The sequence below is a fragment of the Brevundimonas sp. genome (assembly GCF_031412435.1).
Classification (GTDB): Bacteria; Pseudomonadota; Alphaproteobacteria; order Caulobacterales; family Caulobacteraceae; genus Brevundimonas.
Genome location: NZ_JANODA010000008.1, coordinates 1 through 54,490, shown reverse-complemented (window position 1 = coordinate 54,490; position 54,490 = coordinate 1). Strand labels below are relative to the sequence as shown.

58 protein-coding genes and 4 tRNA genes (1 of these 62 cut by a window edge) are annotated in these 54,490 nt (G+C 67.9%); 16 read left to right on the top strand and 46 right to left on the bottom strand.

What is annotated here, in order from left to right; all coding sequences use genetic code 11:
* On the bottom strand, nucleotides 1–154 hold the 5' end (the start) of the coding sequence (locus tag RMO01_RS02020) for an MAPEG family protein (RefSeq protein ID WP_309627376.1). It extends 266 nt beyond the left edge of the window; only the first 154 of its 420 coding nucleotides appear in the window; its start codon is at nucleotides 152–154; the stop codon falls past the left edge of the window.
* 105 nt (nucleotides 155–259) lie between these two features.
* Between RMO01_RS02020 and RMO01_RS02015 the strand changes: the two genes are divergently transcribed.
* Complete coding sequence (locus tag RMO01_RS02015; RefSeq protein WP_309627375.1) at nucleotides 260–1,411, top strand: bifunctional 2-C-methyl-D-erythritol 4-phosphate cytidylyltransferase/2-C-methyl-D-erythritol 2,4-cyclodiphosphate synthase; 1,152 nt, start codon at nucleotides 260–262, stop codon at nucleotides 1,409–1,411.
* A gap of 14 nt (nucleotides 1,412–1,425) precedes the next feature.
* Here the strand turns inward: RMO01_RS02015 and RMO01_RS02010 are convergent, their stop codons facing one another.
* Nucleotides 1,426–3,717 carry a fused MFS/spermidine synthase gene (locus RMO01_RS02010; RefSeq protein ID WP_309627374.1) on the bottom strand — a complete coding sequence of 764 codons (2,292 nt, stop codon included), beginning with the start codon at nucleotides 3,715–3,717 and terminating at the stop codon, nucleotides 1,426–1,428.
* A gap of 87 nt (nucleotides 3,718–3,804) precedes the next feature.
* On the opposite strand from RMO01_RS02010, the gene RMO01_RS02005 reads away from it, so the two are divergent.
* Together RMO01_RS02005 and RMO01_RS02000 are read left to right on the top strand one after the other, a co-directional pair.
* On the top strand, nucleotides 3,805–4,299 hold the full coding sequence (locus RMO01_RS02005) for a CinA family protein (RefSeq protein WP_309627373.1): 495 nt from the start codon (nucleotides 3,805–3,807) through the stop codon (nucleotides 4,297–4,299).
* Complete coding sequence (locus tag RMO01_RS02000) at nucleotides 4,296–4,538, top strand: sulfurtransferase TusA family protein (protein WP_309627372.1); 243 nt, start codon at nucleotides 4,296–4,298, stop codon at nucleotides 4,536–4,538. Before RMO01_RS02005 ends, RMO01_RS02000 begins: the two co-directional genes overlap by 4 nt.
* Here RMO01_RS02000 and RMO01_RS01995 read toward each other — a convergent pair.
* Nucleotides 4,504–5,427, bottom strand: a complete 924-nt coding sequence (locus RMO01_RS01995) for a YihY/virulence factor BrkB family protein (protein WP_309627371.1) — start codon at nucleotides 5,425–5,427, stop codon at nucleotides 4,504–4,506. The two genes, RMO01_RS02000 and RMO01_RS01995, sit on opposite strands and share 35 nt — an antisense overlap.
* 188 nt (nucleotides 5,428–5,615) lie before the next feature.
* On the opposite strand from RMO01_RS01995, the gene RMO01_RS01990 reads away from it, so the two are divergent.
* The 4 genes from RMO01_RS01990 to RMO01_RS18050 all read left to right on the top strand — a co-directional run bounded on the left by RMO01_RS01990 (nucleotide 5,616) and on the right by RMO01_RS18050 (nucleotide 8,593).
* Nucleotides 5,616–6,932 (top strand): diguanylate cyclase domain-containing protein, encoded by a 1,317-nt coding sequence (locus tag RMO01_RS01990; protein ID WP_309627370.1) that lies wholly within the window; start codon nucleotides 5,616–5,618, stop codon nucleotides 6,930–6,932.
* A 46-nt stretch (nucleotides 6,933–6,978) separates the two neighbouring features.
* A complete protein-coding gene (locus RMO01_RS01985; protein WP_309627369.1) occupies nucleotides 6,979–7,575 on the top strand; it encodes a helix-turn-helix domain-containing protein in 597 nt (198 codons plus the stop codon).
* Between the two features lie 10 nt (nucleotides 7,576–7,585).
* Nucleotides 7,586–8,347, top strand: coding sequence for a hypothetical protein (locus RMO01_RS01980; protein WP_309627368.1), 762 nt, complete (start codon nucleotides 7,586–7,588; stop codon nucleotides 8,345–8,347).
* Between the two features lie 123 nt (nucleotides 8,348–8,470).
* A complete protein-coding gene (locus RMO01_RS18050; RefSeq protein WP_409013027.1) occupies nucleotides 8,471–8,593 on the top strand; it encodes a hypothetical protein in 123 nt (40 codons plus the stop codon).
* Between the two features lie 132 nt (nucleotides 8,594–8,725).
* Here the strand turns inward: RMO01_RS18050 and mfd are convergent, their stop codons facing one another.
* Nucleotides 8,726–12,178, bottom strand: coding sequence for a transcription-repair coupling factor (gene mfd, locus RMO01_RS01970; protein ID WP_309627367.1), 3,453 nt, complete (start codon nucleotides 12,176–12,178; stop codon nucleotides 8,726–8,728).
* Nucleotides 12,178–12,510, bottom strand: coding sequence for a succinate dehydrogenase assembly factor 2 (locus RMO01_RS01965; protein ID WP_309627366.1), 333 nt, complete (start codon nucleotides 12,508–12,510; stop codon nucleotides 12,178–12,180). The genes mfd and RMO01_RS01965 overlap by 1 nt, the downstream gene beginning before the upstream one ends.
* A 98-nt stretch (nucleotides 12,511–12,608) precedes the next feature.
* Here RMO01_RS01965 and recG point away from each other — a divergent pair, with 98 nt between their 5' ends.
* A complete protein-coding gene (gene recG / locus RMO01_RS01960) occupies nucleotides 12,609–14,699 on the top strand; it encodes an ATP-dependent DNA helicase RecG (RefSeq protein WP_309627386.1) in 2,091 nt (696 codons plus the stop codon).
* On the opposite strand, the gene RMO01_RS01955 is transcribed toward recG, so the two are convergent.
* The 4 genes from RMO01_RS01955 to kdsA are packed head-to-tail and all read right to left on the bottom strand — an operon-like array spanning nucleotide 14,696 to nucleotide 19,181.
* Nucleotides 14,696–15,802, bottom strand: coding sequence for a DUF3089 domain-containing protein (locus RMO01_RS01955; RefSeq protein WP_309627365.1), 1,107 nt, complete (start codon nucleotides 15,800–15,802; stop codon nucleotides 14,696–14,698). The genes recG and RMO01_RS01955 overlap by 4 nt on opposite strands.
* Nucleotides 15,799–16,788, bottom strand: a complete 990-nt coding sequence (gene rfaD, locus RMO01_RS01950) for an ADP-glyceromanno-heptose 6-epimerase (RefSeq protein WP_309627385.1) — start codon at nucleotides 16,786–16,788, stop codon at nucleotides 15,799–15,801. The genes RMO01_RS01955 and rfaD overlap by 4 nt, the downstream gene beginning before the upstream one ends.
* An 8-nt stretch (nucleotides 16,789–16,796) precedes the next feature.
* Entirely contained in the window at nucleotides 16,797–18,272 is a 1,476-nt protein-coding gene (gene rfaE2 / locus RMO01_RS01945) for a D-glycero-beta-D-manno-heptose 1-phosphate adenylyltransferase (protein ID WP_309627364.1), read from the bottom strand.
* Between the two features lie 18 nt (nucleotides 18,273–18,290).
* A complete protein-coding gene (gene kdsA / locus RMO01_RS01940) occupies nucleotides 18,291–19,181 on the bottom strand; it encodes a 3-deoxy-8-phosphooctulonate synthase (protein WP_409013026.1) in 891 nt (296 codons plus the stop codon).
* Nucleotides 19,182–19,274: 93 nt separating this feature from the next.
* Between kdsA and RMO01_RS01935 the strand changes: the two genes are divergently transcribed.
* The gene (locus RMO01_RS01935) at nucleotides 19,275–20,738 is read left to right on the top strand and encodes a deoxyribodipyrimidine photo-lyase (protein WP_309627362.1); all 1,464 of its coding nucleotides are present in this window, start codon (nucleotides 19,275–19,277) and stop codon (nucleotides 20,736–20,738) included.
* Nucleotides 20,739–20,766: 28 nt separating this feature from the next.
* Here RMO01_RS01935 and RMO01_RS01930 read toward each other — a convergent pair whose 3' ends face one another.
* Nucleotides 20,767–22,332 carry a cryptochrome/photolyase family protein gene (locus RMO01_RS01930; protein WP_309627361.1) on the bottom strand — a complete coding sequence of 522 codons (1,566 nt, stop codon included), beginning with the start codon at nucleotides 22,330–22,332 and terminating at the stop codon, nucleotides 20,767–20,769.
* On the opposite strand from RMO01_RS01930, the gene RMO01_RS01925 reads away from it, so the two are divergent.
* Nucleotides 22,331–23,167: a sulfurtransferase gene (locus RMO01_RS01925; RefSeq protein ID WP_309627360.1), complete on the top strand. Its 837-nt coding sequence runs from the start codon at nucleotides 22,331–22,333 to the stop codon at nucleotides 23,165–23,167. The genes RMO01_RS01930 and RMO01_RS01925 overlap by 2 nt on opposite strands.
* Nucleotides 23,168–23,170: 3 nt before the next feature.
* Here the strand turns inward: RMO01_RS01925 and RMO01_RS01920 are convergent, their stop codons facing one another.
* Nucleotides 23,171–24,499, bottom strand: a complete 1,329-nt coding sequence (locus tag RMO01_RS01920) for a dicarboxylate/amino acid:cation symporter (RefSeq protein WP_309627359.1) — start codon at nucleotides 24,497–24,499, stop codon at nucleotides 23,171–23,173.
* A gap of 47 nt (nucleotides 24,500–24,546) precedes the next feature.
* A complete protein-coding gene (locus RMO01_RS01915; RefSeq protein WP_309627358.1) occupies nucleotides 24,547–25,659 on the bottom strand; it encodes an amino acid ABC transporter substrate-binding protein in 1,113 nt (370 codons plus the stop codon).
* Between the two features lie 106 nt (nucleotides 25,660–25,765).
* Between RMO01_RS01915 and metC the strand changes: the two genes are divergently transcribed.
* Complete coding sequence (gene metC / locus RMO01_RS01910) at nucleotides 25,766–26,938, top strand: cystathionine beta-lyase (protein ID WP_309627357.1); 1,173 nt, start codon at nucleotides 25,766–25,768, stop codon at nucleotides 26,936–26,938.
* Here the strand turns inward: metC and RMO01_RS01905 are convergent.
* From RMO01_RS01905 to RMO01_RS01860, 10 genes are all read right to left on the bottom strand, one after another.
* On the bottom strand, nucleotides 26,935–27,195 hold the full coding sequence (locus RMO01_RS01905) for a hypothetical protein (RefSeq protein ID WP_309627356.1): 261 nt from the start codon (nucleotides 27,193–27,195) through the stop codon (nucleotides 26,935–26,937). The two genes, metC and RMO01_RS01905, sit on opposite strands and share 4 nt — an antisense overlap.
* A 24-nt stretch (nucleotides 27,196–27,219) precedes the next feature.
* Nucleotides 27,220–27,296, bottom strand: a tRNA-Arg gene (locus RMO01_RS01900).
* A 104-nt stretch (nucleotides 27,297–27,400) separates the two neighbouring features.
* Nucleotides 27,401–27,706 (bottom strand): ETC complex I subunit, encoded by a 306-nt coding sequence (locus tag RMO01_RS01895; RefSeq protein ID WP_309627355.1) that lies wholly within the window; start codon nucleotides 27,704–27,706, stop codon nucleotides 27,401–27,403.
* 132 nt (nucleotides 27,707–27,838) lie between these two features.
* Nucleotides 27,839–27,915 (bottom strand) — tRNA-Pro (locus tag RMO01_RS01890).
* Between the two features lie 49 nt (nucleotides 27,916–27,964).
* A complete protein-coding gene (locus tag RMO01_RS01885) occupies nucleotides 27,965–28,441 on the bottom strand; it encodes a DUF192 domain-containing protein (protein ID WP_309627354.1) in 477 nt (158 codons plus the stop codon).
* Between the two features lie 23 nt (nucleotides 28,442–28,464).
* On the bottom strand, nucleotides 28,465–29,028 hold the full coding sequence (locus RMO01_RS01880) for a cold-shock protein (RefSeq protein WP_309627353.1): 564 nt from the start codon (nucleotides 29,026–29,028) through the stop codon (nucleotides 28,465–28,467).
* Nucleotides 29,029–29,248: 220 nt separating this feature from the next.
* Nucleotides 29,249–29,323, bottom strand: a tRNA-Glu gene (locus RMO01_RS01875).
* A gap of 60 nt (nucleotides 29,324–29,383) precedes the next feature.
* Nucleotides 29,384–31,201 (bottom strand): single-stranded-DNA-specific exonuclease RecJ, encoded by a 1,818-nt coding sequence (recJ, locus tag RMO01_RS01870; protein ID WP_309627352.1) that lies wholly within the window; start codon nucleotides 31,199–31,201, stop codon nucleotides 29,384–29,386.
* Entirely contained in the window at nucleotides 31,201–32,157 is a 957-nt protein-coding gene (glpX, locus tag RMO01_RS01865; protein WP_309627351.1) for a class II fructose-bisphosphatase, read from the bottom strand. The genes recJ and glpX overlap by 1 nt, the downstream gene beginning before the upstream one ends.
* A 63-nt stretch (nucleotides 32,158–32,220) precedes the next feature.
* Entirely contained in the window at nucleotides 32,221–32,691 is a 471-nt protein-coding gene (locus tag RMO01_RS01860; RefSeq protein WP_309627350.1) for a hypothetical protein, read from the bottom strand.
* 71 nt (nucleotides 32,692–32,762) lie between these two features.
* Between RMO01_RS01860 and phaC the strand changes: the two genes are divergently transcribed.
* Nucleotides 32,763–34,748, top strand: coding sequence for a class I poly(R)-hydroxyalkanoic acid synthase (gene phaC / locus RMO01_RS01855; RefSeq protein ID WP_309627349.1), 1,986 nt, complete (start codon nucleotides 32,763–32,765; stop codon nucleotides 34,746–34,748).
* Nucleotides 34,745–35,119, top strand: a complete 375-nt coding sequence (locus RMO01_RS01850) for a hypothetical protein (protein ID WP_309627348.1) — start codon at nucleotides 34,745–34,747, stop codon at nucleotides 35,117–35,119. Before phaC ends, RMO01_RS01850 begins: the two co-directional genes overlap by 4 nt.
* On the opposite strand, the gene msrB is transcribed toward RMO01_RS01850, so the two are convergent.
* From msrB to RMO01_RS01825, 5 genes are all read right to left on the bottom strand, one after another.
* Nucleotides 35,116–35,619, bottom strand: a complete 504-nt coding sequence (gene msrB, locus RMO01_RS01845; protein WP_309627347.1) for a peptide-methionine (R)-S-oxide reductase MsrB — start codon at nucleotides 35,617–35,619, stop codon at nucleotides 35,116–35,118. The genes RMO01_RS01850 and msrB overlap by 4 nt on opposite strands.
* Nucleotides 35,620–35,659: 40 nt before the next feature.
* On the bottom strand, nucleotides 35,660–36,622 hold the full coding sequence (argC, locus tag RMO01_RS01840; protein WP_309627346.1) for an N-acetyl-gamma-glutamyl-phosphate reductase: 963 nt from the start codon (nucleotides 36,620–36,622) through the stop codon (nucleotides 35,660–35,662).
* Nucleotides 36,623–36,696: 74 nt separating this feature from the next.
* Nucleotides 36,697–37,197 carry a 30S ribosomal protein S9 gene (rpsI, locus tag RMO01_RS01835; RefSeq protein ID WP_309627345.1) on the bottom strand — a complete coding sequence of 167 codons (501 nt, stop codon included), beginning with the start codon at nucleotides 37,195–37,197 and terminating at the stop codon, nucleotides 36,697–36,699.
* 2 nt (nucleotides 37,198–37,199) lie between these two features.
* A complete protein-coding gene (gene rplM, locus RMO01_RS01830; RefSeq protein WP_309627344.1) occupies nucleotides 37,200–37,676 on the bottom strand; it encodes a 50S ribosomal protein L13 in 477 nt (158 codons plus the stop codon).
* Between the two features lie 183 nt (nucleotides 37,677–37,859).
* Nucleotides 37,860–38,951 carry a COX15/CtaA family protein gene (locus tag RMO01_RS01825; protein ID WP_309627343.1) on the bottom strand — a complete coding sequence of 364 codons (1,092 nt, stop codon included), beginning with the start codon at nucleotides 38,949–38,951 and terminating at the stop codon, nucleotides 37,860–37,862.
* Nucleotides 38,952–39,093: 142 nt separating this feature from the next.
* On the opposite strand from RMO01_RS01825, the gene RMO01_RS01820 reads away from it, so the two are divergent.
* The gene (locus RMO01_RS01820) at nucleotides 39,094–39,348 is read left to right on the top strand and encodes a transglycosylase (RefSeq protein WP_309627384.1); all 255 of its coding nucleotides are present in this window, start codon (nucleotides 39,094–39,096) and stop codon (nucleotides 39,346–39,348) included.
* The gene (locus RMO01_RS01815) at nucleotides 39,348–39,560 is read left to right on the top strand and encodes a DUF2842 domain-containing protein (protein ID WP_309627342.1); all 213 of its coding nucleotides are present in this window, start codon (nucleotides 39,348–39,350) and stop codon (nucleotides 39,558–39,560) included. The genes RMO01_RS01820 and RMO01_RS01815 overlap by 1 nt, the downstream gene beginning before the upstream one ends.
* 147 nt (nucleotides 39,561–39,707) lie before the next feature.
* Here RMO01_RS01815 and RMO01_RS01810 read toward each other — a convergent pair.
* The 7 genes from RMO01_RS01810 to RMO01_RS01780 form a co-directional block, all read right to left on the bottom strand.
* A tRNA-Pro gene (locus RMO01_RS01810) sits at nucleotides 39,708–39,784 on the bottom strand.
* A 73-nt stretch (nucleotides 39,785–39,857) separates the two neighbouring features.
* Nucleotides 39,858–40,286 carry a MerR family transcriptional regulator gene (locus tag RMO01_RS01805; protein WP_309627341.1) on the bottom strand — a complete coding sequence of 143 codons (429 nt, stop codon included), beginning with the start codon at nucleotides 40,284–40,286 and terminating at the stop codon, nucleotides 39,858–39,860.
* Nucleotides 40,286–40,579 (bottom strand): integration host factor subunit alpha, encoded by a 294-nt coding sequence (locus RMO01_RS01800; RefSeq protein WP_409013028.1) that lies wholly within the window; start codon nucleotides 40,577–40,579, stop codon nucleotides 40,286–40,288. The genes RMO01_RS01805 and RMO01_RS01800 overlap by 1 nt, the downstream gene beginning before the upstream one ends.
* Before the next feature lie 91 nt (nucleotides 40,580–40,670).
* Complete coding sequence (locus RMO01_RS01795; protein WP_309627340.1) at nucleotides 40,671–41,648, bottom strand: beta-ketoacyl-ACP synthase III; 978 nt, start codon at nucleotides 41,646–41,648, stop codon at nucleotides 40,671–40,673.
* Nucleotides 41,645–42,721 (bottom strand): phosphate acyltransferase PlsX, encoded by a 1,077-nt coding sequence (plsX, locus tag RMO01_RS01790; protein WP_309627339.1) that lies wholly within the window; start codon nucleotides 42,719–42,721, stop codon nucleotides 41,645–41,647. The genes RMO01_RS01795 and plsX overlap by 4 nt, the downstream gene beginning before the upstream one ends.
* A 95-nt stretch (nucleotides 42,722–42,816) precedes the next feature.
* The gene (locus RMO01_RS01785; protein WP_309627338.1) at nucleotides 42,817–43,341 is read right to left on the bottom strand and encodes a DUF177 domain-containing protein; all 525 of its coding nucleotides are present in this window, start codon (nucleotides 43,339–43,341) and stop codon (nucleotides 42,817–42,819) included.
* Nucleotides 43,338–43,877 carry a ubiquinol-cytochrome C chaperone family protein gene (locus RMO01_RS01780; RefSeq protein WP_309627337.1) on the bottom strand — a complete coding sequence of 180 codons (540 nt, stop codon included), beginning with the start codon at nucleotides 43,875–43,877 and terminating at the stop codon, nucleotides 43,338–43,340. The genes RMO01_RS01785 and RMO01_RS01780 overlap by 4 nt, the downstream gene beginning before the upstream one ends.
* Nucleotides 43,878–43,968: 91 nt before the next feature.
* Here RMO01_RS01780 and RMO01_RS01775 point away from each other — a divergent pair, with 91 nt between their 5' ends.
* Nucleotides 43,969–44,448, top strand: a complete 480-nt coding sequence (locus RMO01_RS01775; protein WP_309627336.1) for an outer membrane protein assembly factor BamE — start codon at nucleotides 43,969–43,971, stop codon at nucleotides 44,446–44,448.
* 102 nt (nucleotides 44,449–44,550) lie between these two features.
* Here the strand turns inward: RMO01_RS01775 and RMO01_RS01770 are convergent, their stop codons facing one another.
* From RMO01_RS01770 to hemA, 12 genes are all read right to left on the bottom strand, one after another.
* Complete coding sequence (locus RMO01_RS01770) at nucleotides 44,551–46,698, bottom strand: sodium-translocating pyrophosphatase (RefSeq protein WP_309627335.1); 2,148 nt, start codon at nucleotides 46,696–46,698, stop codon at nucleotides 44,551–44,553.
* A 213-nt stretch (nucleotides 46,699–46,911) separates the two neighbouring features.
* Nucleotides 46,912–47,343 carry a hypothetical protein gene (locus RMO01_RS01765; RefSeq protein ID WP_309627334.1) on the bottom strand — a complete coding sequence of 144 codons (432 nt, stop codon included), beginning with the start codon at nucleotides 47,341–47,343 and terminating at the stop codon, nucleotides 46,912–46,914.
* Between the two features lie 91 nt (nucleotides 47,344–47,434).
* Nucleotides 47,435–48,424: a thiamine-phosphate kinase gene (thiL, locus tag RMO01_RS01760; protein ID WP_309627333.1), complete on the bottom strand. Its 990-nt coding sequence runs from the start codon at nucleotides 48,422–48,424 to the stop codon at nucleotides 47,435–47,437.
* 2 nt (nucleotides 48,425–48,426) lie between these two features.
* Nucleotides 48,427–48,957: a transcription antitermination factor NusB gene (gene nusB, locus RMO01_RS01755; RefSeq protein WP_309627332.1), complete on the bottom strand. Its 531-nt coding sequence runs from the start codon at nucleotides 48,955–48,957 to the stop codon at nucleotides 48,427–48,429.
* Nucleotides 48,954–49,415 carry a 6,7-dimethyl-8-ribityllumazine synthase gene (gene ribH, locus RMO01_RS01750; RefSeq protein ID WP_309627382.1) on the bottom strand — a complete coding sequence of 154 codons (462 nt, stop codon included), beginning with the start codon at nucleotides 49,413–49,415 and terminating at the stop codon, nucleotides 48,954–48,956. Before ribH ends, nusB begins: the two co-directional genes overlap by 4 nt.
* Nucleotides 49,412–50,545, bottom strand: coding sequence for a 3,4-dihydroxy-2-butanone-4-phosphate synthase (ribB, locus tag RMO01_RS01745; protein WP_309627331.1), 1,134 nt, complete (start codon nucleotides 50,543–50,545; stop codon nucleotides 49,412–49,414). Before ribB ends, ribH begins: the two co-directional genes overlap by 4 nt.
* Nucleotides 50,545–51,135, bottom strand: coding sequence for a riboflavin synthase (locus RMO01_RS01740; protein ID WP_309627330.1), 591 nt, complete (start codon nucleotides 51,133–51,135; stop codon nucleotides 50,545–50,547). The genes ribB and RMO01_RS01740 overlap by 1 nt, the downstream gene beginning before the upstream one ends.
* A 4-nt stretch (nucleotides 51,136–51,139) precedes the next feature.
* Nucleotides 51,140–51,772 (bottom strand): RibD family protein, encoded by a 633-nt coding sequence (locus RMO01_RS01735; RefSeq protein WP_309627329.1) that lies wholly within the window; start codon nucleotides 51,770–51,772, stop codon nucleotides 51,140–51,142.
* A complete protein-coding gene (gene nrdR, locus RMO01_RS01730) occupies nucleotides 51,772–52,248 on the bottom strand; it encodes a transcriptional regulator NrdR (RefSeq protein WP_309627328.1) in 477 nt (158 codons plus the stop codon). Before nrdR ends, RMO01_RS01735 begins: the two co-directional genes overlap by 1 nt.
* A 12-nt stretch (nucleotides 52,249–52,260) precedes the next feature.
* Entirely contained in the window at nucleotides 52,261–53,547 is a 1,287-nt protein-coding gene (gene glyA / locus RMO01_RS01725) for a serine hydroxymethyltransferase (RefSeq protein WP_309627327.1), read from the bottom strand.
* Nucleotides 53,548–53,619: 72 nt separating this feature from the next.
* The gene (locus tag RMO01_RS01720; protein WP_309627326.1) at nucleotides 53,620–53,799 is read right to left on the bottom strand and encodes a DUF6898 family protein; all 180 of its coding nucleotides are present in this window, start codon (nucleotides 53,797–53,799) and stop codon (nucleotides 53,620–53,622) included.
* Nucleotides 53,799–54,490, bottom strand: a 692-nt coding sequence (hemA, locus tag RMO01_RS01715; protein WP_309627325.1) for a 5-aminolevulinate synthase, incomplete at its 5' end; no start/stop codon positions are given. The genes hemA and RMO01_RS01720, both read right to left, overlap by 1 nt.

Below are 54,490 nucleotides of genomic sequence, written 5' to 3'. Positions count from 1 at the left end.
GCAGGGTCGACGTCAGGACGGCGGGCGGGACCGTGGGGTCCAGCTTGATCCGCGCCTTGAGCATGGCCGGCAGACGCGTGGCGTACATCCACACCCACATCACCAGGGACCAGCCGGCCAGCGCCACCACGGGCGCCAGAATGTTTTGGTCCATCATCATTTCCTCCCGCTCAGCCGCAAGCTTGAGCGTTGCGCGTCTGGCCGTCAAACCCGGCGGCGGCCCCTCGTCATCCGACGGTGCGCCGACTAGAAGCGGCGGATGAGCTTTTCCGCCGTCATCGTCGCCGCCGGGTCCGGGACCCGGGCCGGCGGCTCAAAACAGTGGCGCCTGCTGGGCGGCAAACCCGTGGCCCGATGGTCGCTGGAGGCTCTGCTGGCCGCCGGCGCGCAGGAGGTCGTCGTCGTCATCGCCGAGGGCCAGGCCGCCGCTGCCGCCGCCGCCTTCTCCGGCCTGAGCGGCTGGCGGACGGTCCAGGGCGGCGCCGATCGGGCCGCTTCGAGCCAGGCGGGCCTGGCGGCTCTGTCCGGCGATGACTTCCTCCCCGTCCTGGTCCACGACGCGGCGCGCCCCTTGCTCGCCCCCGACCACGTCCGGCGACTGCTGGAGGCGCTGGACGGCGCGGACGGCGCCATCCTCGCGCTGCCCGTGGCCGACAGTCTGCGACGCGGCGTTGGCGGGCGGATCTCGGGCGCCGTGGATCGCGACGGCCTGTGGCGCGCGCAGACGCCCCAGGCCTTCCGGCTAGGACGTCTGCGCGCGGCCTTCGCGGCGCAGGCGCAGGATCAAGGCGCCACAGACGAGGCGGAGGTCGTCACGCGCGACGGCGGCGTGGTGCGGCTGGTCGAAGGCGACCCGCGCCTGATGAAACTGACCTATCCCGAGGATTTCGCCATGGCCGAAGCGTTGATCGCCGGACAGACCCGACCCCTTCAAACCCGGGTTGGCCAGGGCTTCGACGCCCACCGCTGGGGGCCGGGCGGCAGCGTATGGCTTTGCGGGGTCGAGATCGCGCACGACCAGACCCTTATCGGCCATTCGGACGCCGACGCCGGCCTGCACGCCCTGACCGATGCCGTGCTGGGCGCCATGGGCGACGGCGACATTGGCGATCACTTCCCGCCGACCGATCCGAAGTGGAAAGGCGCGGCCTCGGACCAGTTCCTTGTCCACGCGGTCGAGCGGCTGGCGGCGCGCGGCGGTCGGCTGGTGAATGTGGACGTCACCCTGATCTGCGAGCGCCCCAAGGTGAAGCCGCACCGTCAGGCGATGCGCGAACGGCTCGCCGAGATCCTGCACCTGCCGCTCGACGCCGTCAGCGTGAAGGCGACGACGATGGAGAAGATGGGCTTCACGGGGCGCGAGGAAGGGCTGGCCGCCTCCGCCATCGCGACGATCGAATTGCCTGCCTGATCAAATATCTGACGTCACCGCCTGAAGTGACGCCACAGGGAGCCGAAGAGGTTCACATAGTCGTCGGTCCAGGGCCGGACCTCTGTGTCCGCCAGGGTGCGCCACTGCTGCTGTTCGCGGAACTCGGCCAGACCTTCTTCAGTGGGCGACAGGATCAGGGCCTCGGTCGAGGCCTCGGCCATGTCGGGCGCCTGGGGCGATTCCTGATAAAGCTGGTGCAGGCTGGCCGCGCCCAGAGCTTGCGCCGCCGCTGCCGCCGGCATGGTGATGTCGAGGTTGCGGTTCGAAAGGTGCAGGATCACAACGCCGTCGGGCTTCAGCAGCTTCAGATAGCCCTCGATAGCCTCGACCGTCAGCAGATGGGTCGGCACCGAGTCCGACGAGAAGGCGTCTATGAGGAGGAGATCGTAGGTCCCGGCCGTCTCCCGCGCCATCGTCAGGCGGGCGTCGCCCAGCACCGTCTCGATCGGCCCGTCGGCGCAGTCGGAGATGAAGGTGAACCACTGGGGATCGCGCGACAGCCGGTCGACCATCGGATCGATCTCGAAGAACTTCATTTCGTCGGCGGCGCGCTTGTAGCCCGCCATGGCGCCGGACCCCTGCCCCACCACGCCGATCTTCATGGCAGAACGGCCAAGCTGCAGCATCTGGGTCGCCTGTCCGATGGGGCTGGCCGGGGCGTAGTAGAGGGTCGGCATGCAGGCGAAGGCGGGGTTGCGCGGCTGGGCGCCGTGCAGGGTCGTGCCGTGCATCAGGATGTTGACCTGACCGCCCAGCCGCGGGTCCTGGGTCACGCCGATCTTCATCACGCCGAAGAAGCTGCGGTCGGTGAAGGCTGCCTCATAGCCGCGCGCGATATAGGCGGTCGAAAGCGCGATCAGGCCGGCGATGACGACGAAGGCCGGGGTCCGGTCTCTGAGCAGGAATCCGGCGAGGATCGGGCCCAGCATGATGAACTGGGTCAGGCCCGGCATGTTGTCCGAGACATTGTTGTTGAACCACCAGGCGAAGCCCCAGTCGGCCTGGAACACCGCCGACAGCAGCGGCGGAATACCCGTCGCCAGCACCGCGCCGACGAACAGATAGACTTCCCAATTTCTGATCGGCGCCTTGTTCAGGGGGCGGGCCAGACCGGCGAGAACAAGAACCAGCGGATACTCCCAGACGCCGTTGAAAAGCACCGGAGCCAGCAGGGCCGTGAAGGCGCCGCCGACGACCCCGCCCAGCGACATCAGGAGGTAGAACTCCGTCAGTCGGTCAGGCGGCGGACGCCGGGCGGCCAGCCTCTGGTGGCACATCAAAGCCAGCAGGAAGAAGGCCCCCAGATGCAGGCCGAACATCAGGATCCAGTCGCCGGTGCGGAAGGCCGTGAAGCTGATGCAGGCGAGGCTGACCGCCGCCGCGATCACAAGCGTGATCGGCAGCGGTATCCAGGGCCTGTCCTGGAAGGCGATGACGAAGGTCAGCAGATACAGCGCCAGCGGTATGACCCACAGGAAGGGCGCGGAGGCCACATCCGTCGCCAGGTGGGCGGTGACGCCCAGCATCAGGCTGGACGGGGCGGCGGCCAGAAGGACGAGGATGATCTTCTCACGCCAGGGAATCGGCGGACTGGTCTCGAGGCTGGCGACGGGCGCATCGCCGATCTGGCCGCGCCGCCAGGCGACGAAGGCGAGCGCCACGACCATCAGCATGAAGGCGGCGTAGCCCCCGCTCCAGGTCCCGCGCTGACCCGACAGGGTCATCAGCGGCTCGATCAGCAGCGGATAGGCGAGAAGGGCCAGGAAGCTGCCGAGATTTGAGGCGGCATAAAGGACATAGGGGTTCTGGCCGTCGGCATGGCCGGCCCGGACCCGGGCGTACCAGGCCTGAAGCAAGGGCGCGGTCGCCGACAGGACGGCGAAGGGCGCTCCGACCGACACGGCCAGGGTGGCGAGCAGCCAGCCGATGGGCGCGTTGGGATCGGGATCGCCGAGCAGGCCGCTGATCTTCAGCGGCAGGAACAGGGCCGCCAGCAGAAGGAGGACCAGATGGACGGTCATCTGGGTCCGCATCGAACCGATGCGCTGCAGGCCGTGGGCATAGGCGTAACCGGCGAGCAGCGCGGTCTGGAAGAAGACCATGGCCGTATTCCAGACCGACGGCGATCCGCCCAGCATCGGCAGGACCAGCTTGGTCACCATGGGCTGGACGATGAAGACCAGGGCCGCCGAGGTGAAGATGGCCACGGCGAACAGGATCGGCGTCACGCGATCGCCGCCCTCTTTCGAGGGGGCGGCGCCTTCCGGCAGGGCTGCGTCGGTCATCGGATCCCCGGGTTGAGGCGCGTGCAATCGGCAGGCGGGCGCGCTAGGGCGAGCCTAGACTGACTCGCGCACGGATCGGAAAGACCCATGTTCCCGGACGATATCCAGCGACTGGCGGCCGCCGTGATCGCCGCTGCGACGGCACGAGGCTGGACCATTGCGACCGCAGAGAGCTGCACCGGCGGGCTGGTCGCGGGGGCTCTGACAGCCGTTCCGGGGTCTTCGGCCGTCGTCGACCGGGGCGTCGTGACCTACAGCAACGGCGCCAAGTCGGAGATGCTGGGCGTGCCGGCCGAGACCATCGAGGCGAACGGCGCGGTCTCCGAGCCGGTGGCGCGCGCAATGGCGGCCGGCGCTCGCGTGACGGCCGGAGTGGACCTGGCCGTGTCGATCACGGGCATCGCGGGCCCGGGCGGCGGATCGGCGGAGAAGCCGGTCGGGCTGGTCCATTTCGGCTGCGCCGGTCCTGATGGCATCGTGCACGAGGTTCGGCGGTTCGGCGAGATCGGCCGCGAAGAGGTGCGGCTGGAGAGCGTGCGGGCCGCCCTGGGTCTGTTGCTCGCGGCCTGCGAGGCGACGTGAGCGAGGCGCCCGTCGTCGTCGACGCGCGGGGACACCGCTGTCCTGTCCCGAGCCTGAAGCTTCGCAAGGCGGCCGAGGGTCTGGACGGCCGCCGTCTGGTGCTGCTGGCCACAGATCCGATGGCGCGGATCGACGTGCCATTTCTGATGACGGAGCTGGGCGGACGCGTCGTGTCGGTCGAAGAGGCGGACGGGGTCCTGACGATTACCGTCGAGACGCGCGACGCTCCGACAGATTGACGACCGAGGGGCTGTCCTCCGGCGCGATGTCAGGGGCGCCCCGGGAGCGCGAGGCGATCTCCATCTCGGTGGCGAAGGCGCCGCCATAGAAGATGGCGTTGACGTTCCAGGACAGCCAGATCAGCAGCACCACGACGGCGCCGACCGAGCCGTAGGTCGCGCCGAGCTCGGCGATTTGCTCGACATAGATGGCGCAGAGCCAGGACGAGATCATCGACAGGATGGTCGCCACCGCCCCGCCGGCGATCGACGGGACCCAGGCCACCGGATCGCGGTGCGACATGGCGTAGCGGTAGAGCAGCGTCAGCCCCAGGCCGAGGCCCGCCGCCGGCAGGAAGCCGTTGAACGGCAGCCCGCCCTGCCCCGTGACCGGCCCGGCGTGCTCCAGCAGTCGCGCGGTGACCACGGCGCCCGAGACGATGGTGAAAAGCCCGAACGCAACCACGGCGACGATGAAGGCCAGGAAGTTGAACTTGAAGAAGCCGTGCGGCTCCGTCTCGTCATGAATCAGGTTCAGTCCGGCCAGCAAAGCCTTGAATCCACGATGCGCAGCATAGGCGCCGACGATCAGGGCGAAGGCGCTCTGGGCCGAGACGGCGCGCGCCGAGGCGTTGGACAGCCGCTCGATCTCGGCGCGGAAGATAGCGCGCGCGGCGTGCGGCATGACATCGGCCAGGGCCGCCGCCTGCTCGCTGACCTGAGCGATCGACAGCACGGCCTTGTAGAAGCCGATCAGGATGGCGATCGCGGGGAATACCGCCAGCAGGGCGAAGAACGACACCCCGCCTGTATAGAGCATGACGTCCCGGCCCCAGCTGCGCGCAAACGCCCGCCCCGAGAGCCGCACCCAGAAGCCGGGTGACGCCATTTCCTTAGTCTGTCCGCTCAAGCCGGTTCCCGCCGTAGCCCAACGGAGGACTCTAGCGGAAAACGCACGATAGGGAAGCGGCCGACCGTCGTCGATTTCCCCTGTCGCGGGCATCTGGCCCGTTGCGCCGCACCGGGGCGCGTCGGTATGGTCCGCCCGCTCCGGACAGGAGCCGCGGTCGCCAGGTCGCGCAGGGGGAGTCATCGATTTTGGGTTTGGAACCACGCGTTCTGGTCGTCGCGGAGACAGATGAGCGGATCGGCGACCTGTGCCGCGGGCTGGACTCGCTGGGCTGGCGCACGATGACGGCGCGGTCCGGCGCGGGCGCGGTGGCCGCCCTGACAGACTTCAACCTGGAAGCCGCCATCCTGGACGCCGACCATCCCGAGATTTCGGCCCTGCCCGAGGCGCTGCGGCTCGCGGCCGGCGCGCGGCGGCTTCCGGTCGTCGCCCTCGGCGCCAAGGCGGCGAAACTGCCGGCCGGGACCTTCGACCTGACGATGGTCGAGCCGCCGCATCCGGCCCAGGCCGCCCTGCGAATCGAACAGCTGGTTCGCGCGGCCATCGCCGAGGAGGAGTTCCGCCTGCGTCAGGCGACTTTCGCCCTGCACGGCGCGACGCTGGATCCCGGCCTGCCGGACGCCAGCCCCGTCCGCATCCTGATCGCCGGGGCCCCCGATCACCGGTTCATCGCCCTGTCGAACATCCTGACGGCCGGCGGCGCCGAGGTTGTGGCCGCGCCGACGCCCTACACCGCCTTCGACTATCTGCACGAAAGCGCCTTTGATGCGGCGGTCCTGTGGGGCGCGCCGGACCACGCGCCGGCCCTGTCCATCGCCTCGGGCATGAAGCGGAACACCCGCCTCTATCATATCCCGCTGGCCCTCTATCTGCGGTCCGAGGGCGAGATCAATCTGAGTGAACTGTTCAACCGGGGCTTCTCGGAAGTAGCGGCCGCCGACACGCCGGAGCCTGACGCCGCGGCGCGCGTGCTGGACCTGGCCCACACCCATCGCCGCCACCTGGCCATCCGCAAGGCGCTGGAAGGCGCGCGGGGCGCCGGAATCATGGATCCGTCGACCGGCCTGTTCACCCGGCATCTGTTCGCCAGCCACCTGGGTCGCGTGGCCGAGGCGGCCTCGGCCCGACGGCGCCCCCTCTCGGTTTGCATGCTGCGGGTATTGGACAGCGACAGCCTGACACGCGCTCGGCAGGGCGGCTGGCTGGATCGCGCCATGCCGCAGATCGGCGCCATGGTGTCGCGTCTGGTCCGGGTGGAGGACACCGCCGCGCGACTGGCGCCCGAAGTCTTCGCCCTCGCCCTGCCCGCCACGCCGGGTCCGCAGGCGCGATTGGCGGTCGAGCGGATCGCCGCCGTTATCGGCTGCACCGCTTTCGATGCCGGTCCCGACCGGACGCCCTTCGTTGTCGAGTTCAGCGTCGGGGTCGCCGAGCTGATGCCGGGCGAGGGCGCCGCCGCCGTTCTCGAACGCGCCTCGGCTGACATGCAGGGCCGACGCGCATGACTCTCTCCATTTGACAAAATAAGTTGTCCAATTGTAGCGTCCGGGCATGGACCAGCCTGCGCGAGCCTTTCTGGACGACGACCGACGGCTTCGCGCCGCGCTGACGCCCTTGCGGCGTCAGTTGCTGGAGGCGCTGCGCACCCCCGCCTCGGCCGCGCAGTTGGCGGAACAACTTGGCATTCCACGACAGAAGCTCGGCTATCATCTGAGAGCGCTCGAAGAGGCCGGGCTGTTGCGGCTCGCCGAAGAACGGCGGCGGCGGGGATTCACCGAACGGCTTCTCGTTTCGGCCGATTACGTCGTCGATCCCGATCTGCTTGGCCATGCACCCGCCGACCCGGACGCCGTAGAGGCCCAGGATCGGCATGCCGCCGATCACCTGATCCGCACAGCTTCGGCCGTCGTTCGCGACGTCGCCCGGATGCGGCAGGACGCCGAGGCCGAAGGCGCCCGTCTGCTGACCCTCACCGTTGAGGCTGACCTGACCTTTGGCCGCCCGGCCGATTTCGACGCCTTCACCGAGGAACTGGCCGAGGCCGTGGCCGCCCTCGCCCGTCGCTACGCCTCTGCCGAGGGGCGTCGATACCGCCTCGTCGCCGGGGCCCACCCCGCCCTTCCCGCCAAATCGATTTCGAAGAACTGAGGAGACGACCATGTCCGAAGGACCGCCCGCCGCCGCATCCGGCCCGACCATCGACCGCGTCCTGGTCGAGGTCACCGTGCCTGCTCCCGCCGACGCCGTCTGGGCCGCATTGCGCGATCCCGAGCGGATCAAGACCTGGTTCGGTTGGGACGCACCGGGGCTGAAGGACGAGATCGATTTCATCTTCGTCAAACACGCCGTCGCCGACGAGGCCGCGCGGACCATCGTCTTCGAGGGCACCCGGGACCGCTACGAGGTCGAGGCGAAGGGCGGCGAGAGCCTCGTGCGGGTCGTCCGCGCCGCGCCGGCCGACGAGACCTGGTCCGATACGTTCGATCCGATGACCGAGGGCTGGATCGCCTTCACCGAACAGCTGCGGTTCGCCTTCGCGCGCCATCCCGGCGAACAGCGCCGCACCCTGTTCCTGGCGGGCGTTCCCAGGTCCGACGACCTGCTGATGCTGGCGCTGAGACTGACCGACACGCCGGCGCCGGGCGAGCCCTGGGCCGGACCGCTCGGACCCGAGGCCTCGGCCCGCGGCGAAGTCTGGCACCTGGGCCGGTATCAGACCGGGGTCACGGTGGCCGGGTTCGGCGACGGCCTGCTGCTCGCCGGCGAGCGATCGCGCGACGAGAAACATCCGAAAGGCGAGGCCAGCCTGACTCTTACGACCTACGGTCTGTCGGACACCGACTTCGGGGCGCTGGAGGGGCGCTGGAAGGCATGGTGGGACGAACGGTTCACCAGCGCGGCCATGCCGTCCTGCGATTAAGAGGCCATCGCCAGGCCTGCCTATCGTCCGTGTCGAAACGCGATAGTATCGCGCATCCAGACAGGGGTCGGAACGACGCGGCGCTATCTCAACGCCGGCGTCATCGATGATTTGCATCTGCAGATGGCACCGATCGTCCTCGGTGCGGGCGAGCGGCTGTGGGACGGGCTGACGGCGGAACTGGAACCCCTCTCCGCGCGTGCGACCCGGTTTGCCACCCACCTGCATTTCCGCGTGAAGCGCTAGAGGATGATCGTTTCTGGTGGACCCGCTTCGCCGGTCCGACACGAAGCGTGAATCATGCTCTCGCCTGGATCTGGAGCCTGATGCACGGCATCAGCGGAATCGCGAAGCGATTCCACCTCAGCCGATCAGGCTCTAGGCTCCCGCCACCCGCGCCAGATCGGTGGTGATCCGCTCGGCGACCTTCAGACGATCCTCGGGGGTCGGCCAGTCTCCCTTGACGACGATCTTCTGATCCGGACGCAGCTTCCAGGTGGCGTGGTTCTTCTGGATCAACCCGACCAGACCCATCGGGTTGGGGAAGGTGTTGTCGCGCAAGGTCAGGACGCAGCCCTTGGGCCCGATGTCGATGCGTTCGATTGAGGCCGTCTTGCAGTTGGCCTTGATGCCGACGATGCGCAGCAGCTGTTTCGCCTCGTCCGGCAGCGGCCCGAACCGGTCGATCAGTTCGGCGGCCAGGGCCTCGCGCGTCTCGGTGTTCTCGGCGTCCGACAGTCGGCGATAGAGGCTGAGACGGACGTTCAGGTCCGAGACATAATCCTCTGGAATCAATACGGCCGCGCCGACATTAATGGCGGGGGACCAGCCGCGATCGACAACCCCGCCCTCGCCGTTCTGGCGCAGTTCGGCCACCGCGTCCTCCAGCATCTGCTGATACAGTTCGACGCCGACCTCGCGGATATGGCCCGACTGTTCGTCGCCCAGCAGGTTGCCGCCGCCGCGCTGATCGAGGTCGTGCGAGGCCAGTTGGAAGCCTGCGCCGAGATTGTCGAGCGACTGCAGCACTTGCAGCCGGCGCTCGGCCGACAGGGTCATCGGTCGCTTCGGATCGACTGTCAGATAGGCGAAGGCGCGAGCCTTGGACCGGCCGATGCGCCCGCGGATCTGGTGCAACTGGGCCAGGCCGAACATGTCGGCGCGGTGCACGATCAGTGTGTTGGCGGTCGGAATGTCGATGCCGCTTTCGACGATCGTGGTCGAGACCAGGACGTCGTAGCTGCCGTCGTAGAAGGCGCTCATCACGTCTTCCAGCTGGGTCGGGCTCATCTGGCCGTGGCCGACGACGAACTTGATCTCCGGGACCTGTATGCGGAGGAACTCCTCGATGTCCGGCAGGTCCGACAGGCGCGGGCAGACGTAGAAGGCCTGACCGCCGCGATATTTCTCGCGCAGCAAAGCCTCGCGGACCATGACCGGGTCCCAGGGCGCGACATAGGTCCGCACGGCCAGGCGATCGACCGGCGGTGTGGCGATGATCGACATCTCGCGGATGCCGGACAGGGCCATCTGCAGGGTGCGGGGGATCGGCGTGGCCGTCAGGGTCAGCAGGTGGACGTCGGCGCGCAGGCTCTTGAGCTTCTCCTTGTGCTTGACGCCGAAATGCTGCTCCTCGTCGACGATGACGAGGCCGAGGTCCTTGAAGCCGACCTGTTCGGCAAGGACGGCGTGGGTGCCGACGACGATTTCGAACGAGCCATCTCTAAGGCCCCCGCGCGTCTCGGCCGCGTCCTTGGCGGTGACCATCCGCGACAGGTGGCGGACCTTGATCGGCCAGCCGGCGAACCGCTCCGAGAAGGTCTTGAAATGCTGTCGGGCCAGCAGCGTCGTCGGGCAGACGATGGCGACCTGTTGCCCGCTCATGGCCACGACGAAGGCGGCGCGGATGGCGACCTCGGTCTTGCCGAAACCGACGTCGCCGCAGATCAGGCGGTCCATCGGCACGCCCTTGCCGAGATCCTCCAGCACGTCGCCGATGGCGTTGAGCTGGTCGTCCGTCTCCTCATAGGGGAAGCGGGCGCAGAATTCGTCGAACAGGCCGGCCGGCGGGGTGATCGCCTCCCCGACCCGCAGCGCACGTTTGGCGGCCAGGGCGATCAGCCCCTCGGCCATGTCGCGCAGGCGGGCCTTGGCCTTGGCCTTGCGGCCCTGCCAGGCCGCGCCGCCGAGGCGGTCGAGCTGGACACCGTCGGACTCGGAGCCATACCGGGTCAGGAGATCAATATTTTCAACCGGCAGGTAGAGCTTGCTGTCACCGGCGTAGAGCAGCTCGAGGCAGTCGTGCGGCGCTTCCTGGATCTCGAGCGTCTTGAGGCCTTCGTAGCGGCCGATGCCGTGGTCGAGGTGGACGACGAGGTCGCCGGTCGTCAGGGCCGAGGCCTCGGCGAGGAAGTTCGATGCCCGGCGCTTGCGCTTGGGTCGCGCCAGCCGGTCGCCGAGAATGTCGGTTTCGGAGATGACCGCGAGGTCGCCGGTCGTGAAACCGTGTTCCACCGGCAGGACGGCGCGCAGATAGAGGTCTTTCGACGCCGTCTGCACATCGACCCAGTCGCGCACGGCGACGACATGCTCCAGCCCGTGATCGGCCAGCATGACGCCGAGGCGATCCGACGAACCCTCGCTCCAGGAGGCGAACAGGACCCGCTTGCCGTCAGCCTTCAGCCTGGCGGCATGATTGGCGACGGCCTCGAACAGGTTGACGCTGTCCTGGGCCCGCTCGGCGCCGAAGGTCCGGCCCAGGTTGCCGCCAGCATCCTCGGCCGCCGCGTAGAACGGCGACAGGCGACGTACCGCGCGCCCGGCCAAGGCCGAGTTCCAATCGGCGTCGGGCAGGTAGAGACGCTCCGGCCGCAGGGCGCGGTTGGCGGCCCCGCCCTTGGTCTTTGAGGCTTCCTGACGGGCCTCGTAGGCGTCCCGGGTCAGGTTCCAGCGCTCGCCGCGCGCCGCCTCGGCCTGGTTGTCCAGGAAGATCGAGGCGTTGTCCGGCAGATAATCGAACAGGGTCTCCAGCCGGTCGTAGAGCAGCGGGATCCAGTGCTCCATGCCCTGACGCCGTGCGCCCTCGCTGATCGTCCCATAGAGGGGATCGTCGCCGGGCGCGCCGAACAGGTTCAGATAGCCGGTGCGGAAACGGCTGATAGTCTCCGCGTCCAGCAGGGCCTCGGACACGGGCGACAGCGACACTTCCTTGCGCTGGCCGGACGAACGTTGGGTCGCCGGGTCGAAGGTGCGGATCGATTCCAGCTCGGAGCCGAACATGTCGAGCCGCACCGGCTCCTCGAAGCCCGGCGGGAAGACGTCGATGACGCCGCCCCGGATGGCGTATTCGCCACGCTCGTTGACGGTCGAGGCGCGCATGTAGCCGTTGGTGGTGAAATAGGTTTCGAGAGCCTTCGTATCCAGATCACGGCCGACACGGGCTTCGAAGCTGGCGGCGAAGGTGGCCTCGCGCGGCGGGGTTCGCTGCATCGCCGCCGCGACGGTCGTGACGACCAACATGGGGGCCTGATCGTCGAGACCGCGTTTGGCCAGGGCCGTCAGGGCCGCCATCCGCTCGGCGGAAACGCCCGAGGTCGGGCTCAACCGGTCGTAGGGCAGGCAGTCCCAGGCCGGAAACTCTACGATCTCGATGTCTTTGGCGAAGAACCGGAAGGCCTGGGCGAATGCGCCGGAGCGCGAGAAATCGCGCGCCACGAAGACCCCGATCCCGCCCGTGGCCTTGAGTCGATCGGCGACGACGAGCGCATCCAGCCCCTCGGGCGCGCCGCCCAGTTCGTGATCGGTGCGTTGGTCCATCCGTGCGCCGTCCATCAGCCGGCTCCATCGGCCACGGCTGCGGCGACGTGGGCGCGCATGAAGAGGCGCAGCTTCGTCATCAGCGGCGTGTCGTGCTCGGGCGGCGTCGGCTTGGTCTCGATGATCCAGGCGTAGAGTTCGTGGTCGTTGTCCTCGGCCAGAAGGGCCTCCAGCGCATTGAGGTCGGCGTCGCTCAGGGTCGGGCCCTCGCGCTCCATAAAGGGGCCGAGCACCAGGTCCGCCTCGCGGAAGCCGCGCCGCCACGCCCGGAAGGTGATCCGGCCCAGCCGCTGCTGGCGCCCCAGGTCTTCAATGCCGGTTTCGGCACGCGCATCGTTATCGGCCACAAGAATCCTTGCCCGGTCCATTCGTTCAACAGTGCGATCCAGATAGCGTTCCCGACACTGTTTCGCCAGCGGCGCGGGGCCGTCTAATGTCGGCATCGATGCGCCCGCAGATTCTCTTCCCACTTTTCGCGGAGGTCACCAGCCTGAAAGGGGTGGGGACCAAGGTTGAGCCGCTGATCAAAAAGCTGGCCGGGCCGCTGGTGCGCGACGTGCTGTTCCTGGCCCCGGCCGGGGTTATCACGCGACGCAGAACCAACGCGGCTGATGCAATTGAGGGCGAGGTCGGCGTCTTCGACGTCATCGTCGACCGGATGATCGCGCCTGGCCGGCCGGGCGTGCCGCTGAAGGTCCGGGCCTCTGACGAGACCGGCTTCGTCCACCTGATCTGGTTCGGCGGCAGTCCCCAGCACATCGATCGCCAGCTGCCACGGGGAGAGCGGCGTCTGGTGTCCGGCAAGGTCGAACGGTTCAACGGCGAGGTGCAGATCGTCCACCCCGACTGGATCGTGCCGTTGGACAAGGGCGAGGAGATCCCCGCCGTCGAGCCCGTCTACCCTGCGACCGCCAACCTGAGCTCGCGGGTGGTGCGCAAGCTGGCGCTGGGCGCGCTGGCCGTCGCGCCGGAACTGGACGAGTGGCAGGACGCCGCCTGGCTGGCGAAACAGAAGTGGCCGGGCTGGCATGACGCGATCAAGGCCCTGCATGCGCCGGTGGGCGAGGCGGACCTGTCGCCCGACGCCGCGCCGCGCCAGCGTCTGGCCTACGACGAGCTGTTCGCCCATCAGCTGGCGCTGGCCCGCCGGAAGCGCGCGCGCCAGATCACCCCCGCGCCCTTGATCCTGCCCGGACCGGTTTCGCAGGCGTTGCTGGCCGCCCTGCCCTTCACGCTCACGGGCGCCCAGTCGCAGGCCATCGCCGAAATCCGCCGCGATCTGGCGTCCGGCGAACAGATGGGACGGCTGCTGCAGGGCGACGTCGGGTCGGGCAAGACGGCGGTCGCGGCCCTGGCCCTGGCCGATGCGGCGAGCGCGGGTTTCCAGTCCGCCCTGATGGCGCCGACAGAGATCCTGGCCCGCCAGCACTATCAGCGGCTGGCCCCCATGCTGGAAGCCGCCGGGGCGCCGACCATCCTGCTGACAGGCCGGGACACACCGGCCGAACGACGCGAGCGTCTGGCGGCCCTGGCTTCGGGCGAGGCGAAAGTCGCCATCGGCACCCACGCCCTGTTCCAGGACGCCGTGCGGTTCGACCGGCTGGCGCTGGCCGTCATCGACGAACAGCACCGGTTCGGCGTCAACGAACGGGCGCGGCTTCAGGCCAAGGGTGATCCGCGCGTCGGCGGCGTCCACCTGCTGACCATGTCGGCGACGCCCATTCCGCGCACTCTGGAGCTGACCCAGTACGGCGAACTGGAGGTCAGCCGGTTGATGGAGAAGCCGCCCGGCCGCACGCCGATCTCGACCGCAGTTCTGCCGCTGGCGCGGATTGGCGAGGTGGCGCAGCGGCTGAAGGCGGCGGTCGAGAGCGGGGCCCAGGCCTACTGGATCTGTCCGCTGGTGGCGGAATCGGAAGCCAGCGACCTCGCGGCGGCCGAGGAGCGGGCGCGCGATCTGCGGCGCATCCTGACGACCGAGGTCGGGCTGGCCCATGGCCAGATGCCGGGCGCGGAGCGTGAGGCCGTCATGGCCGACTTCGCTGACGGAAGGATTTCTGTGCTGGTGGCGACGACGGTCGTGGAGGTCGGGGTCGACGTGCCCAACGCGACGATCATGGTGATCGAACACGCGGACCGGTTCGGCCTCGCCCAGTTGCACCAGTTGCGCGGGCGCGTCGGGCGCGGGGCGAAGTCGAGCGCCTGCATCCTGCTGTACGGCGGTCAAGACGGCGGGCTCGGAGATACGGCGCGTGAGCGGCTGGAGACCCTGAGGCGCAGCGAGGACGGGTTCGAGATCGCGGAGGAGGACTTCCGCCTGCGCGGCGGCGGGGATCCCTTGGGGCTCAAGCAAAGCGGCTTCCCGGCCTATCGGTTCGCTGATCCGATCCGGCACCGATCGCTGCTTCTGGCGGCGGCGGATGACGCCCGGCTGGTTCTGGGGCGAGACCCGGATCTGGCCAGCCCGCGCGGCGAGGCGGTCAAGGTTCTGGAGGCCCTGTTCGACTGGAGAACCGACCGGACCGGTCTCGACTAGGGCGTGATGGAAGCCTGCCAGACGTTCAGACGGCGCTCAACGTCGCCCTCAATATCGGAATAGAAGAGATTGTACTGCCGGGCTTTTCGGCGATCCGCCCAGTTGCCTACTTCCCGGAAGGATTCGGTCGTCAGCTCGGTGTGACGCAGGATGCCCAGCCTGCACTGGGTCGCCACGGCTCGGTCGATGAAGGCGGGCCGCAGGCCCCATTCCAGACCGGTCGCATTGGCGGCGCCATGGTGCAATCGCGCGGGGACGGCCGCGTCGCTACGGGCTCCGCTGACCGGATTGACGCACAGGGCCGGGCGGCCCGCGAGATCAACCAGCCGTCCCGCGTCATCCCAGACCAGGGCGCGTCGCAGGCGCCGCCAGACGGCGCCGTCGTTGTCGTCTCCGACCTGCGACCAGCCGACGACGCAGCCGATGCTGGTGGCGGTGGCGCACGCGGGCACGGCGGGCGACAGGTTGTCGGCGGCCACGATGACATCGATCAGATAGACGGCGACGGTCCGGCTCCGCAAGGCGGCATCGCCAGCGACCCGTTCACGCACCAGCCGGTCGATCAGTTCGCCGCCCTGCTCCACCCCGGCCAGGACCAGAGGGCCGGTCGGATGGGCGGCCAGCCACACCTCGAAGGCGGCGAGGGCGTCGCCATACGCGAAGGCGCGGGCGTCGCGGGCGTCGTCGCGAAGAGTCAGGCGGGTGTAAAGCGAGGCCTGACGATATCGCGGCAGGCTGATGGCCCCGGCCCGCGCGAACGGCCCGGCGTAGTTGGGAATGACGACCCGCTCGAGGTAGGCGTCGGCCTTCGGATCGCCGATGGGGCCGTTCCAGTCCGCACCGCCGTCGAAGGTCGTCGAATGCAGGAAGAAGATCGCGGCGGGCCCCGAGGTCGGCGCCCGGACGTCCCGCATCGCCCATGCGTCGGCCGAGGCGTAGTCCGGCGGCGCCGGCGGGTCGTAGGTCTGGAAGGGAATCTGGGGATCCAGCCCGGCCTTCAGGATATCCCCGCGCCAGATTGCGACGGCGGCGGCGATAAGGAAGACCACGGCGAACCCTGCCCAGCCCACCCCTTGCCAGAAGGTCAGCCGGGGCGGTTTCACCGATAGGGGTCCGGTTGCGACAGGAAGGACTGGACGTAGCGACGCACCCCTTCTTCCAGCGGCGTCGACTGGCCGCCGAAGCCGAGGGCGCGGACGCGGTCCATGCGGGCCTCGGTGAAATACTGGTACCGGTCACGGATGACCTCGGGCATGTCGATATAGGCCACCGCGGGGTCCCTGCCGGCTGCGGCGAAGGTGGCCTTGGCGAGATCGAGGAAGGACCGCGCCTGGCCCGATCCGGCGTTGAAGATCCCGCTGACCCCGGGCGTGCACAGCAGCCAGTCGACGATGTCGACCACGTCGTCGACGAAGACGAAGTCGCGCAACTGGCCGCCGTCGGCGTAGTCGGGATGATGGGAGCGGAACAGGCTGACCGTCTCTCCGGCCGCGACCTTTGGCCAGATCTGGGCGATGACCGACTTCATCCCGCCCTTGTGACCCTCGTTCGGGCCATAGACGTTGAAGAACTTCAGCCCGGCCCACTGCCGCGGGGCGTGGTCACGGGAGGCTTCGCGCACGGCGTACTGATCGAACAGTTTTTTCGAATAACCGTAGGCGTTTAGAGGCTTAAGTCGTGAAATGGACTCAAGGTCGTCTGCGTCCTCGAACCCGGCTTCGCCGTCGCCGTAGGTGGCGGCCGAGGAGGCATAGATCATCCGCGCCTCGTTCAGGGCGCACCAGTCCCAGATGTCCCGCGACAGGCTGAAGTTGGTGCGCAGGATCAGGTCGGCGTCCTGCTCGGTCGTCGAGGAGATGGCGCCCATGTGGACGACGGCGCTGACCCGCTCCGCGTGGCGTTCGAGCTGGAGGAACAGCTCCTCCGGGCGCCAGAAGTCGGCGATGGCCGACTTGGCGATATTGCGCCACTTGCCGAGGTCGGCGCTCTCCAGCCGATCGCAGACGACGACGTCCCAGCGGTCCTCGGCGCACAGGCGCGAGACGATGTTGGAGCCGATGAAGCCGGCGCCGCCGGTGACCACGATCATCCGCCGCATCAGCCGGCCTCCCCAAGGCTGCTGTCGATCATCTTCTCGATGGTCCGGGTGGTTGAATAGCCGTCAGCAAACTCCGCGAGGCGTACCTCCCCGCCCCAGCTCTCGACCAGATCGCCGCCGACCACGCCCTCTCGCGTGTAGTCCGCGCCCTTGATGAGCACGTCGGGACGCAGGCGCTCGATCAGGGCCAGAGGCGTCGGATCATCGAAGGAGGTCACCCGGTCCACGCTGGCAAGACCACCAATGACGACGGCGCGGCTGTCGAGGTCATTCACGGGGCGGCCGTCGCCCTTCAGCCGGTGGACCGAGGCGTCGGTGTTCAGCGCCACCACCAGCCGGTCGCACCACGACCGGGCCTGGGCCAGATAGGCGACATGGCCGCGATGCAGGATGTCGAAACAGCCGTTGGTGAAGCCGACTTTCAGCCCCTGACGTCGCCAGGCCTCGACCTCGGCCGCGAGATCGTCGAGCGCCGTAACCTTGGCCAGGGCCGCGCCGGCGTGCTGGCTCATCTCGGCCTCGATCAGCTCGGCGGGGCTGACGACCGCCGTGCCGCTTTTTCCGACCACGACGCCGGAGGCGAGGATGGCGAGCTGCACCGCCTGCTCCAGCGACGCGCCCGCGCCGAGCGCCAGACCCAGGGCCGCCAGCCCGGTGTCTCCGGCGCCGGAGACGTCGAACACCTCGCGCGCCCGGCCGGGGAAATGCTGCGCCGGTTCGCCGCGCCGCATCAGGCTCATGCCCTTGCCGGCGCGGGTGACGACGATGGCTTTCGCAGTCGTCGCGGCCAGCAGGGCTTCCAGAGCCATCTCGATCTCGGCGTCGGTCTCGACCGGCAGGCCGGTGGCGCCGGCCAGTTCTGAGGCGTTGGGCTTGATCAGGTCGACCGCGCCGTAGCGGGCGAAGTCGCGGCCCTTGGGGTCAACAATGACCACAGCGCCAGTCTGTTGCGCCTGCCACAGGGCCGAGCGGATCAGCCGTTCGGTGACCACGCCCTTGGCGTAGTCCGACAGGAGAATGGCGGAAGCCCCTGAAAACACGTCCTCGCGGGAGAAGGCGCCGACGGTGACCTCCTCCTCGTCCAGCCGCATCAGCTGCTGGCCGCCCGAGACATAGCGGGTCTTGACGATCGTGGCGCCTGCCGTCCCTGTGCGATCGATGAAATCCTCGATCCGGTCTTCCGCGGCGACCAGCCGGGCAAGTTCCTCGCCCGAGGGATCGGCGCCTGTGACGCCGCCCAGCCGGGCCAGTCCGCCGAGGGCTGCGACGTTGCGGGCCACGTTGCCGACACCGCCGGGCATTGAGACCGTCCGGCGTGAGCGCAGAACCGGGATCGGGGCCTCGGGAGAGATCCGGCTGACCTCCCCATAGACGTAGCGGTCCAGCATCAGGTCGCCGACGCAGGCCACCGTCTGCCCGCGCGCGCGGTCGAGCAGGCTTTGCAGGGCGCCGAGGTCCAGGGTGCGGTCAACCATCGCCTTGGCCTATCGGATTCAGGCGGCCTTCGCCATCCGCGCCTTCGACAGGTCGTCATAGGCCAGCAGTTCGGCGGCCAGACCCTCGAACTCGGACAGGGGAACCATGTTCGGGCCGTCCGACGGGGCGTGATCGGGGTCCTGATGGGTTTCCATGAAGACGGCGTCCACACCCACGGCCACGGCGGCCCGAGCCAGCACCGGCACGAACTCGCGCTGGCCGCCCGAAGAGGTCCCCTGCCCGCCCGGCTGCTGGACGGAGTGGGTCGCGTCGAACACGACCGGGCAGCCGATCTCGCGCAGGATCGGCAGGGCGCGCATGTCCGAGACCAGGGTGTTGTAGCCGAAGCTGGCGCCGCGCTCGCAGGCCATGACGTTCGGATTGCCGGCGCCGACCACCTTGGCGATGACGTTCTTCATGTCCCAGGGGGCGAGGAACTGGCCCTTCTTGATGTTGATCGCCTTGCCGGTGGCGGCGGCCGACAGCAGCAGGTCGGTCTGGCGGCTGAGGAAGGCCGGGATCTGCAGCACGTCGACGGCCTGGGCGGCCTCGCGCGCCTGTTCTTCGGAATGGACATCGGTCAGGACCGGCAGGCCGGTGACCTGGCGGATCTCGTCGAAGATCGGCAGGGAGTCCTTGAGGCCCAGGCCGCGTGCGGCGCTGGCGGAGGTGCGGTTCGCCTTGTCGAAACTGGTCTTGTAGATGATGCCGACCTTCAGACGCTGGCCGATTTCCTTCAGGGCATGAGCCATCTCCAGGGCGTGCTGGCGGCTTTCCAGCTGGCACGGGCCGGCGATGAAGGCGATGCGCGCCCCGCCGCCGATGACGACCGGCGTGGTGATGCCGTTGCCGGAGAGGGTGATGACGGAATTGGGAGCGCTCACGGGCGGGCCTTCTCTCTGGGACATTCTGACGGGTGGCGCGTTTCCGATGCCACGCCTATGGGGCGGTCAGGTGGCCCCGCGCGCCGGAAGTTTCAACCTACCACGGAGATTTGAGGCGTGACCACCAACGGCGAGGCTCCCGTCATCCTGTGGTTCCGCCGCGACCTGCGTCTGGCGGACAACCCGGCGCTGAGCCACGCCCAGGCCAGCGGCAGGCCGATCGTCCCGATCTACATCCTCGACGAGGGTTCTGCGGTGCGCCCGATGGGTGGGGCTTCGCGCTGGTGGCTGGACAAGTCGCTGCGCGCCCTGTCCGCCTCGATCGCCGGGCGCGGTGGCCGACTGATTCTGCGGCGCGGTGATTCGGAAGCCGTACTGCGGCATCTGATCGAGCAGACCGGCGCGACCTGCGTGCTGATGAACCGCCTGTTCGAGCCCGACGCCTGGGCCTCCGACGCTGACGTCGCCCACGCGCTCCAGGCCGAGGGCGTCGAGGTCAAGGGCTTCAACGGCGCGCTCCTGGCCCGGCCCGGCTCGGTGCTGAACGGGTCAGGCGGGCCCTACAAGGTATTCACGCCCTTCATGAAGGCGTTGCGCGCCCAGGCGGAAGCGCCGCCGCCTCTGCCCGCCCCCGACGATCTGTCGGGCGCGCCCGGGGTCGGCAGCGACGATCTCGACGACTGGGGCCTTCACCCGACCCGGCCCGACTGGTCCAGGGGCTTTCCGGACGAGCCGGGCGAGGCTGGAGCCGTCGCGACACTGGCGCGCTTCCTGTCGGGAGGCCTGACGACCTACGCCGTCGACCGCGACCGGCCCGATCGCCCCGGAACCAGCCGCCTGTCGCCCGCGCTGCATTTTGGCGAGATCAGCCCATGGCGGATCTGGACTGCGGCCTATGACGCCGCGAGCTCCGGCAAGGTCCCCGCCGCCCAGGCCGACAAGCTGACCTCCGAGCTGATCTGGCGCGATTTCTCGGCCCACCTGCTGCATCATTTCCCGACCCTGCCCGACAAGGCGTTCCGGCCGGAATACGACGCCATGGACTGGCGCAACGATGACGCCGGGTTCGAGGCATGGACGCGCGGCCGGACCGGCTATCCGATCGTCGATGCGGGCATGCGCGAGCTGTGGACGACCGGGATCATGCATAACCGGGTGCGGATGATCGTCGCCTCCTTCCTGATCAAGCATCTGCTGATCGACTGGCGCAGGGGCGAGGCCTGGTTCTGGGACACCCTGGTCGACGCCGACCTGGCCCAGAACAGCCAGAACTGGCAGTGGGTCGCGGGCTCGGGCGCCGACGCCTCGCCCTGGTTCCGCATCTTCAATCCGATCACCCAGGGCCAGAAGTTCGATCCCGACGGCCGCTATGTGAAGCGCTGGGTTCCCGAGCTTGCCAAGGTGCCGGCAAGCCTTGTCCACGCGCCATGGACTGCGCCGCACGAGGTGCTGCGGGACGCCGGCGTCAGCCTTGGGAAAACCTATCCCCGACCGCTGGTCGATCACGCCGAGGCGCGGGCCCGGGCCCTGGCGGCGCTGAAGGCGATCAGGTCGGACGGTGAAGCCTATCCGGATGACTGACAACGGACCGGCATGAGCCGGTTCGCATTCACTCCGGCCTGAGGACGGCGCCGAGCATCGTTCGCGCGGCCTCCGCCTCGGCCAGGACCTGGGCGCGACGCTCCGGGCCGAAGTTCTCCAGGGTGCGATAGGGCATGGCGAGGCGGATATTGTCGCGCAGTCGATGCTGATTCCGCTCGAGAAAACCCCAGTACAGGCGATTGAACGGACAGGCGTTTTCACCGGCCTTGGCCTTCACGTCATAGCGGCATGATCCGCAGTAGTCGCTCATCCGGTCGATGTAGGCGCCCGACGCCGCATAGGGCTTCGACCCCATGATTCCGCCGTCGGCGAATGTGGCCATGCCGCGCGTGTTGGGCATCTCCACCCACTCATAGGCGTCGGCGTAGACGACCAGATACCAGTCGTCGATCTCGTCCGGATGAACGCCCAGCAGCATGGCGAGATTGCCGGTGACCATCAGCCGCTGGATGTGGTGGGCGTAGGCGTGACTGCGCGTCATCGACACAACATCGGCGACGCAGGCCATGTCGGTCTCGCCGGACCAGTAGAACCAAGGCAGGGTGCGGTCGGCGTCGAGGAAGTTGCGCCGCGCGTAGTCGGGCATCTTCAGCCAGTAGATGCCGCGAACGAACTCGCGCCAGCCCAGGATCTGTCGGATGAACCCCTCGACGGCGTTCAGGGGCGCGCGGCCGGCGCGGTACTCGATCTCGGCGCGGCGGCAGACAGCCAGCGGGTCGAGCAGGCCCAGGTTGATCGAGGTCGAGATCAGCCCGTGCCACATCCAGGGTTCGCCTCGCGCCATCGCGTCCTGCCAGTCGCCGAAACCGGGAAGGACGTTCGCCAGAAAGTCTGCGAGCACCGTCTCCGCCTGTTCCGTCGTCGTCGGCCAGCCGAAGGCGTCGAGATCGCCGAAGTGGTCGGGGAACAGCCGGGCGACGTCGGCGACGGCTCCGCGCGCGACGGCGTCGGGAGGGGTTCGCAGGCGCTTGGGCGGACGCATCCCCTTCGTCAGCTTCCTGCGATTCTCGGCGTCGTAGTTCCACTTGCTCCCGACCGGCTGGGCGCCGTCGAGCAGGAGGCCGGTCTCGCGCCGCATCTCGCGATAGAAGAACTCCATCCGCAACTGGGACTTGCCGGACGCCCAGCGGCGGAAGCGATCATGGGTGCAGATGAAGCGGCTGTCCTCGCGGACATCGACGGGGACGCGGGCGACTCCGGCGAAGGCGACCAGGGCCTCGGCCAGGCGCCACTCGCCGCATTCGGTGATCGTGACCGAGCCCATCGGCTGTTCGTCCAGCGCGCGGTGCAGTTCGCCGACGATGGAGTGGGTGTTGGCCGGGTCGTCGATGCGGACATAGCGGACGGTCACACCGCGCCCCTCCAGCCGCAGGGCGAAGCTGCGCATGGCCGCGAAAATCAGGGCGATCTTCTGCTTGTGGTGTCTGACGTAGGTCGCCTCCTCCCTGACCTCGGCCATCAGGACGAGGTCGCAGGCCGGGTCGAGATCGGTCAGGGCGGACAGGCCGTCGGACAACTGGTCGCCGAGCACCAGACGCAGCGTCCCCGTCGCGGCCGTGGTAGTCTGGGTCATGGCCGCAATCTCTTCCCTCGTCTCCGCACCCGAACTCCTCGCCGGGCTCGGCGATCCTCGCCTGCGCGTTCTGGACGCCAGTTGGCACCTGGATGGCACGCCCGCCCCGCCGATCTTCGAGACCGGGCATATTCCGGGCGCCGCCTTCTTCGATTTGGAAACGATCTCGGATCAGGCCAATCCCCTGCCGCACATGATGCCGTCAAGCGAGCAGTTCGCCGCACAGGTCGGCGCGCTGGGGGTGTCGGCGACGGACCGGATCGTCGTCTATGACACCTTCGGCCTGTTCACGGCCGCGCGGGCCTGGTGGATGTTCCGGGCCATGGGATGCGACCGGGTCCAGGTGCTGGACGGCGGCCTGCCCGCCTGGAAGCGGATGGGCGGATCGCTGGAGACCGGGGCTGCGTCGCCACGCCCGAGCGTATTCAAACCCGACCCCCGCCAGCAGATGATCGCAGACCTTGCCAGGGTACGTGCTGCGCTGGCCGCCGGAGAGCCCGTGCTCGACGCCCGCGCCGCCGCCCGGTTCGCGGGCACCGCCCCGGAGCCCCGCCCCGGCCTGCGTGCGGGCCATATGCCGGGCGCCGTGAACCTGCCGTTCGGAGAACTGCTGACGGCCGAGGGGCTGATGCGCGAGCCCGAGGCGCTGGAAGCGGCGTTCGCGGTACGGGGTCTGGGCCCGGCGGACAGACCCATCGCCAGCTGTGGCTCCGGCGTCACCGCCGCCGTGCCGCTGCTGGCCCTGGCCCTGCTGGGCCGCGAGGGCGTCCTTTACGACGGGTCGTGGGCCGAATGGGGCGGCCGGGACGACACGGAGGTCGTCACCGGCCCCTGACGATCAGGCGACGGACGCGACGGTCGGCGGCGCGTCGGGCTCCGGCTCAACCGGGTCGTCCTTCTCGCCGCGCGACACGACGGTGGCCAGGACCAGATCGCCCGTGACGTTCAGCACGGTCCGGCACATGTCGAGGAAGCGGTCGACGCCCAGGATCAGGCCTATGCCCTCGGCCGGCACACCGACCATGACCAGGATCATGGCGATGACCGGGAGGGAGCCCGCCGGAACACCCGCCGTGCCCACGCCGCCGAGGATGCAGACCAGCATCACGACGATCTGCTGGGTCAACGACAGCTCGATCTGGAAGAACTGGGCCAGGAACAGGACCGTGACACCCTCGAACAGGGCGGTGCCGTTCTGGTTGGCGGTGGCGCCCACGGTCAGGACGAAGCGGGCGATCTTGCGCGGCAGCTTCAGTTCTTCCTCGGCGGCCTTCAGCGACACCGGCAGCGAGGCGTTGGAGGAAGCGGTCGAGAAGGCCACGATCATCGGACGCTGGACGCCCTTGAAAAAGGTGATCGGATTCATGTTGCCGCCGATCCAGACGACCAGCGGATAGACCACGAACATATGGATCGCCATCGCGCCGACGGCCACGCCGACATAGGCAGCAAGCCGCACCATCAGGTCCCAGCCGAACAGGGCCGCCAGGTTGAACATCAGACAGGCGATGGCGATCGGGGCCAGTTTGATGACCAGATTGATCAGTTTCATCGTCACTTCGAGGATGCCCTCGATGACGTTCTGCAGCTTGTCGGTGTTCGGGCTCTTGGCCATGACCAGACCGATGCCGAACAGCAGGGCGAAGATCATGATCGGCAGGATCTGGTTCTCCGACGCCGCCGTGAAGACGTTCGACGGGATCAGGTCGAGGAAGAAGGTGCCGAACTGGACCCCTTCCGGCGCCTTTTCGACGATGGCCTGGGCCCCCTCGGCGCCCTGCGCCAGCAGTCGCTGGGCCAGCACCGGATCGACGCCGTCGCCGGGGCGGAAATAGTTGACCATGCCGAGGCCGATCAGCACGGCGATGCCCGATACCAGAACCGTCAGGAGCAGGGTCTTGGTGCCCGCCCGGCCCAGAGACTTCAGGTCGCCCATCTCGGCCACGCCGACGACGAGGGCCGAGAAGAGCAGCGGAATCACCAGCATGAACAGAAGGCGCAGGAATATCTGACCGGCAGGGCCCGTGACGTTCGACGTCACCCACTGGACCCACCAGACATCGGGGCCGACGTACTGGTTGACGTACAACCCCGCTCCCAGCCCGATCACGAAGCCAAAGAGCATCAGCCAGTGGAGCGGAATGCCGCCCTTCTTCGTCGTATCCATTCGTCCCCCGAAGGCTTCGACCGCGTTCCCGCGCTCGCGCCAGATCATTATCGGACCGGCAGGCCGTAGATCAGGCCGCCCGGTCGAGCGGTCCATTGTGCATTCAACCCGCGGGCCAGGTCGAGAGGCGATTGCGAACCGAGATTCCGCTCGAAGATTTCGCCGTAGTTGCCGACCCCCTCGACAGCGTCCGCCGCCCAGGTCTTCGACAGGCCCAGACGGGGACCGAAGTCGCCCTCCGCGCCTAACAGGCGTCGGACCTGGGGCTCGCGCGAGGTCTCCGTCTGCTCCTCGACATTGGCCTGTGTCACGCCCAGTTCCTCGGCGAGGATCAGGGCGTTCAGGGTCCAGCGCACCACGGAGGTCCATTGTTCGTCGCCGCGCCGGGTCACGGGGCCCAGCGGCTCCTTCGAGATCACGTCCGACAGGACGACGTGCTGCTGGGGGTCAGCGAGGGTGGTGCGGGCGGCAGCCAGGGCGGAGACGTCGGCGCTGAAGGCGTCGCAGTCCTCGCGGCGATAGGCCTGACGCGCGGCCTCTTCGGTCGGCAGGACGACGGCGCGATAGTCGATGCCCCGGCTGCGGAAGTAGTCTTCGGCGTTGAGAGCGCTGGTGGATCCCGCCTGCACGCAGACGCGGGCGCCGTTCAGCTCCGCGGCGCTGTTCAGGTCCAGAGAGCGGCGAACCAGAAAGCCCTGGCCGTCGTAATAGTTGACGCCGGCGAAGGCGAGCTGACCGCTGGTATCACGCTCCATGGTCCAGGAGGTGTTGCGCCACAGGACGTCGATCCGCCCGTCCGCAAGGGCCTGGAACCGGTTTTCGGCCGTCAGGGGCACGAACCGCACCGCATCCGGGTTGCCGAAGATGGCCGCCGCCAGACCGCGACAGAAGTCCACGTCGAAGCCGCGCCATTCGCCCCGATTGTCTGTGTAGGCGAAGCCGACCAGACCCTGATTGACGCCGCAGTTCAGCCGTCCGCGACGCTTGACGTCGGTCAGGGTCGGGCTTTCGACAGGCGCGGCGGCGGTCTGGGTCGTTCCGGTCGTCGCTTCCGTCGCTGGCGCCTCGGTCGCCCGATCGCGGTCGCCACACGCGACCAACAACATCAGGCCCGCGAGGCCCGCCATCCGCATCCAGAAAGCCCCGGCTCGTTCGCCCATGGTCCGTCCCGCGTTCGCTGTCGTCGCGACTCGCCCGTCACGACCCCTTGCGCCCCTGCTGCTTTAGAGGCCTTTGGGGCTTCGTTCGCAACCCGTCGAGGCCGCCATGGATCCGCTTTCCGACCGCACCCGGCTGATCGCGGCGGCGACCCGGCGCGGAGGCGGGCGCCGGCCGGTCAATCCGCCGATCGAGCGCGCTTCGACCATGCTGTCGGACGCGGTCGGCGATATGCGCAACGATCGGCTGGGCCCGCTCTATGGCATCGACGGAACGGCGTCGCAGGACGCACTGAGACGCGCGATCGCCGATCTGGAGGGAGCGGAGGCCTGCTGGCTGGCGCCGTCGGGGCTCGCGGCGGTGACCTTGCCGCTGATGGCCCTGACCGGGCCCGGCGACGAGATCCTGACCACGGACGCCGTCTATGGGCCCGTCCGGCGCTTCCTGACCCGCCATATGGCCGCGCGCGGGGTCACGGCCCGGTTCCATCCCGCAGAAGCCTCTGCAGAAGAGGTAGTCGCGCTGATCTCCGAACGAACCCGGGTGGTGCTGATCGAATCGCCGGGGTCGCTGACGTTCGAGATGATCGACGTCCCGGCCCTCGCCGCCGCCGCCCGGTCTCGCGGCGCCCTGACCGTCATGGACAACACCTGGGCCGCCGGACTGGCGTTCAAGCCCCTGGTTCACGACGTGGATGTCAGCGTCCAGGCCCTGACCAAATACGCCGGCGGCCATTCGGATCTGATGCTGGGGGCCGTCTCCGCGAGCGGCCCCGGGGTCATCAAGGCCATCGCGGAGGCGCAAGAGGATATCGGCCTGTGCGTGTCTCCGGATGACGCCTGGCTGGCCCTGCGCGGGCTGCGGACCCTGCCTCTTCGCTACAGGGAACAGGCGCGGTCGATGATGAGGGTCGCCGACTGGCTGGCGCAGCGGCCGGAAATCGCGCGCGTGCTTCACCCCGCCCTGCCCGGCGATCCGGGGCATTCGCTGTGGGTGCGCGACTTCAGCGGCGCCGCGTCGCTGTTCGGAGTGGTGATGCAGGGCGGCGATGCGAAGGCCGCCCACGCCTTCCTCGACGCCCTCAGCCTGTTCGGTCTGGGCTATTCCTGGGGCGGGTTCGAGAGCCTCATCACCTTCGAGACGCCCCAGATGGCGTTCCGCGAGGCTCCGCCGGCGCTGGAAGGGCCGTTGCTGCGGCTGCACGTCGGGCTGGAGGATGCGGCCGAACTGATCGTGGATCTGGAGGTCGGGCTCACCGCCTGGCGGGCTGCCCTCGCTTAGGCGCCGATCTCGGGAATCATGCCGGTGACGAAGGATCGCATGCCGGTCTCCGGACGGAGCATGCCGCGCAGAAGGTTCACCGTCACCGCCGCATGGTCCTCGAACACGAACCCGCTCGCGGTGAAGCGGCAGTTGGCGAAGCCGGGCTGTTCGACGCCCTTGAACACCAGCTGGGCGTTCCGGAATTCGCAGTCGATGAAGGTGTTTCCGTCCAGAAGCTGACGGCCTTCGAGCACCTGATTGCGGATTTCGGCCATGCGGATGTCCCTTGCTGATGGAGATGGCGCGCCCAGCAGGACTCGAACCTGCAACATCCCGCTTAGAAGGCGGGTGCTCTATCCGGTTGAGCTATGGGCGCGTGTCTGGCTCAAGTAGCAAGCGACCGCGTCGCGAGCGATAGCCAAGTGAAATGCGGCTCAAGTCGTGAGCCGCCGCGCGACGAACGATAGCCGCCCTCTTGAATCAATGCGTCCAGGGCTGCTTGCGGGCGGTGGCGAAGTTGTCGGCATAGGCCTTCAGGATCACCGGGGGCTCCTGGGGCTGGTGCAGACGGAACGGGATGCCGTGCCGTTCGGCGTAGGCGACAGCGTCTTCCTTCGACTCAAAGCTCAGACGCACCTGGCCGTTCATGTCGGAAGAGCTGGTCCAGCCCATCAAGGGATCGATGGTGCGCGCGGACGCCGGCTCGAAGTCCAGCCGCCAGTCCTTCGACTTGGCCTTGCCGGACTGCATGGCGGTCTTGGCGGGGCGATAGATGCGGGCCAGCATGGCAAGAACTCGGGCTAGCGGGAGACCCCGCGGCTCAAGCAGCGAGCGCCCGCGGCGCGAGCGGTAGCCGCCAACAAACCCTTGGCTCAAGTAGCGAGACGCCGCGCGACGAGCGGTAGCCACTCAAGACAATGGTCGGAGTGAGAGGATTCGAACCTCCGACCCTCTGGTCCCAAACCAGATGCGCTACCAGGCTGCGCTACACTCCGGCGGAGGGGTCTGCCAGCAACCGCGCCGTGGTGCAACGCAAGAATGGCGTCACGGGCGGAAGAAGGGGTGTACGACCTTGTCGCCGGCCTTGGCGCCGATCTCTTCCGCCCGGCCAGCCCTGAGCTCCAGCACGCCGTTGGCCGCGCCGTTCGAAGGGATCGTCGTTTCCGAGTAGGGCGTGGTGTGGTGGGCGATGGAGACGATCGTCCCCGTCGGGTCAATGTAGAGAATGTCGAGCGAGCTCGGCGTATTTTGCATCCAGAAGGCCTGCTCGGCCGGCGCCGGGAACTGGAACAGCATGCCGCGGTCATCGGCCAGCGGCGGACGATACATCAGCCCCCGCGCACGTTCGGCATCGTCGTCGGCGATCTCGACCCAGAACGCGTGCTCTCCCGAAGCCGTGACGACCTTCAGTTCCTCGAGCGGGTTTCCCGCCTCGTCGACCGGTGCGGAAGATTTGGCGCAGGCGGACAGGGCAAGCCCGAGGACCAGGGTCCCGACAATGAGGAAGCGTTTCGACAGCATGATCGCCCTTTCGGGGCGACCGATCAGTCGCCCGGTCTGATTTCCGCCACCACCAGGCCCTTGGGGCCTTCGGCGAACCGCACCGCGACCGTCTCGCCGGGGACCAGGTCGTCCAGTCCGCAGCGACGCAGGGTCTCGATATGGACGAAGATATCCCCCGGATCGGTCGCGCGCACCACGAAACCGTAGCCCTTGGTGCGATTGAACCATTTCACCGTCGCGGCCTCGAGGGCGTCGGACGCCTCGGGTTCGATCGGCTCGCGGAACGACCGCGAATCAGCCCGAAGACCTTCGTAGCCGGAGCGCCGCGTCGGAATTTCCACCTCGCCTGCGCCGAGGTCATGAACCTGAACCACCTGCCAGCCCTTGGGACGGCGTGCGCAGTCGCACTCGATCGGGGCGCCCTCGCCGGCCGATTCCCAGCCGCCGTCGCGCAGGCTGCTGATGTGCAGCAGGACATCCTTGGCCTCGGTCTGGCCCGGGTCGTCGGGCACGATAAAGCCGTAGCCCTTGCCTGCATCGAACCATTTTACTCGGCCGGCGATCCGGACCGTGTCCGGTGCATCCAGCCCCTCGTAGTCAGACACTTCAAGCCCCCCCGTCCGCACAGTCCCTGCGAACCGGGCATGTTTACCACGGTTCTGTGAACGCGGGACAATCGAAAAACACCGGTTTCAATCCCATTCAGGGCAGAACGTGCAACGAACTCGCGTGGGGTCGCGCCGGGAACACACACCGAAAGCACGATCCTGCGCGTCACAAGGGCGACGGCGATCGGCGAATAGCGATGAAATGGAATGCCCCGCGTGGCAGTCCCTAGGGGAGTCGAACCCCTCTTTTCAGGTTGAAAACCTGACGTCCTAACCGATAGACGAAGGGACCGCTGCGCGGGGAAGCGGCGATATAGCGGGCGATTCCGGGGGGCGCAAGCGCCGTTTCGACTTAAGTCGCCATCCGGGGATCGGCGATGTCTTCGATCTCGAACTGCACACCCTTGCGACCGTTCCAGTCGTCCGCCTTCAGACGACCCACGACGCTCAGACCGCCCTGCCCCGCCAGCAGCGCGCGCCCGGTCGGCAGATCCCCGCAGCGCCAGGCGATGGCCTTTACCGAGGCGCCGTCGGCCCCGACGAGGCGGCAACGGACGTGGCCACCGTTCATCTGAACCGGCTCGCGGGCCTGAACGCCGTGCAGGGCGAACAGGGGTTCGGGGTTGGCGGGACCGAAGGGGGCGAGGCGTTCGAAATCCTCGAACAGGGCGCGGGAAGCCGCGCCGGGCTCGATCAGGGCGTCGACCTCGACCCAGTCCAGGGCTTCCGCATCGACCTGCTCGCCGGCCATGGCGGCGTTGAGGAAGTCTCGAAGGGCGTCGATGCCGTCGGGCCTGATCGTCAGGCCTGCGGCCATGGCGTGCCCTCCCCCGGCCAACAGCAGGCCTTCGCGCCAGGCCGCCTGGATCGCGCGACCGAGGTTCATGCCCGGCTGTGAGCGGCCCGAGCCCTTGGCCACCCCGCCGACCGCATCGACGCCGATGACGATGACCGGCTTGCGCCAGCGTTCGCGCAGCCGTCCGGCGACGATGCCGACGACGCCGGGGTGCCAGTCCTCGCCCGAGACCACGACGACGGCCGAACCGTCCGCATGCTGCCCGGTGGCCTCGACGCGGCGGGTAGCGGTCTCGGTGACCTCGCGCTCGACCTCGCGGCGGGCCACGTTGAGGGCGTCGAGTTCTTCGGCGAGGGCCTGGGCCTCCAGCGGGTCGTCGGTGGACAACAGACGGGCCCCGAGGTCGGCCCGACCGATGCGACCGCCCGCGTTGATGCGGGGACCGAGAATAAAGCCGGCATGATTCGACTTGGCGGGGCCCGGTTCGCTGCCGGCCACAGCGAGCAGGGCCTTGAGCCCCGGATTGCCCCAGCTCGACATGACCTTCAGGCCCAGACCGGTCAGGGCGCGGTTGAAGCCGGTCAGGCCCGTGACGTCGCAGATGGCGCCCAGGGCCGCGAGATCGAGCCACTGACGGATGTCCGGCTCGGCGCGGTCGGCGAACAGTCCGCGCTTGCGCGCCTCGCGGTTCAGGGCGGCCAGCAGGACGAAGACCACGCCCGCCGCCGCCAGATTGCCTTGTCCCGACGTATCGCCCGGCCGGTTCGGGTTGACGACCGCCAGACACTGCGGCGGCTCCTCGCGCATCATGTGATGGTCGATGACCACGACCTTCAGACCGATGGCGCAGGCATGGGCGATGGCTTCGTTGGCCGCCGCGCCGCAGTCCACCGTGATGACCAGATCGGCCCCCGAGGTCTTCAACCGGTCGAAGGCCAGCGGGCTGGGGCCATAGCCCTCGGTCAGCCGGTCGGGCACATAGATCGGCAGGTCTGCGCCCAACGACCGGAACCAGCGCACCAGCAGGGCCGCGCTCGAGGCGCCGTCGACGTCGTAGTCGGCGAAGACATGGATGCTCTGGCCCGCCTGCATGGACGAAACGATGGCCTCGGCCGCCGCGTCCATGTCCATGAAGGAGGACGGGTCAGGGAACAGCCGCTTCAGCGTCGGCTCAAGGAAGTCCGCCCCCTGATCGGCCGCCACGCCGCGCGCCGCCAGAGCCCGGGCCAGAGGCTCGGATAGGCCCAGACCCTGCATGTGGGCGCGGATGATCGAGGCCTCGGCCGGCCTTTGCCGCCAGGCCCGGCCCGAAAGCGACCGGGAAACGTCGAGGAACCCCGGCGCCAAACCGGACGCGGGAGCTCCGTCGGCCATCAGAGCGGGCGCGTGGTGCGGATACGCCGCACGGTGCGGGTCGACGAATCCATCACCAGCGTATGGGTGGTGACGAAGCCATTGCCCATCTGGACGCCGTCCAGCATGGCGCCCTTGGTCACGCCGGTGGCGGCGAAGACGGCGTCCTTCGAGACCAGTTCGTGCAGGTCGTACTTCCGGTCGAAGTCGGTGACGCCGGTGCGCTGGGCGCGGGCCCGCTCGTCGTCGTTGCGGAACAGCAGCCGGCCCTGGAAGTGACCGCCGACGCACTTCAGCGCCGAGGCGGCCAGAACACCCTCTGGGGCGCCGCCCGAACCCAGATAGAGGTCAATGCCGGTCTCGGGCTCGGCCGTATGAATCACGCCGGCGACGTCGCCGTCGGTGATCAGCATGACGCGGGCGCCGACTTCGCGCAGGGCCGCGATCAGGGCCTCGTGGCGCGGACGATCCATGACGCAGACGGTGATGTCTTCCGGGCGCACGCCCTTGGCCGCAGCCAGCGAGCGGACGTTGTCGCCCGGTTTCATGTCGAGATCGACGGTGCCCGGCGCATAGCCCGGGCCGATGGCGATCTTGTCCATATAGGTGTCGGGCGCGTGCAGCATGCCGCCGCCGGCCGACATCGACAGGACGGTCAGGGCGTTGGCCATGGCCTTGGCCGTCAGGGTGGTGCCTTCCAGCGGGTCGAGAGCGATGTCGATGGCCGGCCCTTTGCCAGTGCCGACCTTCTCGCCGATGTAGAGCATCGGCGCCTCGTCGCGCTCGCCCTCGCCGATGACGATCTTGCCGTCGATATCGAGGCTGTTCAGCGCCGTGCGCATGGCGTCGACCGCCAGCTGGTCGGCGTGTTTCTCGTCGCCGCGGCCGATCTGGGCCCAGGACGCGATGGCGGCCAGTTCCGTGACCATGGCGGCGTCAGCGGCGAGGGTCGAGGCGAAGGGGGCCGTGTCAGCCATGTCGAAAGACTCCTGAGGAGGGATGATCCCCGGATTCTCTCGACCGGGCGATAGGGACGATAATCAGCGGGGCGCCGGGCCCCGGTCTACGGGCGGCGGGGCCGTGCCGCGCTGCCGCGTGCGGGCGGCGAAGGCCTCGACCTCGGCCCGGGTTTCGGCGGTGACCGGGGCGACGGCCTGGCCGTCGATGCGGCTGTTGACCTCGGCGGCGAAGGCGACCGGGTCGCCCGTCTGCCAGTCGATCCGCGCGGCTTCGGCGGCGAGGTCCGTCCCGCTGCCTCGCAGGCTGTTCACCCTTGTGGCGACCTCGACGGGCTCCGGCAGGGGATCGGACGACCGGGGGAAGTCCTCCCAGCGCGGATAGGTGCGGTTGGCGTCGACGAGGGCCTGAACCCGCGGCGCGATGGGCGATGCGGTGTCTGTCTCGGGGCTGAACGCGCCCGCACATCCGCTCAGGGCAACCGCGGCCGCCGGGATCGCCAGACCCCCGAATATCTTTTTCGCCTGATGCGCGTTCATCTCGTGCCCGGTCATATGCCATGATCATGACAGGCGGAAGGGCGGAGCACACGCCGACGTCACAACGAAAGCGCGCGGAGGACCTGATGGCCAAGACACCGACGAAGCCGCCCGAACCTCTGGCTGCCGCCAAGGCGCCGCGCAAGTCCGGCCGCCCGACCTCCGCCAAGCCCCGCGCGCCCAAGGCGAAGAAGACCGAGAGCGAGCCCGTCGTCGCGGAAGCCGCCCCCTCGCCCGAGCCAAGGGCCGCCAAGGTTCAGGCCGACCCGACGCCGCCCCTGACCGACAATCCGTTCGCCCTGCCCGGCGCCGACCAGCGCGAGATGCTGGAAGCGCTGTCGCTGAACCTGGCCAGGGCGGCGATGACGGCACAGTCGGCGATCGCCGAGGCGGCCCTGTCGCAGGCGGATCGTCCCGCCGCCCTGTCGCCTGACCCGTTCAACGTCGGGCCGGCGATGAACTCCGTGATGACCAGCCTCGCGTCGCGCCCGGACAAACTGTTCGCCGCCCAGGCCGATCTGTTCAACCGCTATATGGACCTGTGGGCCACCTCGACCCGCCGCGCCGCCGGGGAAGAGGCCCCTGCCCCCTCGAAGGACAAGCGGTTCAAGGACCCCGCCTGGTCCGAAAACCCGATGTTCGACATGATGCGCCAGTCCTACCTGGTCACCTCGGACTGGATGAACGGGCTGGTGTCGTCGGTCGAGGATGTGGATCCGCGTACCAAGCGGCGGGCCGAGTTCTTCACCAAACTGCTGACCGACGCCTTCTCGCCGTCCAACTTCCTCGCGTCCAACCCCGCCGCGCTGAAGGCGATGGCCGATACCAACGGCGAATCGCTGGTGAAGGGGATGCAGAATTTCGCCGCCGACCTCGAACGCGGCATGGGCAAGCTGAAGATCAGCCAGGCCGACTACGGCAAATTCGTCGTCGGCGAGAATGTCGCCACCGCCCCCGGCCAGGTCGTGTGGCGCGACGAACTGTTCGAACTGATCCAGTTCGACGCGGCCACGGACAAACAGCACGCCGTCCCGTTGCTGATCTTCCCGCCGTGGATCAACAAATTCTACATCATGGACCTGCAGCCGGAGAACTCGCTGATCCGCTGGCTGTCGGCCCAGGGCTTCACCGTCTTCGTCTGTTCCTGGGTCAATCCGGACAAGGACAAGGCCGGATTCGGCTTTGACGAATATCTGGAGAAAGGCATCTATCGCGCCGTCGAGAAGACGCTGGAACAGACCGGCTCGAAGACGGTGAACACCGTCGGCTATTGCATCGGCGGGACCCTGATGGGCGCGGCCCTGGCGCATATGGCGGCGAAGAAGGACACACGCGTCGCCGCCACGACCTTCTTCGCGGCCCAGCACGACTTCGCCGAGGCCGGCGATCTGCTGCTGTTCACCGACGAACACTGGCTGAACGAGATCGAGCAGCAGATGGACGCGGCGGGCGGCGTTCTGCCCGGCGCCGCGATGGCCGAAACGTTCAACGCGCTGCGGGCCAACGACCTGATCTGGTCGTTCTTCGTCTCGAACTATCTGATGGGCAAGTCGCCAGCCGCCTTCGACCTCCTGTTCTGGAACGCCGATCAGACGCGCATGCCCAAGAAGCTTCACATGGACTACCTGCGCTCCATGTACGGCCAGAACCTGCTGTCACAGGGCGAGTTCACCATCGGGGGGATCAAGGTCGACCTGTCGAAGGTGAAGATCCCGCTGTATTTCCAGGCCAGCCGCGAGGACCATATCGCGCCGATGAACTCGGTCTATCGATCGGCCAGAGCCTTCTCGAATGCCGCCGTGACCCTGACACTGGCCGGCTCGGGACATATCGCCGGGGTCATCAATCCGCCCAGCGCCAACAAATACCAGCACTGGACCAACGCCGCCCTGCCCGGCTCGCTTGCCGAATGGCAGGCGGGCGCGGTCGAGCATCCCGGCAGCTGGTGGAACCATTGGGCCGCCTGGCTGGCCGAGAGGTCCGGCGACATGATCCCCGCCCGCGATCCGAAGAAGGGGCCGCTGAAGCCCATCGAGCCGGCCCCCGGCTCCTATGTGAAAGTGAAGTCTTGAAGCGTCTTGAGCCCAACTTCCTGCTGGCCGTCTCGACCCTGATCGCCCTGGTGCTGCTGATCACGACGGCGGCGGTGTTCGGGGCGCCGGGCGGGGCGATCAAATATCCGGTCATCGCCGTGATCTGCGTCGTCGCCTTCGTGATCGGCAACGGCATGATGGCGGGGCGGACGGGTCGGGTGACGCCGCCGATGATCAACCTCGATACCCCGGCGACGGCGGCGTGGGCCGGCGGCTTTCCGATGCTGGTCATCCTGTTTGCGGGGGTCCCGCTGATCTGGGCCGGCCACGACTATGGCCTGCTGATCATCATCGCCTCGGTCATGGCCGGGGTGACGGTCGAGTCGGCCTTGAAGGCTCGGCGGACCTAGGCGGGCCTGAAGGTCAGGGCCACGCCGTTGTTGCAATAGCGTTTGCCGGTCGGACGCGGACCATCGTCGAACACATGGCCCTGGTGCCCGAGGCAGCGCGCGCAATGGTATTCGGTGCGGGGGAAGCCGATGGCGAAGTCCTGCTTCATGCCCAGCGAGCCCGGGATGTAGTCGTAGAAGCTGGGCCAGCCGGTGCCTGAATCGAACTTGGTGCGAGACTGGAACAGCGGCAGGGCGCAGCCCCGGCAGACGAAGGTCCCCGCCCGGTGTTCGTCATTCAGCGGACTGGTGAAGGGCCGCTCGGTGCCCTCATGGCGCAGGACATCATAGCTCAGGCCCGGCAGCCGCTGTCGCCACTGGGCGTCGGTGACCCGGCGGAACGGCGAGTTGGCGTACTGGGCCTCGGAGGCGTCGGCCTCCCCCGAGGTGCAGGAGGCCAGTGCGGTCGCGGCGGCGCCCAGCAAGAGGGTCCGGCGCGAGGTCGTGAGGGCTTGGGTCATGGCACTACATACGTCGGCACACGAGACGAGGTTGCAAGCCTCAGCTCAGTCCCGTCGCCTCGTCCAGCCCGAGCATCAGGTTCAGGTTCTGCACCGCCGCGCCCGACGCCCCCTTGCCGAGGTTGTCCAGCAAGGCGACCAGCCGCGCCTGCGAGCCGTCGCGATGGCCGAAGACGTGCAGCCGCATCCGGTTGGTGCCGTTCAGCCCCTCGGGATCCAGCCCCGTCATGGCCTCGCTGTCATCCAGCCCCGCGACCTCGACGAAGCGGCAGCCGTCATAGGCCTCGACCAGGGCGCCGTGCAGGCGGTCGATCGAGGGGGTCTCGGGCAGGGCGGACAGCTGCAGCGGCACCTCGACCAGCATGCCCTGGCGGTAGTGGCCGACGGCCGGGGCGAACAGGACGTCGTGGCGCAGGCCCGAGTGTTTGGTCATCTCGGGCACATGTTTGTGCTGCAGCGACAGGCCATAGGCGCGGAAAGGCGGCGCCCCCATCGTCACCCCCCGGCTTGACCGGGGGGCCTGTTCAAACTCGGCAATCATTGATTTTCCACCGCCGGAGTAGCCGGACACGGCGTTGACGGTCACCGGCCAGTCGGCGGGCACCAGCCCGGCCTTCACCAGCGGCCGCATCAGGCCGATGAAACCGGTCGGATAGCAGCCGGGGTTCGACACCCTGCGCGACCCGCAGATCTCGCCGCGCTGGACCGCGTCCATCTCGGCGAAGCCGTAGGTCCAGCCGGTGGCGACGCGGAAGGCGGTCGAGGCGTCGATGACCCGCGTCGTCGTGTTCTCGATCATGGCCACGGCGTCCTTCGCCGCCTCGTCGGGCAGGCACAGGATCACGGCGTCGGCGGCGTTCAGCGCCTCGGCGCGCGCGGCCGGGTCCTTCCGACGGTCGCCGGTCAGGGAGATGAACTCCAGGTCCGCACGGCCTTCCAGCCGCTGGCGGATCTCCAGCCCCGTGGTCCCGGCCTCGCCGTCGATGAAGATGGTGTGGGTCATGGGTGTCTCCCGACCAAAGAAAAAGGGCGCTCCGGTTTCCCGAAGCGCCCTGATCCAAACCGTAGTGAAACGGCTTAGCGCTTCGAGAACTGGAACGAACGACGGGCCTTGGCGCGGCCGTATTTCTTGCGCTCGACGACGCGGCTGTCGCGGGTCAGGAAGCCGTGCGGCTTCAGGACCGGGCGCAGGGCCGGTTCAAAGTGCGTCAGGGCGTGCGACAGGCCGTGGCGGATGGCGCCGGCCTGGCCCGACAGGCCCGAACCTTCAACGGTGCAGACGACGTCGAACTCGGTCTCGCGACCGCAGACGACCAGCGGCTGGGCGATCATCATGCGCAGGATTTCGCGGGCGAAATACTGCAGCTGATCCTTGCCGTTGATGGTGAACTTGCCGGTGCCCGGCATGACCCAGACGCGGGCGATGGCGTTCTTGCGCTTGCCGGTCGAATAGGCGCGGCCCTGGGCGTCGACCTTGCGGACGTAGACCGGAGCCGAGTTGTCGTAGCCGTTGTCCGAAACGCCGAGGCCCTTCAGGGCGTCGAAGCCGGTCGCGGTGTCTTGAGTGACGTCGGTCATGCTCAGATGCTCCGGGTGTTCTTGGCCGAGCGGCCGGCGAAGTCGATGGTCTCGGGCTGCTGGGCGTCGTGCTCGTGGGCCGAACCGGCGAACAGGCGCAGGTGCGTCATCTGGGTGCGAGCCAGCGGGCTTTCCTTGGGCATCATGCGCTCGACGGCTTTCTCGAGCACGCGCTCGGGGAAGCGGCCGTTCAGGACCTTCTGCGGGGTCGTCGACTTGACGCCGCCCGGGTGGCCGGTGTGGCGATAGTAGACCTTGTCGGTCAGCTTCTTGCCGGTGAACACGACCTTGTCGACGTTGGTCACGACGACATAGTCGCCCGAGTCCACGTGGGGGGTGTAGGTCGGCAGGTGCTTGCCGCGCAGACGCATGGCGATGAAGGTCGCGAGACGGCCCACGACGACGCCTTCAGCGTCGATGTGGATCCACTTTCTCGTGACCTCGGACGGCTTCAAGGCAGCCGTGGTGCTCTTCAGCATGAGGTGGTTCCTGAACAGGAGGCGAAACGGGGTCGCTCCGGACGGGCCGAAGCGAGCGAAGGCGCGCTAGTAGGGGAAACGTCCACAGGCGTCAATGCCGGCCTCAGCGTGCAGAACAGCCTAGCGTGCTGTTTTAACACGCGTTTCCAGCAACGGTATTAAAATACCGCACGAATTGAGCCCCTACAGACGCGGTCCGGACATGAAAAGCCGGGGTTGTGAGCGCCGGACCAGCCAAAGATTGGCCGTCGCGAGCGCGAGAACGACCGCCGCCCCCGCCTGATGCAGTCCGCCCAGCCAGAGGGGAACGGCATGGATCAGGGTCACGATCCCCAGCGCCGCCTGCAGCCAGATAGCGGCCGTCAGGAGGAAGGCCGAGACGCCCAGCCCCTCCGCCAGCCGCCAGCGCCACGCCTGAACCGCATAGATTGTCCCGCCGATCAGCAGGACGTAGGCGAAGATCCGGTGATTGAACTGGACCAGGGCGTGGTCGTGCAGGAAGGCCAGGCCACCCAGACCCCAGTCGACGGGGGCCAGGATATCGCCGTTCATCAACGGCCAGTCGGTGTAGATGAAGCCCGCCTTGGCGCCCGCGACCAACCCGCCCAGCAGGCATTGCACGAAGATCGCAGCCAGCAGGACGGCCGCGCCCCGGCTCCAACCCGCCGGCGAACGCGAATGCTCTTCCCCCGACCAGGCCTCGAGGGCCGTCCAAATCAGGCCGGCGAAGATGATGAGGGCCAGCCCCAGGTGGGTCGCCAACCGCTCGGGGGCGACGTCGACCCGCTCTGACAGGCCCGACGACACCATCCACCAGCCGATCAATCCCTGCAGGCCGCCGAGAGCCAGAAGGATGGCGCAACGCCAGATCAGGCGCGTCGGAATGGCCATCCGACCCAAGAACGACCGTTCCGGCAGCAGACGGAAGGCCAGGAAGGCGAAGAACGGGAGGGCGAAGGCGGCGCCGATCAGCCGTCCGAACAGCCGGTGCGCCCATTCCCACCAGAAGATCGTCTGAAACTCGGGCAGGCTCATACCGGCGTTGACCTGCTGGTACTGGGGGATGGCTTTATATTTTTCGAAGGCCTCAGACCAGTCCGCCGCATTCATCGGCGGCAGGGCGCCCATGATCGGCTTCCATTCGGTGATCGACAGGCCTGAGCCCGTCAGCCGGGTGATCCCTCCGATGACCACCATGGCGAACACCATGGCGGCGCAGACGAACAGCCATATGGCGACGGTTTTCGACTGGTCCCGACTTCCGAAACGGCTCATTCGACGCCCGACGCTCCAACGGATACAGTGTCGCCCTTCGTGACGACCGGGGCGGTATGCACTTCGATCGTGGCGAGATCAAAGTCCGAAGTCATGACGCAAGGTCGCAACCCGACCTGCCTGGAGCCCCGTTTTGGAATCAGTGCTGGAATACGCCGATATCGTGATCGCCATACTGGGCGCCTTCGTCCTGGCGTGGATCGCCGATCTGCTGACCGGGAGGCGCGGGTTGTTCGCCGCCTCGCTGGTGGCCTTCACCGGCGCGGCCTGCGGATGGTTCCTCGCCGTGCGTGTCTTCGGGGTCTCGACGATGGACGAGTTCCGCTGGGTTCTGTGGTCCGGCGCTGGCACGGTCCTGGGCCTGATCACCTACTATCTGTTCCGGAACACCCGCTGATGGGGTTGCGAGCGCGTCGGGCGATCGCCTCAGTCGGAATCGTCGTGTTCCTGGGCTTCTATGTCTGGCTGCTCATCGCCGTCGGAGCCCATGTGCCCGACCATCCGGTCGCGACCCTGCTGTTCTACGGCATCGCCGGCACCGCCTGGGGCGTGCCGCTGCTGCCCCTGATGTCGTGGGCCGAGGGGAAGCCGTTTCTGAAGAAGCGGTAGCGGCAGGGTGCGCGGCGAGTGGCTGCGCACCAAAATGCGCTCAAGCAGGGAGCGGCCGCGTCGCCCAGCTGTAGCGCACCAATATGCAAAAAGGGGCCGCTCGAAAGCGACCCCTCTTTAGCCGACTCATTTTCCTGAAGAGGAAGATGGTCGGAGCGACAGGATTCGAACCTGCGACCCCTTGACCCCCAGTCAAGTGCGCTACCAGGCTGCGCCACGCTCCGAGAGGCCGGTCCTATAGCGGCGGGTGGGCGTCGCCGCAAACGAGAAAACGCAGCTTGCGTCGGATGGCCTGATTCAGCCCGCCAGAACGGTGTCGAGACGCGCGCGGGCGCCCTCCAGATCGGCCAGAATCGCCCGCAATTCGCGCTCGGAGCGGCCGGAAGTCGGCGCGAGCGGTTCGTTCGCCGGCGCGTGCGCCGGTCCCGGTTCCGCGTCCATGCTGAAGCCGGCGTTGACATCCCCGTAGGCGGCAAGACGCGCCAGCCCCTGTTCCTTGTGCAAACGCTGCACGCCCTTGATGGTCAGACCCTCGTCATGCAGCAGCCGACGGATGGCCTTCAGCACCACGATGTCCTGGGGGCGATAGAACCGCCGACCGCCCGCACGCTTTACTGGGGCGACGAAGGGAAATTTGGTCTCCCAGAACCGCAGCACATGCTGCGGCGCGCCAACAGCCTCGGCGGCCTCCGAAATCGTCCGGAAGGCGTCGGGGCCTTTGGCCATCAGGCGCCGGCGCCGTGGACGCGGGATTTCATTATCTGGGAGGCGCGGAAGCTGATGACGCGGCGCGGATTGATCGCGGCCGGCTCGCCCGTCTTCGGATTACGGCCCATGCGTGCGCGCTTCTCGCGCACCTGGAACACGCCGAAGCCCGATAATTTGACGGTCTCGCCGCGCTCGAGACTCTCGACGATGAGCTCCAGGGTCCGCTCGACCATGCTGGAGCATTCCAGTCGCGACAGGCCGACCTCTTCGTGGACGGCCTCGCAGAGGTCCGCGCGGGTCAAGGTTTGCAGTTCGCCCAAGGTTTGTCCCCTCTGATCCCGAAGCACCATAAAGGGCGAAAAGCGGGCGAAGTCAAAGTACACCGCGCCGCAGGTCAGGGAATTACAGCCGGAAAGCGCAGGCCCCCCAGGTGAGACCGCCGCCCATGGCTTCCAGCAGGACCAGATCGCCTTTCTTGATCCGGCCGTCCCGAATGGCGGCGTCCAGCGCCAGCGGTATCGAGGCGGCCGAGGTGTTGGCGTGCATGGCGACCGTGGAGATCACCTTGTGCTCGTCCAGACCCAGCCGGTCGCCCACGCCCTTGATGATTCGCTGATTGGCCTGGTGCGGCACGAACCAGTCGACCTCGGGCACGGTGATGTTGGACGCGGCGCAAGCGGCGGTGATGGCCTCGGCGATGTTCACCACGGCGTGGCGGAAGACCTGGTTGCCCGCCATCCGCAGGTGGCCGACGGTCCCGGTGCTGGACGGCCCGCCATCGACATAGAGCAGATCGGTCTTGGTCCCGTCCGAGCGCAGGGCGAAACCGAGCAGGCCCTGATCGGCCGAGGTCCCCTGCCCTTCGCGCGGCTCGACGACGATGGCCCCTGCCCCGTCGCCGAACAGGACGCAGGTTGTCCGGTCGGTCCAGTCCATCAGCCGGGTCATCTCCTCGGCGCCGATGACAAGCGCGCACTTGGCCAGACCCCGCGCCACGAAGCCGTCGGCGACGCTCAGCGCATAGACGAAGCCCGAGCAGACGGCCTGGACATCGAAGGCGATGCAGACCGGCGCGCCGATCTTGCGCTGCACGATCGAGGCCGTGGCCGGGAAGGTCATGTCGGGCGTCGTGGTAGCGACGATGATCATGTCGACGTCGGCGGCGGTCTTGCCGGCGTCAGCGAGCGCGCGCTTCGCCGCTTCGGCGGCCAGGTCGCTGGTCGGCTGGTCGTCGCGCGCCCTGTGCCGTTGGCGAATGCCGGTGCGTTCGATGATCCATTCGTCGGAGGTGTCGACGAACTCGGCCAGGTCGGTGTTGGTGACAATCTGTTCCGGCAGGAAGGAACCGACGCCGGTTATGGCGCTACGGATGACGCTCACGAAACGCTCTCTTGGGACTGGGATTGGGGGGGCGCGGGGGCGTGCATGACGTCGTCCAGTCGACCCAGATTGGCGCCGACGGTCTGCATATAGTCGCTGCGGGCCAGATCGACAGCGATGCGAATGGCGTTTCCGAATCCCTTGGCGTCGGCGCCGCCGTGACTCTTGACCACGATACCGTTCAGCCCCAGCAGCGGGCCGCCGTTGATGGCGCTGGGATCGATCTTCTGCGCCATGGCCTTCAACGCCGGCATGGCGATCACCGCTCCCAGCCTGGCCTGCAGACTGGAGGTCAGGGCCTCTTTCAACAGGCTGGAGATGAACCGCGCCACGCCTTCGGCTGTCTTCAGGGCGATGTTGCCGGTGAAGCCGTCCGTGACGATCACATCGACCGTGCCCTTGGCGATGTCGTCGCCCTCGACGAAGCCGTGGTAGTTCAGGCCAAGCCCGCCTTCGCGCAGGATCCGCGCCGCCTCGCGGACCTCCTCGTGCCCCTTCATGTCCTCGGATCCGACATTGAGGATGCCGATCGTGGGTCTGGCCACGCCATGCACAGCCGTGTGGAACGCCTCGCCCATGATGGCGAACTCCACCAGCTGTTCGGCGTCGCTCTCGATGTTGGCCCCGACGTCCAGGACCGCCGTGACGCCGCGTAGCGTCGGCCAGCTGGCCACGATCGCGGGCCGCTCCAGCCCCGGCGCCGACATGCGGAGGATCAGCTTGGAGATGGCCATCAGGGCGCCGGTGTTGCCGGCGGAAACGACTGCCCCGGCTTCGCCCGACTTCACGGCCTCGATGGCGTTCCACAGGCTGGAGCCCTTGCCACGCCGCATGGCCGTGGCCGGCTTTTCGTCGGACGCGATCTTCTTGTCGGTGTGCCGGATGTCGCAGACGTTCGATGCCAGATTGTGCTTCGCCAGTTCCGCGACGATCGCCTGCTCGTCCCCGTGCAGCAGGAAGGTGACCCCCTCCCCCCCATGCCTGCGGATGTAGTCGCGGATGCCGCCGACGACGACGGGCGGGCCATGGTCGCCGCCCATGGCATCGAGCGAGATAAGTGTGGGGGCTGGCAAGGGGTCGGAAACTCCGGTGCGCCGACGTTGCGACGCGTTCTGCTGATCACAGGATACCGCCGCGCCGCGCGTATGCAAACGGCGCCGACGCTACGTCAAGATTTCCCGCCGTCGTCCTTCGGCTTGAAGGCTTTCAGGACCGCGAACGGCGAGATTTCGGCGGGCTCCGCCGGCTGGACGAATTCCGCACCCGGCTTCCGGGGGAACGGGTCCAGCGTCAAGGCCAGCTGCTCGACCGCGTATTGACCGAGGTCGATCCGGCCGTCCTCGATCACGTCGGGCGCGTCATCGTCCAGGGTGACCTCGATCTCGTCCGGCTCCGGCTCGACCGCCTCGACAAGATCGACCGAGAACCGCTCGTCGATCTCGACCGGCAGCGGGTCCAGAGTGATGCCGCAGGTTTGTTCAAGCGTCGCCATGACCCGTCCCGTCAGGGTCCAGCCTACGCGGCCGGGCGTGACCCTCAGATCGGCCTCGAACGTCGACAGGGACGCCAGATCCAGCGCCTTGATGATCCGCTTCCGGGCCGCCTCGTCGGGAACCAGATGGCGCTCCAGCCCGGCGCCGATCTCGTTGATGCGCACGACCTCGCTGAAAAGCAGACGCTGCTCGGGGTTCATGCCTTGACCTCCGGCCAGACCGGCGCGGTCAGGACCGTGTCGATCGATTGTTTCGCCAGCACCCCGCGCGCCGTCAGGGCATAGGCCGCCAGCCCCCCCGCTTGTCCGGCGTCTTCGGTCGCATAGACGTTGCGCGCCAGTCCATCGGACAGTCCGGCCGTATCGCCGGCCCGCAGCGCAGTCTCATAGGCGGTCATCCGGCCATAAAGAGCTTCGCCCAGACGCCGCATCTTCTTGGCCATGGTCACGTCGTTCACGCCCAGCTCCCGCAACGCGTTGTCGAGGGCTGACACATAGACGTCGAACAGGTTCTGCGCCGCCTCGGCGGCCTGTTCGGCCTCGGCGCCCGTCTCGTCGCGCAGACGCAGGATCAGCAGCAGGACATGCAGGGTGTAGAGCTCGAACCGGGCGTCGATCTCGTCGGTCACGCCCAAGGCGGTATAGAATCCCGGATCACGGGCCTGCTCGACGGCCGCCGTATACAACGGCAGCCCCATGCGCTCGGCGGATCGGGTTCGGAACAGGTTCTTCAGCATCGGTATACGGCCCCTTTTCCGCCGCGCCGTTGAACTAGGCGTCAGGTCCGGTTAGGTCAAAGACCTTGTTTCGTCCCAGGCGCCCGCTTCCATGAATAAGTTCGTCGTTCGTCTCGCCGTCCTGGCCGCCCTCGCGCCCCTGGCGGTCGCCTGCGCGCCCGTCGTGGGCAACCACGGCTTCCAGGTCATCGACGTCAATCCGAAGGACATCGTCACCGGCACAGACACCAAGTCGACCGTCCTGGCCCAGCTTGGTTCACCCTCGGCCGTTTCGACCTTCGAGGACAATATCTGGTATTACATCTCCCAGACGACGGAGCGGTACACCTACAACCGCCCCCAGGTGTCCCAGCGCAGCGTCACCGCCATCACCTTCAGCGAGACGGACGACAAGGTCACCGAGGTCCGCAACCTCGGCCTCGAGGACGGTCAGCAGATCGCCATGGAACGTCGCGAGACCCCGACCCGTGGTCGCGAGCTGACCATCATCGAACAGCTGCTCGGCAACGTCGGCCGCGGCCAGCTGCCCCGCACGGACGAGGACGTCCCGGGGCAACGCCGTCCGGACTAGGCTGTCGCCCACGCACAGAAAAAGGCCCCGGGGAGCGATCTCCGGGGCCTTTCTCTTTTGAGCTTCCCCGTCCGCCAGACGGCGAACGGGGAAGACACCTGGCTAGCCGATATTCCCGCTCGCCAGCACCGCCAGCAGCAGCAGGGCCACGATGTTGGTGATCTTGATCATCGGGTTCACCGCCGGGCCGGACGTGTCCTTGTAGGGATCGCCGACCGTATCGCCGGTCACCGCGGCCTTGTGGGCCTCGGAGCCCTTGCCGTGGACGACGCCGTTCTTGTCGGTGAAGCCCTCTTCAATGACCTTCTTGGCGTTGTCCCACGCGCCGCCGCCCGAGGTCATCGAGATGGCCACGAACAGGCCGGTCACGATGACGCCCATCAGCATGGCGCCCAGTGACGCGAAGGCGTTGGCCTTGTCCGAGATGAACAGGATGGCCGTGAACAGGACGATCGGCGACAGCACCGGCAACAGGCTGGGCACGATCATCTCGCGGATCGCCGCCTTGGTCAGGATGTCGACGGCCCGTCCGTACTCCGGCTTGACCTCATAGGTCATGATGCCGGGGTTCTCGCGGAATTGGCGACGCACCTCCTCGACGACCGATTCGGCCGCACGGCCCACGGCCATCATCGACATGCCGCCGAACAGGAAGGGCAGCAGCCCTCCGAACAGCAGACCCACGACGACGTAGGGATTGGTCAGGTCGAAGGCGACCACCCCCATGTTGGCGAAGAAGGGATACTCGGCCGGGTTGGCGGCGAAGTATTGCAGGTCCGAGGTGTAGGCCGCGAACAGCACCAGCGCGCCGAGGCCCGCCGAACCGATCGCATAGCCCTTGGTGACGGCCTTGGTGGTGTTGCCCACCGCGTCCAGGGCGTCGGTGACGTGACGAACGTCAGCCGGCAGACCCGCCATCTCGGCGATGCCGCCGGCGTTGTCGGTCACGGGACCGAAGGCGTCGAGCGCCACGATCATCCCGGCCACGCCCAGCATGGTCGTGGTGGCGATGGCGATGCCGAACAACCCGGCCAGCTGGAAGCTGGCGATGATGCCGACGATGATGACCAGCGCCGGAAGCGCGGTGGACTCCAGCGACACGGCCAGACCCTGGATCACATTGGTGCCGTGCCCCGAGACCGAGGCGTTGGCGACCGAGCGCACCGGACGGAAGTTCGAGCCGGTGTAGTATTCGGTGATCACCACAATGGCCGCGGTGACAGCCAGACCCACCATGCCGGCCCAGAACAGAGCCATCGGCTCGATCTGCAGGCCGCTGGTCGTCACGACCGGTCCGGTGACCAGGGTCGTGATGACCCAGTACACTGCGCCGACCGACAGGACGCCGGTGACGATCAGGCCCTGATACAGGGCCCCCATGATGTTGTTCGACTTGCCCAGACGCACGAAGAACGAGCCGACGATCGAGGTCACGATGCAGATGCCGCAGATGGCCAGCGGCAGCAGCATCATCACGTCCACATAGGGTTGGTCGCGGAAGAAGATGGCCGCCAGCACCATGGTGGCGACCGTAGTCACCGCATAGGTCTCGAACAGGTCCGCCGCCATGCCGGCGCAGTCGCCGACGTTGTCGCCCACGTTGTCGGCGATGGTCGCGGCGTTTCTGGGATCATCCTCGGGAATGCCGGCCTCGACCTTGCCCACCATGTCGCCGCCGACGTCGGCGCCCTTGGTGAAGATGCCGCCGCCCAGACGCGCGAAGATGGAGATCAGCGAGGCGCCGAAGCCCAGGGCCACCAGACCGTCGATGACCTCGCGGCCTGTCGACTCCAGGCCCAGGCCTTCGGTCAGCACCGCGTAGTAGCCGGCCACGCCGATCAGGGCGCCGCCCGCCACGAACATGCCGGTGATGGCGCCCGAACGGAAGGCGAGGTCCAGCCCCTTGGACAGGCTTTGCGACGCCGCATGCGCCGTGCGCACATTGGCGCGGACCGAGATCAGCATGCCGGCGAACCCGGCCAGGCCCGAAAGGACCGCGCCGATCACGAAGCCGATGGCGGCATACTGGCCGATCAGCAGCCAGGCGACGATCAGGATGACCACCCCGACCATGCCGATGGTGGTGTACTGGCGCTTCAGATAGGCCGAGGCCCCTTCCTGAATGGCGGCTGCGATCTCTCGCATCTTGTCGTTGCCGGTTTCGGCCTTCATCAGACTGGCGGTCTGGATCAGTCCGTAAAGGACCCCCAGCGCACCGGCGGCTATCACTAGCCACAGATAGTTTGTCATTGGCGTTTCCATACCTAATGCATAGGCGCGCGGACCCTTGGCGCGGCGGGCGTTATTCGCCTCTGTCCGCCTTCCGGTCCCCCCGTGCGCAGTCTGGACGCAGTAGCGCGTCCCGCGGGAATTGCGGCGGAAGCTTGCCAACTGCGTCGTGTCGACGCAACCGGCGTTTTGTCAGGGGTGCAGTCGCTTGCGCTCAAGCAGCGAGCGGTAGCCCTAGGACGCCCGGACGCCCGTTCGGCGGCGCGGGGCCTGAAGCGCGACCTGGGCGCTGGCGATGGAGCCGGCTCCCGAGATCGAGGGCGCGGCACGCATCAGCATGGCGCAGACCGCCGGGGCGTCGACCTGGGTCCAGTCATCGGCTAGCACGAACGGCGTGCGATGCGCGGCGCGGACCAGGGCGTCGCGGAAATAGGGCTCCTTGGCCCTCATCTGCTCGGGCGTCGTTCCGGAGCCAAGCGTCAGGCTGATGGTCACGAAGACGTAGTTGCGTATCCGGCCGCCGGCGATGATCGGAAGCCCGACGCCGGCGATGTTCAGGGTCGCCCCGCCTCCGCCGCCGGACGGCGCTTCCGACGCCGAAGCTGCGGTGGCGGCGGTTCCGGCCAGGGCCAGGGTTCCGAGGGCGAAGATGTCTCTGCGGCGCATGGGACCTGTATCGCGCGAACCGATTGAGATTCCGTTGCTGAGTGGTGAGCCTGTCATCCCGGCCAGAGCGAAGCGGAGAGCCGGGGCCGTTTCAGCCGTGGGTCCAGCCCGACTTGCGGATCTCGACGGGTTTTCCAAGATAGGTCGCGGTGACCCCCTGCCCGGCCGAGACCGTGCCGATCCGGGTCAGGCGCAGCAGCAGCCTGTCCGCCTCGCGCTTCAGCGCCGCCTCGTCCGATGGATGGGCCGTCAGCAGCAATTGATAGTCGTCGCCGCCGGTCGCCAGGGTCACCAGCGCGGCCTCGGGATCGGTCCGGGTGTCGAACCAGGCCGTCGCCGCCGCCGACCGGGGCAGTAACTCCAGCTGAACCTCGGCGGCCACGCCGCTCGCCGCCGCGATATGGCCGAGGTCCGCGATCAGACCGTCCGAAACGTCCATGATGGCCGTCGCCAGGCCCTGCACCGCCTGACCGAAGGCCAGCTGCGGCACGGGCCGGCGATAGTGTTCCGCAAGGACGTCGATCCGCTCCGGCTCCAGCTTCAGATGGCCCCGCGCCGCCTCCAGCCCCAGCCAGCCGTCGCCGATTATCCCGGTGACATAGATGCCGTGCCCCGGCCTGGCTCCGCCGCGCGTCACCGATCCGCCCTTCGGCGCCCAGCCCAGCATGGTCGCAGAAAACGACGCCGGCCCCGGCGTCAGCACCGTGTCTCCGCCCAGCAGATGGATGCCGAACGTTTTCTGGTCCGCCGCCAGCCCCGCCGCGAAGGCTTCCCGCTCCGGCCAGCCGCAGCGCGGAGACCAGTGACAGGCCAGCAGGTAACCGAACGGCTCGGCGCCCTTGGCCGCCAGATCCGACAGGTTCACCCTCAACAGCTTCTGCGCAACCGTATCCAGCGGGTCGTCAGGCAGGAAATGCACGCCCTCGACGATCGCGTCCTTGGTCAGGACCAGATCGGCCCCGGGTCGCGTGGGCATCACCGCCACATCGTCGGTCAGACCCCAGGCATGGTCCGGATGGGCCAGCGGGGCGAACAGCGTCTTGATGGTCTCGAATTCGCCGGCGGCGTCGACGGCAGCCACGCCTAGGCCTTCGGGCGCACGTCGCGGGCGACGCCGTCCAGGGCGGCGTTGACGAACTTGGCTTCGGCATCGTCGAAGAAGGCCTTGGCCAGCTCGACATACTCGTCGATCACGATTTCCTTGGGCACCTCGGCCTTGTGGGTCAGCTCCCAGGCCCCGCAGCGCAACAGGGCCCGCAGGGTCGCGTCCAGACGCTCCATCCGCCAGTTCGAGGCCAGACGCGCCTTCACCGCGGCGTCGATGTCCTTCTGGTCGCCGATCACACCGCGCACGACATCGGCGAAATAGGCCTCGTCAGCCTCCGCCAGGGGTTCGCCCTCGATATCGGAATCAAAGCGGTGGTTCGAGAACTCGGTGATGACGGTCTCGACGCCCTCCCCGGCCAGCTCCATCTGGTAAAGGGCCTGCACGGCGGCCAGACGCGCCACGGTGCGCGCACGGCGCTGGCGGCTCGTCAGTTGCGGTTCGGCCTGGGCCCGCTCGTTCTCGGCCAGCTGGGCGAGGACCGCCTGAATGGAGTTGGGTTCGATCATTCCCCGAGCCCTACGCGCAGACGCTTCTTCAGCGCAATGAGGTCCAGGCAGGCGCGGGCCGCCCCGCCGCCTTTGTCGCCCTCGGAAAGACGGGCCCGGGCCCAGGCCTGGTCTTCGTCCTCGACCGTCAGGATGCCGTTGCCGATGATCGTTCCGCGTATGCCCAGCAGCATGATCCCCGAGGCCGATTGATCGGACACGATCTCAAAATGATAGGTCTCGCCCCGGATCACGCAGCCCAGGGCGACATATCCGTCATAGCGCGGCGCGGTGGGATAGCGTCCGGCCTCCTCGGCCAGGGCGATCGCCGGAGGGATTTCCAGCGCACCCGGAACGGTAATGACGTCGAACTGAACGCCCTGCGAGCGCAGCGCATCCTTCGCGCCTTCCAGAAGCGCGTCGGCCAGTTCGTCATAGAAGCGCGCCTCGACGACGAGGACGCGGGTGGGATCCTTCAGGATTGGTCTTCTCCGTCCATGTCACGCCAGCCGACGATGCGCAGGCCATAGCCCTCGATGGCGGCGGGTTCGGGGCGGGTGGAGCTCATGACGATCATGTCCTTGACCCCCAGATCCAGCAGAATCTGTGCGCCCACGCCGTAGTTTCTAAGGCTGCGATCGACCGCCGCCGGCTTGTCGACGCCGGCCAGCCGCTCGGCCAGACCCTGCAGCGTCGGATCGCGCAGGAAGACGACGACGCCCGGTCCGTCATGGGCGGTGATCGTCTTCAGGGCGTCGGGAATATAGCTCTGCCGGTTTTCGACATGGCCCAGCAGGTCGGCGGCGAAGTCCACCTGGTGCATCCGCACCAGCGTCGGCTTGCCCGGCTCGATCCGGCCGTGGACCAGGGCGACATGCTCGGCGCCCTCGATGGTGTTCTTGTAGAGCATCAGGCGGAAAGGCCCGCCGTGAACACTGTCGAACGGCGTGTCCATGATCCGCTCGACGAACCGCTCGGTCCGGCGGCGATAGGCGATCAGGTCGGCGATGGTGCCGATCTTCAGCCCATGCAACTGGGCGAAGGCGACCAGATCCGGCAACCGCGCCATGGTGCCGTCATCGTTCATGACCTCACAGATCACGCCGGCCGGCGTCAGTCCGGCCATCCGGCTGATGTCCACGGCCGCCTCGGTATGGCCGGTCCGAACCAGAACCCCGCCGTCGCGAGCGATCAGCGGAAAGACGTGGCCCGGCGAGACGATATCGTCGGCGCCCCGGTTCGGATCCACGGCGATCTGCACCGTGCGGGCCCGATCGGCGGCCGAAATCCCGGTCGTCACCCCTTCGCGCGCCTCGATCGATACCGTGAAGGCCGTGCCCATACTGGTCCGGTTGTCGGCGGTCATCGGCGGCAGGCGCAGCTGGCGGGCGCGCTCGGCCGTGATCGCCAGACAGATCAGGCCGCGGGCGTGCCGGGCCATGAAGTTGATCTGGTCCGGCGTGGCGAACTGGGCCGGAATGATGATGTCGCCCTCGTTCTCACGATCCTCGGCATCGACCAGGATATAGGGCTTGCCGTTGCGGGCATCCTCAAGGATGTCCTCGATGGGGCTTATCGGGCTGTCATTCATGTTCGCGGCCAGTTGCATCAGGCTGTCTCCTGCCACCGCGCGAGGTATCGCGCCAGCATGTCGATCTCGAGATTGACGGCGTCGCCGACCTGAAGCTCACCCAGGGTCGTGGCGTCCCAGGTGTGGGGGATGATGTTGAGGCCGAACCGCTGTCCCTCGACCGTGTTCACCGTCAGGGACACGCCCTCGACGGTGATCGAGCCCTTGGCGGCGATGAACCGGTGCAGAGGCGCGGGGGCCTCGATCGTCAGCCGGTGCGAGCCCCCGTCAGGGGTGATCGCGATGACCGTCCCCAGACCGTCGACATGGCCCGAGACGATATGTCCGCCCAGTTCGTCGCCGACCTTCGTCGCCCGCTCCAGATTGATCAGGGCGCCCGCAGTCCACCCGCCGAGCGTGGTCTTGTCCAGCGTCTCGCCCGACACCTCGACGGCGTACCAGCCCTCGCCTTTTTCCACGACCGTCAGGCAACAGCCCGCGTGGCTGATGGACGCTCCCAGATCGATGCCGGACACGTCCCAGCGGGTCTCGACCTCGTAGCGGCGATCGCGCGCCGTCTGCGCAACCGACCGGACGCGGCCGATGTCGGTGATGATTCCCGTGAACAATGCTTCAAGCCTTCTCGTAACGTTCCCACAGGTCGTCACCCATGGGCTCCGCCGCAAGGCGTCGGTATTTCGGAGCGTGAGCCAGCCGCGCCAGAGCGAGGGCAGCGACCCCCGGACGGCCGTCTCCGCCCAGCAGTATCGGCGCGCGGAACCACTCGATCGCATCGACCACGCCGGCCGTGACGAAGGCCGCCGCAACGCGCCCGCCGCCCTCGATCATCAGGGACTTCACGCCGCGTCCGGACAGGGTTGCCAGCACCGCATCCACGGTGGGACGGCCATGCGCGTCGCCCTTCACCTTCAGAATTTCCGCCTCTCCGACCGCGATGGGCTCGCGCGTCGTCAGGATCAGCGTGCCGGCCTTGGCCAGCCTTGCGAACGGAGGTGTTCTCAGCCGGCTGTCCAGAATGATCCTCAACGGATCGGCGCCCGTTTCTCCGTTCGGCAGCCGCACCGTCAGGCGCGGATCGTCCGCCAGAACCGTCTCGACCCCGACCAGCACGGCGTCGTTCGCGGCCCGCAGCCGGTGGCCCTGCTCGCGCGCCTCCGGCCCCGTGATCCACTGGCTCTCGCCCGTCGACGTGCCGATCCGCCCGTCCAGCGACGTGGCGACCTTCCAGGTGATACGCGGTCTCATCAGCTTCTCGACGATCCCTGATCGTCGTCCAGGCCCTCGTCGCCGAGGAAGCGGGCGAAGTCGCCGGTCGCCCGGAAGTCCTTGTAGACCGAGGCGTAGCGGACATAGGCGACCTCATCGACGCCCTTGAGCCCCTTCATGATGAAGTCTCCGACGACGCTGGACGGGATCTCGGTCTCGCCCAGGCTCTCCAGCTGGCGCACGATGCGGCTGACCAGCTGTTCGATCTGCTCGGGCTGGATCGGGCGTTTGCGCAGGGCAATGGCCAGCGACCGTTCCAGCTTGTCGCGGTCGAACGGCGTGCGCCGTCCGTTCCGCTTCAGGATCACCAGTTCGCGCAGTTGCACCCGCTCGAAGGTCGTGAAGCGCCCGTTGCAGTTGGGACACGACCGGCGACGACGGATGGCCGCGCCGTCGTCCGACGGGCGGCTGTCCTTCACCTGGCTGTCCGCGTTACCGCAAAACGGGCACTTCATCTCAGGTCCCTATCATCCGTAGATCGGGAAGCGGGCGGTCAGGGCCCGCACCTGTCCGGCGACCTCGGCGATCACGGCCGGATCGGCCTCGTCCCCGCCGTTCATCGAGGAGACGACGTCGGCGATCCAGTGACCGATCTGCTTGAACTCTACCTCGCGGAAGCCGCGCGTCGTGCCCGCCGGCGTGCCCAGCCGAACGCCCGAGGTGACGGTGAAGGGCGCGGTGTCGAACGGCACGCCGTTCTTGTTGCAGGTCATCAGGGCGTGCTCGAGTTGCAGTTCGGTCGCCTTGCCGGTCACGCTCTTGGGCCGCAGGTCGACCAGCACGATGTGGCTGTCAGTGCCGCCCGACACGACGGCCAGGCCGCGCTCGATCAGCACCCCGGCCAGGGCCTGGGCGTTCAGGACGACCTGTTTCGCGTAGAGCTTGAACTCGGGCTTCAGCGCCTCGCCGAAGGCCACGGCCTTGGCGGCGATGACATGCTCCAGCGGGCCGCCCTGCAGGCCGGGGAAGACGGCCGAGTTGAACTTCTTGCCCAGCTCGATGTCGTTGGACAGGATCATGCCGCCGCGCGGTCCGCGCAGGGTCTTGTGCGTCGTCGTCGTCACGACGTGAGCGTGCGGCACCGGGTTCGGATAGACGCCACCCGCAACCAGACCCGCATAGTGGGCCATGTCGACCATCAGATATGCCCCGACGCTGTCGGCGATCTCGCGGAACCGGGCGAAGTCGATGTGGCGGCTGTACGCCGAGGCGCCAGCCACGATCAGCTTCGGCCTTTCCTTCAGCGCCATCTCTGCGACGTGGTCATAGTCGATCAGATGGCTGTCGGCGCTCACCGAATAGGTCACGGGCCGGAACCACTTTCCCGACTGGTTCGCCGGCGAGCCGTGCGTCAGGTGACCGCCGGCGGCCAGATCCATACCCAGGAAGGTGTCGCCGGGCTGCAGGAGGGCCAGGAACACCGCCTGGTTGGCCTGGGCCCCCGAATGCGGCTGGACGTTGGCGAAGGCCGCGCCGAACAGTTCCTTGGCTCGCTCACGCGCCAGATCCTCGGTGACGTCGACGAACTCGCAGCCCCCGTAGTAGCGTCGCCCGGGATAGCCCTCGGCGTACTTGTTGGTCAGCACCGACCCTTGCGCCTCCAGCACCGCCTTCGAGACGATGTTCTCGGACGCGATCAGCTCGATCTGTTCCTGCTGGCGATGCAGTTCGCCCTGGATGGCGCCGAACACTTCGGGATCGGCCTCGGCCAGACCCTTGGAGAAATAGGCGTCGTGGATGAAGGGAGCGGTCACGGGCAGGTCCGGGCTGACGGGATGGGAGGCCGCCTGTCTAGTCCCCGCGCCCGTTCACCACAACATCTTGTGTCAGGGCGCGTCGAGAAGCCGCTTGAGCTTGGCGATAGCGAGGCGTTCGACGGCCTTGGGCTCATGCGCCGGCCCGACCGCCGTCGCCTCGCGCCCGGTGGCGACATGGACGGCCGTGACCTTCAGATAGGTCCCGTTGCGGATCGCCTCGACGATGACCTCGCCGAGACCGTCGCTCATCACGCCGCGACCGGCATCCGGGCGACGTTGCAATGGGTCCACAGCTTGTCCATCGCGCTGACCAGGGCGTCCATCATGCCGTCGTCGTGGTTCGGCGAGGGCGTGAAGCGCAGCCGTTCGGTGCCCTTCGGCACCGTCGGGTAGTTGATCGGCTGGACATAGATGCCGTGGTCTTCCAGCAGCATGTCCGAGATCATCTTGGCGTGGACCGGATTGCCGACGAAGACCGGCACGATATGGCTCTCGCTCGGCATCACCGGGATGCCGGCGGCGGCGAACCGGTCCTTCAGGGTCTGCGCGCGCTCCTGATGGGCTTCGCGCAGTTCCGGATGCGTCTTCAGATGCCGGACCGAGGCCAGGGCGCCCGCCGTCAGGGCCGGCGGCAGCGAGGTCGTGAAGATGAAGCCCGAGGCCCAGGACCTCACCGCATCGATGATCACCGCGTCGGCGGCGATATAGCCGCCCATGACGCCGATGGCCTTGCCCAGGGTGCATTCGACGATGTCGATCCCGGCCAGAACCCCGTCCCGCTCGGCCACGCCCGCGCCGGTCGCGCCGTAGAGGCCCACGGCATGGACCTCGTCGAGATAGGTCATGGCGTTGTATTTTTTGGCCAGGGCGATGGTCCCGGCCAGGTCGGCGATGTCGCCGTCCATCGAATAGACGCTCTCGAACGCGATCAGCTTGGGGG

What these genes read in the sequence shown, in the direction of transcription:
- rfaD (WP_309627385.1), bottom strand. Translation starts at nt 16,788, where the DNA reads ATGATCGTGGTCACCGGCGGCGCCGGCTTCATCGGCTCCAACATCGTC.
- RMO01_RS01770 (WP_309627335.1), bottom strand. Translation starts at nt 46,698, where the DNA reads ATGACAAACTATCTGTGGCTAGTGATAGCCGCCGGTGCGCTGGGGGTC.
- RMO01_RS01980 (WP_309627368.1), top strand. Translation starts at nt 7,586, where the DNA reads ATGTCCGAAGGACCGCCCGCCGCCGCATCCGGCCCGACCATCGACCGC.
- RMO01_RS01720 (WP_309627326.1), bottom strand. Translation starts at nt 53,799, where the DNA reads ATGAGCGACGGTCTCGGCGAGGTCATCGTCGAGGCGATCCGCAACGGG.
- argC (WP_309627346.1), bottom strand. Translation starts at nt 36,622, where the DNA reads ATGACCCACACCATCTTCATCGACGGCGAGGCCGGGACCACGGGGCTG.
- recJ (WP_309627352.1), bottom strand. Translation starts at nt 31,201, where the DNA reads ATGGCCGACGGAGCTCCCGCGTCCGGTTTGGCGCCGGGGTTCCTCGAC.
- ribB (WP_309627331.1), bottom strand. Translation starts at nt 50,545, where the DNA reads ATGCAACTGGCCGCGAACATGAATGACAGCCCGATAAGCCCCATCGAG.
- RMO01_RS01985 (WP_309627369.1), top strand. Translation starts at nt 6,979, where the DNA reads ATGGACCAGCCTGCGCGAGCCTTTCTGGACGACGACCGACGGCTTCGC.
- RMO01_RS18050 (WP_409013027.1), top strand. Translation starts at nt 8,471, where the DNA reads ATGGCACCGATCGTCCTCGGTGCGGGCGAGCGGCTGTGGGACGGGCTG.
- RMO01_RS01930 (WP_309627361.1), bottom strand. Translation starts at nt 22,332, where the DNA reads ATGACCCAGACTACCACGGCCGCGACGGGGACGCTGCGTCTGGTGCTC.
- RMO01_RS01905 (WP_309627356.1), bottom strand. Translation starts at nt 27,195, where the DNA reads ATGGCCGAAATCCGCAATCAGGTGCTCGAAGGCCGTCAGCTTCTGGAC.
- RMO01_RS01925 (WP_309627360.1), top strand. Translation starts at nt 22,331, where the DNA reads ATGGCCGCAATCTCTTCCCTCGTCTCCGCACCCGAACTCCTCGCCGGG.
- rpsI (WP_309627345.1), bottom strand. Translation starts at nt 37,197, where the DNA reads ATGACCGACGTCACTCAAGACACCGCGACCGGCTTCGACGCCCTGAAG.
- RMO01_RS01860 (WP_309627350.1), bottom strand. Translation starts at nt 32,691, where the DNA reads ATGACCGGGCACGAGATGAACGCGCATCAGGCGAAAAAGATATTCGGG.
- glpX (WP_309627351.1), bottom strand. Translation starts at nt 32,157, where the DNA reads ATGGCTGACACGGCCCCCTTCGCCTCGACCCTCGCCGCTGACGCCGCC.
- recG (WP_309627386.1), top strand. Translation starts at nt 12,609, where the DNA reads ATGCGCCCGCAGATTCTCTTCCCACTTTTCGCGGAGGTCACCAGCCTG.
- mfd (WP_309627367.1), bottom strand. Translation starts at nt 12,178, where the DNA reads ATGGACGGCGCACGGATGGACCAACGCACCGATCACGAACTGGGCGGC.
- nusB (WP_309627332.1), bottom strand. Translation starts at nt 48,957, where the DNA reads ATGATCGAACCCAACTCCATTCAGGCGGTCCTCGCCCAGCTGGCCGAG.
- kdsA (WP_409013026.1), bottom strand. Translation starts at nt 19,181, where the DNA reads ATGTCCCAGAGAGAAGGCCCGCCCGTGAGCGCTCCCAATTCCGTCATC.
- RMO01_RS01915 (WP_309627358.1), bottom strand. Translation starts at nt 25,659, where the DNA reads ATGGGCGAACGAGCCGGGGCTTTCTGGATGCGGATGGCGGGCCTCGCG.
- RMO01_RS01885 (WP_309627354.1), bottom strand. Translation starts at nt 28,441, where the DNA reads ATGCTGTCGAAACGCTTCCTCATTGTCGGGACCCTGGTCCTCGGGCTT.
- RMO01_RS01765 (WP_309627334.1), bottom strand. Translation starts at nt 47,343, where the DNA reads ATGCGCCGCAGAGACATCTTCGCCCTCGGAACCCTGGCCCTGGCCGGA.
- RMO01_RS01825 (WP_309627343.1), bottom strand. Translation starts at nt 38,951, where the DNA reads ATGAGCCGTTTCGGAAGTCGGGACCAGTCGAAAACCGTCGCCATATGG.
- RMO01_RS01815 (WP_309627342.1), top strand. Translation starts at nt 39,348, where the DNA reads ATGGGGTTGCGAGCGCGTCGGGCGATCGCCTCAGTCGGAATCGTCGTG.
- RMO01_RS02015 (WP_309627375.1), top strand. Translation starts at nt 260, where the DNA reads ATGAGCTTTTCCGCCGTCATCGTCGCCGCCGGGTCCGGGACCCGGGCC.
- RMO01_RS01895 (WP_309627355.1), bottom strand. Translation starts at nt 27,706, where the DNA reads ATGCTGGCCCGCATCTATCGCCCCGCCAAGACCGCCATGCAGTCCGGC.
- RMO01_RS01785 (WP_309627338.1), bottom strand. Translation starts at nt 43,341, where the DNA reads ATGAACCCCGAGCAGCGTCTGCTTTTCAGCGAGGTCGTGCGCATCAAC.
- RMO01_RS01920 (WP_309627359.1), bottom strand. Translation starts at nt 24,499, where the DNA reads ATGGATACGACGAAGAAGGGCGGCATTCCGCTCCACTGGCTGATGCTC.
- metC (WP_309627357.1), top strand. Translation starts at nt 25,766, where the DNA reads ATGGATCCGCTTTCCGACCGCACCCGGCTGATCGCGGCGGCGACCCGG.
- RMO01_RS01775 (WP_309627336.1), top strand. Translation starts at nt 43,969, where the DNA reads ATGAATAAGTTCGTCGTTCGTCTCGCCGTCCTGGCCGCCCTCGCGCCC.
- msrB (WP_309627347.1), bottom strand. Translation starts at nt 35,619, where the DNA reads ATGACCCAAGCCCTCACGACCTCGCGCCGGACCCTCTTGCTGGGCGCC.
- RMO01_RS01780 (WP_309627337.1), bottom strand. Translation starts at nt 43,877, where the DNA reads ATGCTGAAGAACCTGTTCCGAACCCGATCCGCCGAGCGCATGGGGCTG.
- RMO01_RS02005 (WP_309627373.1), top strand. Translation starts at nt 3,805, where the DNA reads ATGTTCCCGGACGATATCCAGCGACTGGCGGCCGCCGTGATCGCCGCT.
- rfaE2 (WP_309627364.1), bottom strand. Translation starts at nt 18,272, where the DNA reads ATGGTTGACCGCACCCTGGACCTCGGCGCCCTGCAAAGCCTGCTCGAC.
- RMO01_RS02010 (WP_309627374.1), bottom strand. Translation starts at nt 3,717, where the DNA reads ATGACCGACGCAGCCCTGCCGGAAGGCGCCGCCCCCTCGAAAGAGGGC.
- RMO01_RS01805 (WP_309627341.1), bottom strand. Translation starts at nt 40,286, where the DNA reads ATGGCCAAAGGCCCCGACGCCTTCCGGACGATTTCGGAGGCCGCCGAG.
- RMO01_RS01735 (WP_309627329.1), bottom strand. Translation starts at nt 51,772, where the DNA reads ATGAGACCGCGTATCACCTGGAAGGTCGCCACGTCGCTGGACGGGCGG.
- phaC (WP_309627349.1), top strand. Translation starts at nt 32,763, where the DNA reads ATGGCCAAGACACCGACGAAGCCGCCCGAACCTCTGGCTGCCGCCAAG.
- rplM (WP_309627344.1), bottom strand. Translation starts at nt 37,676, where the DNA reads ATGCTGAAGAGCACCACGGCTGCCTTGAAGCCGTCCGAGGTCACGAGA.
- nrdR (WP_309627328.1), bottom strand. Translation starts at nt 52,248, where the DNA reads ATGAAGTGCCCGTTTTGCGGTAACGCGGACAGCCAGGTGAAGGACAGC.